The organism is Thiothrix nivea DSM 5205, assembly GCF_000260135.1.
GTDB classification, from domain to species: domain Bacteria; phylum Pseudomonadota; class Gammaproteobacteria; order Thiotrichales; family Thiotrichaceae; genus Thiothrix; species Thiothrix nivea.
This window is the reverse complement of the sequence record NZ_JH651381.1, coordinates 1-40,927: the sequence shown is the minus strand read 5'-3', so window position 1 is coordinate 40,927 and position 40,927 is coordinate 1. Positions and strand designations below refer to the sequence as shown.

General features: G+C 53.7%; 49 protein-coding genes and 12 pseudogenes. 32 read left to right on the top strand and 29 right to left on the bottom strand.

The window, feature by feature from the left end; genetic code table 11:
• Positions 1 to 418, bottom strand: a 418-nt coding sequence (locus THINI_RS00300) for a DUF1016 N-terminal domain-containing protein (RefSeq protein WP_002706544.1), incomplete at its 3' end; no start/stop codon positions are given.
• A 214-nt stretch (positions 419 to 632) separates the two neighbouring features.
• Here THINI_RS00300 and THINI_RS00295 point away from each other — a divergent pair.
• From THINI_RS00295 to THINI_RS00275, 6 genes are all read left to right on the top strand, one after another.
• Positions 633 to 908, top strand: a complete 276-nt coding sequence (locus tag THINI_RS00295; protein ID WP_002706542.1) for a CopG family ribbon-helix-helix protein — start codon at positions 633 to 635, stop codon at positions 906 to 908.
• On the top strand, positions 896 to 1,303 hold the full coding sequence (locus tag THINI_RS00290) for a type II toxin-antitoxin system RelE/ParE family toxin (RefSeq protein WP_002706540.1): 408 nt from the start codon (positions 896 to 898) through the stop codon (positions 1,301 to 1,303). Before THINI_RS00295 ends, THINI_RS00290 begins: the two co-directional genes overlap by 13 nt.
• A 994-nt stretch (positions 1,304 to 2,297) precedes the next feature.
• Positions 2,298 to 2,474, top strand: coding sequence for a hypothetical protein (locus THINI_RS24810; protein WP_002706538.1), 177 nt, complete (start codon positions 2,298 to 2,300; stop codon positions 2,472 to 2,474).
• Positions 2,471 to 2,623: a hypothetical protein gene (locus THINI_RS24805; RefSeq protein ID WP_002706536.1), complete on the top strand. Its 153-nt coding sequence runs from the start codon at positions 2,471 to 2,473 to the stop codon at positions 2,621 to 2,623. Before THINI_RS24810 ends, THINI_RS24805 begins: the two co-directional genes overlap by 4 nt.
• A 436-nt stretch (positions 2,624 to 3,059) precedes the next feature.
• Positions 3,060 to 3,269 (top strand): hypothetical protein, encoded by a 210-nt coding sequence (locus THINI_RS00280; RefSeq protein ID WP_002706534.1) that lies wholly within the window; start codon positions 3,060 to 3,062, stop codon positions 3,267 to 3,269.
• Complete coding sequence (locus THINI_RS00275; protein ID WP_002706532.1) at positions 3,262 to 3,519, top strand: hypothetical protein; 258 nt, start codon at positions 3,262 to 3,264, stop codon at positions 3,517 to 3,519. The genes THINI_RS00280 and THINI_RS00275 overlap by 8 nt, the downstream gene beginning before the upstream one ends.
• Here the strand turns inward: THINI_RS00275 and THINI_RS00270 are convergent.
• Complete coding sequence (locus tag THINI_RS00270) at positions 3,506 to 3,760, bottom strand: hypothetical protein (RefSeq protein ID WP_002706530.1); 255 nt, start codon at positions 3,758 to 3,760, stop codon at positions 3,506 to 3,508. The two genes, THINI_RS00275 and THINI_RS00270, sit on opposite strands and share 14 nt — an antisense overlap.
• 35 nt (positions 3,761 to 3,795) lie before the next feature.
• Positions 3,796 to 4,125 (bottom strand): hypothetical protein, encoded by a 330-nt coding sequence (locus THINI_RS24800; protein ID WP_154724301.1) that lies wholly within the window; start codon positions 4,123 to 4,125, stop codon positions 3,796 to 3,798.
• Positions 4,126 to 4,238: 113 nt separating this feature from the next.
• On the opposite strand from THINI_RS24800, the gene THINI_RS00265 reads away from it, so the two are divergent.
• On the top strand, positions 4,239 to 5,099 hold the full coding sequence (locus tag THINI_RS00265; protein ID WP_002706529.1) for a replication initiation protein: 861 nt from the start codon (positions 4,239 to 4,241) through the stop codon (positions 5,097 to 5,099).
• Between the two features lie 27 nt (positions 5,100 to 5,126).
• Here THINI_RS00265 and THINI_RS00260 read toward each other — a convergent pair whose 3' ends face one another.
• Positions 5,127 to 5,396: a hypothetical protein gene (locus tag THINI_RS00260; RefSeq protein WP_002706527.1), complete on the bottom strand. Its 270-nt coding sequence runs from the start codon at positions 5,394 to 5,396 to the stop codon at positions 5,127 to 5,129.
• Positions 5,397 to 5,628: 232 nt separating this feature from the next.
• Between THINI_RS00260 and THINI_RS00255 the strand changes: the two genes are divergently transcribed.
• The gene (locus tag THINI_RS00255) at positions 5,629 to 5,892 is read left to right on the top strand and encodes a hypothetical protein (RefSeq protein ID WP_154724300.1); all 264 of its coding nucleotides are present in this window, start codon (positions 5,629 to 5,631) and stop codon (positions 5,890 to 5,892) included.
• Positions 5,893 to 6,028: 136 nt separating this feature from the next.
• On the opposite strand, the gene THINI_RS00250 is transcribed toward THINI_RS00255, so the two are convergent.
• Positions 6,029 to 6,244, bottom strand: a complete 216-nt coding sequence (locus THINI_RS00250) for a hypothetical protein (protein WP_002706523.1) — start codon at positions 6,242 to 6,244, stop codon at positions 6,029 to 6,031.
• A gap of 163 nt (positions 6,245 to 6,407) precedes the next feature.
• On the opposite strand from THINI_RS00250, the gene THINI_RS22970 reads away from it, so the two are divergent.
• Complete coding sequence (locus tag THINI_RS22970; RefSeq protein WP_002706521.1) at positions 6,408 to 7,388, top strand: DNA-binding protein; 981 nt, start codon at positions 6,408 to 6,410, stop codon at positions 7,386 to 7,388.
• A gap of 157 nt (positions 7,389 to 7,545) precedes the next feature.
• On the opposite strand, the gene THINI_RS00240 is transcribed toward THINI_RS22970, so the two are convergent.
• Together THINI_RS00240 and THINI_RS00235 are read right to left on the bottom strand one after the other, a co-directional pair.
• On the bottom strand, positions 7,546 to 7,956 hold the full coding sequence (locus THINI_RS00240) for a hypothetical protein (RefSeq protein ID WP_002706519.1): 411 nt from the start codon (positions 7,954 to 7,956) through the stop codon (positions 7,546 to 7,548).
• A 41-nt stretch (positions 7,957 to 7,997) separates the two neighbouring features.
• Positions 7,998 to 8,225: a hypothetical protein gene (locus THINI_RS00235; protein WP_245536556.1), complete on the bottom strand. Its 228-nt coding sequence runs from the start codon at positions 8,223 to 8,225 to the stop codon at positions 7,998 to 8,000.
• A gap of 78 nt (positions 8,226 to 8,303) precedes the next feature.
• Here THINI_RS00235 and THINI_RS26935 point away from each other — a divergent pair.
• The 4 genes and pseudogenes from THINI_RS26935 to THINI_RS00210 all read left to right on the top strand — a co-directional run.
• Positions 8,304 to 9,101: pseudogene (locus THINI_RS26935) on the top strand (ISAzo13-like element transposase-related protein); the annotation flags it as partial.
• A gap of 80 nt (positions 9,102 to 9,181) precedes the next feature.
• Positions 9,182 to 9,571: an ISAzo13-like element transposase-related protein gene (locus THINI_RS26930; protein ID WP_342610105.1), complete on the top strand. Its 390-nt coding sequence runs from the start codon at positions 9,182 to 9,184 to the stop codon at positions 9,569 to 9,571.
• A 219-nt stretch (positions 9,572 to 9,790) separates the two neighbouring features.
• A pseudogene (locus THINI_RS00215) lies at positions 9,791 to 10,230 on the top strand (DUF4158 domain-containing protein); the annotation flags it as partial.
• Positions 10,231 to 10,506: 276 nt separating this feature from the next.
• Positions 10,507 to 12,012 (top strand): Tn3 family transposase, encoded by a 1,506-nt coding sequence (locus THINI_RS00210; RefSeq protein ID WP_169314568.1) that lies wholly within the window; start codon positions 10,507 to 10,509, stop codon positions 12,010 to 12,012.
• Here the strand turns inward: THINI_RS00210 and THINI_RS27105 are convergent.
• The 3 pseudogenes from THINI_RS27105 to THINI_RS27100 all read right to left on the bottom strand — a co-directional run.
• Positions 11,957 to 12,115, bottom strand: a pseudogene (locus THINI_RS27105) (IS1595 family transposase); the annotation flags it as partial. The gene THINI_RS00210 and the pseudogene THINI_RS27105 overlap by 56 nt on opposite strands.
• A 3-nt stretch (positions 12,116 to 12,118) precedes the next feature.
• A pseudogene (locus THINI_RS00205) lies at positions 12,119 to 13,344 on the bottom strand (ISL3 family transposase).
• A 31-nt stretch (positions 13,345 to 13,375) separates the two neighbouring features.
• Positions 13,376 to 14,171, bottom strand: a pseudogene (locus tag THINI_RS27100) (IS1595 family transposase); the annotation flags it as partial.
• Between the two features lie 111 nt (positions 14,172 to 14,282).
• Between THINI_RS27100 and THINI_RS00190 the strand changes: the two are divergent.
• Together THINI_RS00190 and THINI_RS00185 are read left to right on the top strand one after the other, a co-directional pair.
• A pseudogene (locus tag THINI_RS00190) lies at positions 14,283 to 14,960 on the top strand (Tn3 family transposase); the annotation flags it as partial.
• Positions 14,961 to 15,353: 393 nt separating this feature from the next.
• Entirely contained in the window at positions 15,354 to 15,728 is a 375-nt protein-coding gene (locus THINI_RS00185; protein WP_002706517.1) for a hypothetical protein, read from the top strand.
• Between the two features lie 214 nt (positions 15,729 to 15,942).
• On the opposite strand, the gene THINI_RS00180 is transcribed toward THINI_RS00185, so the two are convergent.
• The 7 genes and pseudogenes from THINI_RS00180 to THINI_RS00145 all read right to left on the bottom strand — a co-directional run.
• The gene (locus THINI_RS00180) at positions 15,943 to 16,278 is read right to left on the bottom strand and encodes a hypothetical protein (RefSeq protein ID WP_002706516.1); all 336 of its coding nucleotides are present in this window, start codon (positions 16,276 to 16,278) and stop codon (positions 15,943 to 15,945) included.
• Positions 16,279 to 16,350: 72 nt separating this feature from the next.
• Positions 16,351 to 16,620: a hypothetical protein gene (locus tag THINI_RS00175; RefSeq protein ID WP_002706515.1), complete on the bottom strand. Its 270-nt coding sequence runs from the start codon at positions 16,618 to 16,620 to the stop codon at positions 16,351 to 16,353.
• Positions 16,621 to 16,653: 33 nt separating this feature from the next.
• On the bottom strand, positions 16,654 to 16,923 hold the full coding sequence (locus tag THINI_RS00170) for a hypothetical protein (RefSeq protein WP_002706514.1): 270 nt from the start codon (positions 16,921 to 16,923) through the stop codon (positions 16,654 to 16,656).
• Positions 16,924 to 17,505: 582 nt separating this feature from the next.
• The gene (locus THINI_RS00160; RefSeq protein ID WP_002706513.1) at positions 17,506 to 17,787 is read right to left on the bottom strand and encodes a hypothetical protein; all 282 of its coding nucleotides are present in this window, start codon (positions 17,785 to 17,787) and stop codon (positions 17,506 to 17,508) included.
• Between the two features lie 33 nt (positions 17,788 to 17,820).
• The gene (locus tag THINI_RS00155) at positions 17,821 to 18,090 is read right to left on the bottom strand and encodes a hypothetical protein (RefSeq protein ID WP_002706512.1); all 270 of its coding nucleotides are present in this window, start codon (positions 18,088 to 18,090) and stop codon (positions 17,821 to 17,823) included.
• A 290-nt stretch (positions 18,091 to 18,380) separates the two neighbouring features.
• Positions 18,381 to 18,503 carry a hypothetical protein gene (locus THINI_RS26925; RefSeq protein WP_002706511.1) on the bottom strand — a complete coding sequence of 41 codons (123 nt, stop codon included), beginning with the start codon at positions 18,501 to 18,503 and terminating at the stop codon, positions 18,381 to 18,383.
• A gap of 278 nt (positions 18,504 to 18,781) precedes the next feature.
• A pseudogene (locus THINI_RS00145) lies at positions 18,782 to 19,459 on the bottom strand (Tn3 family transposase); the annotation flags it as partial.
• Between the two features lie 111 nt (positions 19,460 to 19,570).
• Here THINI_RS00145 and THINI_RS27095 point away from each other — a divergent pair.
• The 3 pseudogenes from THINI_RS27095 to THINI_RS27090 form a co-directional block, all read left to right on the top strand.
• Positions 19,571 to 20,366: pseudogene (locus THINI_RS27095) on the top strand (IS1595 family transposase); the annotation flags it as partial.
• Between the two features lie 31 nt (positions 20,367 to 20,397).
• Positions 20,398 to 21,623, top strand: a pseudogene (locus tag THINI_RS00130) (ISL3 family transposase).
• A 3-nt stretch (positions 21,624 to 21,626) separates the two neighbouring features.
• Positions 21,627 to 21,785, top strand: a pseudogene (locus THINI_RS27090) (IS1595 family transposase); the annotation flags it as partial.
• On the opposite strand, the gene THINI_RS22960 reads toward THINI_RS27090, so the two are convergent.
• Positions 21,730 to 23,235, bottom strand: coding sequence for a Tn3 family transposase (locus THINI_RS22960; RefSeq protein WP_169314568.1), 1,506 nt, complete (start codon positions 23,233 to 23,235; stop codon positions 21,730 to 21,732). The pseudogene THINI_RS27090 and the gene THINI_RS22960 overlap by 56 nt on opposite strands.
• A 228-nt stretch (positions 23,236 to 23,463) precedes the next feature.
• Positions 23,464 to 23,943: pseudogene (locus THINI_RS27085) on the bottom strand (DUF4158 domain-containing protein); the annotation flags it as partial.
• A gap of 169 nt (positions 23,944 to 24,112) precedes the next feature.
• Between THINI_RS27085 and THINI_RS00120 the strand changes: the two are divergent.
• A complete protein-coding gene (locus THINI_RS00120; RefSeq protein ID WP_002706509.1) occupies positions 24,113 to 24,709 on the top strand; it encodes a recombinase family protein in 597 nt (198 codons plus the stop codon).
• A 35-nt stretch (positions 24,710 to 24,744) separates the two neighbouring features.
• Positions 24,745 to 25,233: a hypothetical protein gene (locus THINI_RS00115; RefSeq protein WP_002706508.1), complete on the top strand. Its 489-nt coding sequence runs from the start codon at positions 24,745 to 24,747 to the stop codon at positions 25,231 to 25,233.
• A gap of 296 nt (positions 25,234 to 25,529) precedes the next feature.
• Here the strand turns inward: THINI_RS00115 and THINI_RS00110 are convergent, their stop codons facing one another.
• Positions 25,530 to 25,820 carry a hypothetical protein gene (locus tag THINI_RS00110; RefSeq protein ID WP_002706506.1) on the bottom strand — a complete coding sequence of 97 codons (291 nt, stop codon included), beginning with the start codon at positions 25,818 to 25,820 and terminating at the stop codon, positions 25,530 to 25,532.
• A 221-nt stretch (positions 25,821 to 26,041) separates the two neighbouring features.
• Between THINI_RS00110 and parA the strand changes: the two genes are divergently transcribed.
• Positions 26,042 to 26,659 (top strand): ParA family partition ATPase, encoded by a 618-nt coding sequence (gene parA, locus THINI_RS00105; RefSeq protein WP_086014494.1) that lies wholly within the window; start codon positions 26,042 to 26,044, stop codon positions 26,657 to 26,659.
• A complete protein-coding gene (locus THINI_RS00100) occupies positions 26,656 to 26,943 on the top strand; it encodes a hypothetical protein (protein WP_002706502.1) in 288 nt (95 codons plus the stop codon). The genes parA and THINI_RS00100 overlap by 4 nt, the downstream gene beginning before the upstream one ends.
• A 35-nt stretch (positions 26,944 to 26,978) precedes the next feature.
• Here THINI_RS00100 and THINI_RS00095 read toward each other — a convergent pair whose 3' ends face one another.
• The 4 genes from THINI_RS00095 to THINI_RS00080 form a co-directional block, all read right to left on the bottom strand.
• Complete coding sequence (locus tag THINI_RS00095; protein ID WP_002706500.1) at positions 26,979 to 28,112, bottom strand: replication initiation protein; 1,134 nt, start codon at positions 28,110 to 28,112, stop codon at positions 26,979 to 26,981.
• 345 nt (positions 28,113 to 28,457) lie between these two features.
• Positions 28,458 to 28,913, bottom strand: coding sequence for a metal-dependent hydrolase (locus THINI_RS00090; RefSeq protein ID WP_245536554.1), 456 nt, complete (start codon positions 28,911 to 28,913; stop codon positions 28,458 to 28,460).
• 72 nt (positions 28,914 to 28,985) lie between these two features.
• Positions 28,986 to 29,501, bottom strand: coding sequence for a hypothetical protein (locus tag THINI_RS00085; protein WP_050987959.1), 516 nt, complete (start codon positions 29,499 to 29,501; stop codon positions 28,986 to 28,988).
• 42 nt (positions 29,502 to 29,543) lie between these two features.
• Positions 29,544 to 30,134: a recombinase family protein gene (locus tag THINI_RS00080; RefSeq protein WP_002706494.1), complete on the bottom strand. Its 591-nt coding sequence runs from the start codon at positions 30,132 to 30,134 to the stop codon at positions 29,544 to 29,546.
• A 42-nt stretch (positions 30,135 to 30,176) separates the two neighbouring features.
• On the opposite strand from THINI_RS00080, the pseudogene THINI_RS27080 reads away from it, so the two are divergent.
• Together THINI_RS27080 and THINI_RS26920 are read left to right on the top strand one after the other, a co-directional pair.
• Positions 30,177 to 31,336: pseudogene (locus tag THINI_RS27080) on the top strand (ISAzo13 family transposase).
• Positions 31,337 to 31,910: 574 nt separating this feature from the next.
• The gene (locus THINI_RS26920) at positions 31,911 to 32,039 is read left to right on the top strand and encodes a hypothetical protein (RefSeq protein ID WP_281054663.1); all 129 of its coding nucleotides are present in this window, start codon (positions 31,911 to 31,913) and stop codon (positions 32,037 to 32,039) included.
• 691 nt (positions 32,040 to 32,730) lie between these two features.
• Here THINI_RS26920 and THINI_RS00065 read toward each other — a convergent pair.
• Together THINI_RS00065 and THINI_RS00060 are read right to left on the bottom strand one after the other, a co-directional pair.
• A complete protein-coding gene (locus THINI_RS00065; protein WP_002706486.1) occupies positions 32,731 to 32,985 on the bottom strand; it encodes a hypothetical protein in 255 nt (84 codons plus the stop codon).
• Complete coding sequence (locus THINI_RS00060; protein ID WP_002706484.1) at positions 32,982 to 33,629, bottom strand: recombinase family protein; 648 nt, start codon at positions 33,627 to 33,629, stop codon at positions 32,982 to 32,984. The genes THINI_RS00065 and THINI_RS00060 overlap by 4 nt, the downstream gene beginning before the upstream one ends.
• 326 nt (positions 33,630 to 33,955) lie before the next feature.
• Between THINI_RS00060 and THINI_RS25870 the strand changes: the two genes are divergently transcribed.
• From THINI_RS25870 to THINI_RS00030, 6 genes are all read left to right on the top strand, one after another.
• Positions 33,956 to 34,696 (top strand): hypothetical protein, encoded by a 741-nt coding sequence (locus THINI_RS25870; protein WP_002706480.1) that lies wholly within the window; start codon positions 33,956 to 33,958, stop codon positions 34,694 to 34,696.
• Positions 34,662 to 35,489 (top strand): hypothetical protein, encoded by an 828-nt coding sequence (locus tag THINI_RS00050; RefSeq protein ID WP_050987957.1) that lies wholly within the window; start codon positions 34,662 to 34,664, stop codon positions 35,487 to 35,489. Before THINI_RS25870 ends, THINI_RS00050 begins: the two co-directional genes overlap by 35 nt.
• Positions 35,486 to 36,016 (top strand): metal-dependent hydrolase, encoded by a 531-nt coding sequence (locus THINI_RS00045; protein ID WP_002706476.1) that lies wholly within the window; start codon positions 35,486 to 35,488, stop codon positions 36,014 to 36,016. The genes THINI_RS00050 and THINI_RS00045 overlap by 4 nt, the downstream gene beginning before the upstream one ends.
• Positions 36,017 to 36,396: 380 nt before the next feature.
• Positions 36,397 to 37,551 (top strand): replication initiation protein, encoded by a 1,155-nt coding sequence (locus THINI_RS00040; protein ID WP_002706474.1) that lies wholly within the window; start codon positions 36,397 to 36,399, stop codon positions 37,549 to 37,551.
• An 81-nt stretch (positions 37,552 to 37,632) separates the two neighbouring features.
• Positions 37,633 to 37,848 carry a hypothetical protein gene (locus THINI_RS00035; RefSeq protein WP_002706472.1) on the top strand — a complete coding sequence of 72 codons (216 nt, stop codon included), beginning with the start codon at positions 37,633 to 37,635 and terminating at the stop codon, positions 37,846 to 37,848.
• Between the two features lie 123 nt (positions 37,849 to 37,971).
• Complete coding sequence (locus THINI_RS00030) at positions 37,972 to 38,622, top strand: hypothetical protein (RefSeq protein ID WP_002706470.1); 651 nt, start codon at positions 37,972 to 37,974, stop codon at positions 38,620 to 38,622.
• Here THINI_RS00030 and THINI_RS00025 read toward each other — a convergent pair.
• Together THINI_RS00025 and THINI_RS00020 are read right to left on the bottom strand one after the other, a co-directional pair.
• Positions 38,585 to 38,827, bottom strand: a complete 243-nt coding sequence (locus THINI_RS00025; RefSeq protein ID WP_002706468.1) for a ribbon-helix-helix domain-containing protein — start codon at positions 38,825 to 38,827, stop codon at positions 38,585 to 38,587. The two genes, THINI_RS00030 and THINI_RS00025, sit on opposite strands and share 38 nt — an antisense overlap.
• 33 nt (positions 38,828 to 38,860) lie before the next feature.
• Positions 38,861 to 39,508 carry an AAA family ATPase gene (locus tag THINI_RS00020; protein WP_002706466.1) on the bottom strand — a complete coding sequence of 216 codons (648 nt, stop codon included), beginning with the start codon at positions 39,506 to 39,508 and terminating at the stop codon, positions 38,861 to 38,863.
• 217 nt (positions 39,509 to 39,725) lie between these two features.
• Here THINI_RS00020 and THINI_RS00015 point away from each other — a divergent pair, with 217 nt between their 5' ends.
• Both THINI_RS00015 and THINI_RS00010 read left to right on the top strand, forming a co-directional pair.
• A complete protein-coding gene (locus tag THINI_RS00015) occupies positions 39,726 to 39,968 on the top strand; it encodes a type II toxin-antitoxin system ParD family antitoxin (protein WP_002706464.1) in 243 nt (80 codons plus the stop codon).
• Positions 39,965 to 40,264 carry a type II toxin-antitoxin system RelE/ParE family toxin gene (locus tag THINI_RS00010; RefSeq protein WP_002706462.1) on the top strand — a complete coding sequence of 100 codons (300 nt, stop codon included), beginning with the start codon at positions 39,965 to 39,967 and terminating at the stop codon, positions 40,262 to 40,264. The genes THINI_RS00015 and THINI_RS00010 overlap by 4 nt, the downstream gene beginning before the upstream one ends.
• A 44-nt stretch (positions 40,265 to 40,308) precedes the next feature.
• Here THINI_RS00010 and THINI_RS00005 read toward each other — a convergent pair.
• Positions 40,309 to 40,927: PDDEXK nuclease domain-containing protein (locus tag THINI_RS00005; protein WP_002706459.1), on the bottom strand; the 619-nt coding region annotated here is incomplete at its 5' end.

Below are 40,927 nucleotides of genomic sequence, written 5' to 3'. Positions count from 1 at the left end.
CGCGCTTGCTCCACTGCTCACGAATGGCAAGGGTCAGGTAAAACTCCCGTTCCTCCTCGCGCTTGGCTTGCCCCATGACGATCAGGTTATGTGTCCACGGCAGTTGCAGCGCCAGCGCCCTGGCTTTGTCATCATCCCGGTAGGTTTCATAGAACTGGCGCATCCTGAACAGGTTGCGGCGGGTAAAGCCGCGTATGCCTGGCTGGATTCTGGCAATGTGCTGGGCGAGCTGCTCCACTACCGCATCACCCCATTCGGCGCTGGCCAGCTTCTGGCTGATGATTTCCCCAATCTGCCAGTACAGGTGGAGCAGGGTAGTATTGGCGGTCTTGTATGCCTGCTGGCGGGCAGACTGGATGAGCTGCACCACGTCATTGAAAGTGGTGGTGTCAGTTGGGGTAGGTGGGTTGATGTTCATGGGCTTGAGCGTAGCAAGAGTTTGAAGTCCAGCGGAACTGGATTAGCGTAGGTTTTCGTTCCTTTGGGCTTCAAACTCCTGCCGTTGTTGGGAGGAATCCAGAAACATCGGCAAGCTCCAGCGATGTGCTGTTATTGCGGCGTTTCTCTCACCTGCGCTATGCTCAACTAAGAGTTATTACTAGGTGTTACCTTTAAACACTGGAGCAAACACGATGGCGACCACATCCGTAAAGTTAAGCGATGACATGAGTACCCGCCTGCGGCGTCTGGCCGATAACAAGCGGCGTACACCTCACTGGCTGATGGTGGAAGCAATCAACCGTTACATTGAACAGGAAGAGCGCAAGGCGGCCTTCTACGCGGATGCGTTGGCTTCATGGGAGGACTACCAGCAAGACGGTTTACACGTCACCTGGGCCGAGGCAAAAAGCTGGATCAGCACATGGGGAACCGACAACGAGAAGGAAGCCCCACAGTGCCACAAATAAACGTTACCCGCCGCGCCTGGAACGATCTGATCCGGCTACGGGAATTCATCGCGGAAAAGAACCCACGGGCGGCGCAACGGGCAGCGGAACGCATCACCAGCGCCATTGACCAGCTCGCCACCTTTCCACTGGTGGGGCGGCCTTGCCCGGAAGAGTATTTACCGGCTGAGTTCCGGGAGCTGGTCATCAGCTTTGGGCAGGACGGCTATGTGGTGCTGTACCGGGTGGACATTGCAGCGGATACCGTCACCATTGTGGCAATGCGCCACCAGCGTGAAGCAGGGTTTGAAGGGCAGGGGGGGAGGCTGAGGAATAAATCCACTATTGGAATAGTCCGGTTTGTCAGTTTGGGTAAAAACACCCATATTGGGACACATTATGGTGTATTGCCGTAGCCATGCCGTTAACTTAACAACACGCTCCCTCTACACCTACTCCCACGCCACGGCAACACACCACTAGTTATATAGTTTGACTAGCCATGATGGTAAAGGGATAACTTGCTATGAGGGTTACTGTTGGCATCGTTGGCAAAAAAAAGCACCTTTGGCAGTGCTTTTTTCAAACCCTGTCAAAAACAGAGCCGAACCATGATCAGTTAAGTGGAAAATCCTGTTTTTTTATGATGGGCGTAAGAGCCTGGAAAATCTCTGAGTGAGTGCTTATGTCAGTCACTCACCAAGACTATATGAATAAAAAATAAGCGTCAACATCAGGTTTAGGGCGTCGGATGGGACACGGGCTTATCCAACATTAACCATAAATGCATTCAATAATATAAATATATTGAAATAATAAATTAATTTTATGATTATATGGCATCCTGCCAGCCAACAACCAATACGCACCAACAGGTTTGATCAGGCAGGGGCAAATACAAGCAACAAGAAGGGGGCAACATGACATACGACATCAAACTAACCATTAGCGTGGCTGTGGCGGCTGCTGTCTTGCTCATGTTGACACTGGTCAGCGGCTGATCCTGGTGCTTCCCGTCCGAGGCCGACCATAAAAAACCCCGGCGGTTTCCCACCGGGCAGCAGTCCAGGCGCGGCACTTCCCCTCCATGCGCCGCCACCTGCCAGATAAAGGCTTTGATTTGGAAGCGGCGTATTATCAAGCTAACCGCCTGAATCCGGAGTGAATAAAAAACAAGCTAACCAGTTAATGATGATAGTTATGCCAACAGGCGAAAGATTAAATATTGACCAGTTCCGGCTTGCTATAATAAAATTATATCAATTAATAAATTTAAATTTTCTCCGGCACTTTCCCGGCGGATGCGCCCTCATACCGCTGGAAGCCCCCCCAGTGGCATCTGCGTGACAGATGCCCTTTTTGCGGGAGCTGGATACCTGACAACCCATACTTGGCGGGAACAGACCAAACATGAACAACATGACCATCAAACAGCAGGCCAGCGGTGAACAGGCGCAAACCATCGCGCTGTTGCAGGCATTGCTGGAAACCCAGCGCAAACTGGCGGAAGCCAACCGGGAGCATCTGGCGCTGCTCCAGCGGGTGAGGGGGCTGGAACGCCTGCTGCAAGAAGGGGAAGTGGCATGATCAAGACCAACGTCGCCACCTGCCCCCATTGTGGGGCTGTGAGCCGCCGCCAGTGTCTGGCATGGTGGCAATGCTTGCTGTCCATGGCCAGCAGACGGCTGCATTACCGCTGCACGGCCTGCAAGCAGGGTTTCTGGAGTATTGGGTAATGTTTAACCGATTAACACCTATTCGCTTGCATTCCACCCTGTTCAGGCTACATTCAGGTTTCCAGACCAAGGAATGACCAACAATAAGCGCAGCAGGGGGAGAGCCTATCCCCTGGGTAAGCTGGTCTGGAGGAGGACAGGCAAGCACCTTTCTGACCACTTTCCATCGCTTGCCTGCCTGACGGCTCCGGCGCACCAGCCAGGACAGCCCTTTATCGGTAAACGCAGCAACCACCCCGGCAAAGGATTATGCTGGCGGCGGTTGCCATTACTACAACAGTACCCTGGCAGGCTCCCATGGATGGTGGCCTGCCATCTTCCTGTTATTGCGCAAAATCAACCCACGCCACCCTTTACACCCCCCAGAAACTGCTTTAATGTTGACCCTTATCTGCTTGATAACAACAACATTCAAACACATCACGGGAGGGCATGGATGGCAGGACAACCCACGCAGCAAGACCTTGAGGATGCCCTTACGCTATTGCATGAGGCGCACCAGCGCCTGCTGGACAGCCACAACTATCTGGCGGACGCACTGATTTACCGGGCCATCTTGCGCTTGTCGGGCGGCGTGCCCGTTACCAGGGAAGCCACCGGCGGCGGCCAGCCATTATCCGCGCCGGGGGGGCCAGCCCATGCCTGAGCGCAGGTGCCTGGATGAGGCCACCCTGACGCGAATGGTGGAAGAAATTGCCGAGCTGCTGTCCAACCATCTGCCCGGCGGCGGTGAGGTGGCCTTGCGGGCGGAATCTGCCCGTACCCATAGCAAGCGCTATGCGCAAATGTTCGCGTTCAGGCCGGAGCAGGGCGGGGTGTTTTCCGTCAGCGCTGAAATCCGCTGCCCGCCACCTGACCCGGCCAACCTGAACCTGAAATGCGTCACCGCCAAGTGAGGTTGGCCGGGGTTGCGTCCAATGCCTGCTGTAACTGTTGGCGGGTGGCAGGAACCCCTTGCAGGTCGACGTTGACCGCAAACAGCGGGTAACCGCCCTGGTCGCGCCACGTCACGCTGACCAAGCCAGTCCCGGATGTGTCCGTTACCTGCACCGCCGCACCTTTTGGCGGTTTCCCCAGCCGTTGGCGTGCCAACCCGGCAATGTTTTCAGCCGCTTGGCTGACAGTCAAAAAGCCCATGCCCAACCCTCCTTGTATTGTCGTGGCAAACTGCATCATCTGGCAGGCGTGGTGAATTGTTGCTGAACGATTGTTAACCAAAACCACTTGTCAAGCCTGTTATACTTGGCCTGCTTGCGTCTTAAATGACTCCTCCAAAGTCCGCAAGCACCACAGTTGGCCAGCCTGCTGGGTTCCACCTCCCCCGCTGGCTGGCTTCTTTTCCACAGGCAAACGCGCTGTTTTCTTGTTTCTTCTTGTTTCTTCTTGTTTCTTCTTGTTTCTTCTTGTTTCTTCTTGTTTCTTCTTGTTTCTAAGGTCAAATTTACCTTTAAAATCAGTATACTTACAGACCTAAAAGACATATTTTGATGGTTAAAAGACATGTTTTGATGGTGTTAAAACCATATTTTGATGGTTAAACGACATACTTATTTATTTATGGTTTTTACTAAAAGGACATGCTAGCCTGACTATATGGTTTTAAGGATGGAATAGTATGGACAACAGCTTGCTTGCAACCATGGAGCGTATCAAGGCGAACCTGGAACGGAAGAGCCAAAACAGCAATATAGCGGCGGATGCTGACCCGTTGCATAACCTGCTTGATAACACTGTCACCAAGCAACACGCGCTGAGCCGTGCCTATTACCGATTTGGCTTGGTTGAGAAACGCTGCATGGAAGCGATGATTAGCAAGCTTAATCCTATGCGCAACGATAATGTGCAGGAAATCGAGCTGAAAGCGCTGGATTACGCCAAGGCTTTTCAGGTATCTGACAAAATTGCTTACCGTGACCTTGCCAGCGCCATACATGGGCTGATGCGGACAGTGATTACTGTCGACCGCCTCAATGGTAAGAAAGGCCGCATTGAGTTCACCCTGATGAGCAAGGCAGATTATATGGAAGATGAAGGCCGGATTCTCTGCGTCTTCAACCCGCTGGTCGTGCCTTACCTGATGGGTTTGAAGGAAAAGTTTTCCAGTTACCCGCTGAAAAATGCGGTGGATTTTTCCAGCTCCTATACATGGCGGTTTTATGAATTGCTGGTGTCATGGGCGAAGGACAAGAAAGAAACCGGCGGGTTGTTTGTCGGCTGGTTTACCCCATCAGTGGAGGAATTGCGGGAAATGCTGGGTGTCCCACCCAGTTACAAATGGGAAAGCTTCAACCGTCAGGTGCTGGTGATTGCGGAACGGGAACTGCGGGAAAAAGCCAGCATCCACATGGACATCACCCGGATCAAGACCAGCCGTAAGATTACCCATCTTAAAATCGAATTCATCCAGAGTGACCAAATCCCCATGCCATTGGCAGGCGGGGAACTGCCGAAAAAGCCGCGTAAGGGTAAGGCTTGAACGATGTGGTCAGCCACCTGTAACGGTTTACCTTGCTGCATTATTCTGTTTGGGTTCCGGTCGGCTGGTTTGGCAACGCACCAGCAGGCAACCATAGCGGAACAACAACAGCCCCCACACCGTACAGACTAGCGGGAACAGCCAGCGGATCTCCCCACCGCTGTGCAGTTGCGCCAAACAGTCGGCAACGCCCGCCATGCTGAACACCCACAACGGCAACCAGCGCAGGGTGGAAAAGTACCAAACCAATGGCTCAAGCTGCGGCTGGCGGGTTTTCCCGCGCCGTGGTAACTGCATGATTTTTGTTCCTTATCAGGCTGGTTATTGTCTGGATTTTGTACGGCCTTGCGCCCGTTGCGGATTCTAACAATTTCGGGCCTGTTGTCTTGTTTTTTCCGCCTATACTCCACTGGCAACCTTGCCAGCCAGCGGGCGGAAGCAGGTTGCCGGAGCCGCCAAAGAAGTGCGCCGAGACCCCGCCCGCATCACCCACCAAGCGTATAGAGAGGATCTTATGGAAGAGAACGACATGCCAGAAACCCCAGCCAGTGAAGAAACTGCCGCAATGGAAGCAGCAGGTGCAGAGGAAGCCGAAACCCCGGTAGAGGCAGCAGCGGAGGAAACGCCAGCCGAGGAAACCGCCGAAGCGGCAACAGGGGAAGAACCGGCAGCAGAAGAAGCCAACGAGGCAACAGAAGCAGTGGAGGCATCAGCGGAAGAGGCCGTTGAGTCCACCGCCGATGAGGCAGCACCTGAAGCAGAAGCAGCCCCGGATGCAGGTGACGCAGCCTAACCCCTGGTGCCAAACTGGCCGCCGGTCGGGGAATGTTGCAAGGCATCCCGGTTGGTGGCTAAGTTTCGTGGGGTAGACGATCCCCCAGACCTGACCTTATAGGCAACCCCATCCAGGGGTTGCCTTTTTTTCAGCCTTACGCTTTCTCAGTCGCTGCCAGCGTCTGGATAGCCTGCGCCCAGTGGAAATACTTGCAGTTCGCCAAGTCGCCGATGGTGGTGATGTTGAATGCCTGTTTCAGTGCAACCGCATCCCCCTCTGATACACCCTTGAGCGCGTCAACAGGTGATGCCAGCAGTTCATTCAGGGACTTGTCAGCGTAGGCTTTGTCGAGTGCATTCGTGATATTCATTTGCTCTTGTTCCTTGTGTTTGTTGTAGGGAGGCAGACATTAACATCAGGCTATTCATTGACCAACATGCCCCTACCCAAACGCTACAATCCTGCCTTGATTGCCCATTGTAAAAACATGTTGTATCATACAATTTATTACATACTACAAAGGAGCTTCCCCGATGGCACTCACCAAAGAGCAAATCTTCCACGCCGCCGACCAGCTCGCTGAGTCCGGCGAATCCCCCACGCTTGCCAACGTGCGTAAAGCCCTTGGCGGTGGCTCCTTCACCACCATTTCCGAAGCCATGAACGAATGGAAGGCCAAACAACAGGCCACCACTACGCCCATGCGCGAACCGGCCCCGGAAGCCATCACCAGCCGCCTGGACGAGATCGGCGCGGAAATCTGGGCAGTGGCGCTGGACAAGGCCAACGCCCGCCTGAGCAGCGAACGCGAAGCACTGGAAGCTACCCGCGTCCAGCTTGAAACCGCACAACAAGAAGCCACTGAACTAGCCGATCAACTGAGCGTTGAACTGGAAACTCTGCAAGCCCAGCACCTGCAAGCTACCCAAGACCTACAGGCTGCCAGCACTACCATTGAAACCCTGCGGCAAGAAAACGCCAGCAAGAGCCGCCAGCTTGCCACCACCGAAGCACGGGCAGAAGAAACCACCAAACGCGCCGACGACCTCAAAGCGGAACTGCAACATGCTCATGCCGAAAACACCGCGCAACGCCAGCGGCACACCCAAGAAACGCAAGCTCTGCAAGAACGCCACACCAGCGAGGTGCAAGCCCTGCAAACTAACCTCAGCCACACCAGCGATACCCTGAAAACCCAAACGGCGGAAGCCGTGCGCCTGCAAGCCCAACTCGACCAGGCACAAACCCAGCTTGCCAGCCTGCACCAACAGCAACAGGTAGACCAAGAACGCCATGCCCGCGAGATCCAACAGCTAGGGGAACGCCTCGACAAGGCACAAGCGGAAAAAGAACAGGTGCTACAGGCCGCCAGCACCAGCCGGGAGGATGCAGCGGGATTACGCGGGGAACTGGAAGCACTGCGGGTACAGAACGCGGCATTGCTGGCAACCCTCACCCCAGCAGCACCTGACACCCCCAAAAGCAGCAAGGCAAAGCCCACCAACAAGCAATAGCTACGTTACATTTCACCTACAACGTTTATCCCCAGAATCCGTGAATAATCCTGTGGGCAACTGCCCTAAGCCCTTGTTGCCGTATGAACTTATGATGAAGATTAAAAATTAACCAAATTCGGAGCAACTGATAAGAAGTCAGTTGCTCCGCCTACCCTCAGCGCATGAACGCAATCACGGGAATAATCTCCTGTGGCGCTCTCCCGGTAGCCACCAGCAACCGCCGCCAAATCCCATACGGCGGCTTGCTTTCCCCCGTCTTGAATGCCCTCAAGTTACGCTCGGCATTATTGCCCCGCATCCCCAACCACTGGGCAACCGCCTTATCACTCTTGTACTCAGAATGGCGTTTAAACTGCTCAATGTAGGCATACACAATATCCGGGTGTGGGGCTTCCCAGCGGTCTTCTGACAACAGGTGTGCATTACTGTACTGGCTTTCGTCGATCCCCAAATCCTGCACCACGGGCGCGTTTAGGTTCTCCTCAAGCTGGCGGATTGCCTCCCTAGTCCCCTGTTCAAAGATAAACCGCTGCTGTTCCTGGATACTGGGTATCTTGATTTCCATTACCGATCCTCAAAAGGGAGAGGGGCGTTAGCCCCTCACCATTACGCTGTTAGCGCAATATTGCGCACGTCTTCGGTGCGGATATGCACCAGTTCCAACGTGCCATGTGCCAACACCCGCCACTGCCCGGACTGGTGCAAGTGCATGAACACGTAAAACAAATAGTCAGGCAGTATAAGCCCGGTTTGCTCAACCCTGACACCGATATGATAAGGGGAATAGGTTTTGGTGGGTTGCCCGATGGTTTCCAGTGACCCGCGCCGGATCAACCAAAAATCAGCCTCAACAAAACCGGAACGGATAAGCGCAACATCTTTAAGGGGATTTCCCTGAAAGATTCCCCCGCAATGGCTACACTTGTCTTATCGACAAGCGGAGTCCCTATCCCCATGCCCCCCGAACCCCAAACAGCTAACCCGATCCTGAGTGAATCCCAGATAGCCGACCTGAAACTGGCGGCCTCGAAAATGTCTGGCAGCACCCGCCGTGCGTTCCAGGCGGACATGAGCCGGAAATATTGTGCAGGCAACGCCCGCCAGACTGAAAGGTGTTTTGGCTGGGGTCGGGAGGGGGTGCAGTTGGGTTTGGAGGAACAGCGCAGCGGCATGGTTTGCGTGGGTGCGCAGGCGGCGTATTGTGGCCAGAAGCGCTGGGAGGAAACCCAGCCGGAAGCGGCAGCCGCCTTGCTGGCGCTGGCGGAAGCACATAGCCAGCAAGACCCGACATTCCGCAGCAGCATCGCCTACACCCGCCTGACGGCGGCGGAAGCCATCCGGCAGTTACAGGCCATGGGTTTCAGCGGTGGACAAGTGCCCGCCCCAGCACCATGGCGCGGATACTCAACCGGAATGGCTACCGCCTGCGCAAGGTGGAGAAAGCCAAGCCGCAAAAAAATTCCAGAAACCGACGCCATCTTCGCCAATATCCAGGCCAACGATGGGCAGTTTGCCGATGGGGCGGTCAAACGCCTGAGCATGGACTGCAAGGCGACCGTCAACATCGGTGACTACTCACGGGGCGGGAAAACACGGGGTGACAATAAAGCCGCTGACCATGAGATGGGCTGCAAAGAGAAATACATCCCTTTTGGCGTACTGGATGAGGACAGTGGGCAGGTTTACCTGACCTTCGGCAGTTCCAGCAAAACCAGTGACTTCATCGTGGATTCCCTGTGCCGGGTATGGGAACAGATGCCTTCTGCTGACAAGGACGCCTCTGCCAGTGCATCCAGATCAAAGCGGACAATGGCCCGGAAAGCAGCGGGATCAGGACGCAATTCCTCAAGCGCATGGTGGAATTCGCCAACCATACCGGTAAGACAGTCCACCTGCTGTACTACCCGCCTTACCACAGCAAGTACAACCCGATTGAACGCTGCTGGGGGATTCTGGAACAACACTGGAACGGCACCCAGCTCAAGGATGCCGAAACCCTGCTGGAATGGGCAAAAACCATGACCTGGAAAGGCATCAACCCCATGGTCGAATTCAGTCGCAAGGTTTATGAGAAGGGTGTGACCCTCAGCAAAAAAGCTATGGAGGCTGTTGAGGCGAGGCTGGAAAGAAATGCTGCTTTACCAAAATGGGACATTCTGATTCGCCCTGTTTTTGGGTAATGTCTTTGAGGTAAATCACCTTGGTCTATGGTCGAGACTCTGGCATAACCAATCAGCATGGCAATCTGTCCTTTAATGGGGCTTCCTTGAATGTAAAGGAACAAAGGTTTCGGGACAAGGATAACGGCTATGATTTAGCGGGAATCACCGGCCTTTGGGGGTGTGGCATGACCTATCCCTAAAACGAAGGTTTTGAGAACAACTGTTACGGAGAACACTATGTCCCGGATGTGTATTCTCACCGCTAGCGCACAAGAAGCGTTTGATAAGCCCCCACTGTTTGACTACAGGCAGCGTAAGCAATTTTTCAGTTTCCCCGGTGCGCTGCTTGAGGTTGCCAGAACCTTGCGTACACCCAGCAGCCAGATAGGTTTTCTTCTGCTCTGCGGTTATTTCAAGGCCACAAAACGGTTTTTCCTGCCACAAGATTTTGTACAACGGGATGTTGATGCAGTAGCACGCCAGCTTGGCCTGGACGGCGGGGCATTCAATTCCAGTGATTACACGGAAACAACCCGGCTACGCCACCAAAGGACCATACTGGAATTTATGGCTTCAGTCCTTTTGACAACAAAGCCGAGTCACTTCTTGCCACTGAAATCGCCACCATGGCAGAGACCTACCTAAAACCAAAACTGATCTTTGACCGTTGTGCCGATTTTCTTGTTCAGAAGCACATACAAATGCCGCGTACACGAACCTTATCGGACTTGATCAGGGCTGGTTTGCAAACACAGAAATCCAACCTGGTTGCGTTGATGGGGAACCGTTTGGGTAATGAGGCACGCCAACTATTGGACGCTCTGTTTACTGCCCCAGATGGCCAAAACCAGTACCGTCTGACGTTACTCAAAAAGATCTCCCAGTCCACAAAACCTTCAAGGGTGAAAGCGTCCGTTGCCGATTTTGAGGCGTTATCAGAACTCTATCGGCAATTGGATAGTATCTTATCCATCCTCAACCTCGGCTATGCAGGCATCCATTACTATGCCGGTAACGTCATCAGGTCACGGATGTTCCAGCTACAACAGCGCTCAGAAGCTGACCGTTACATTCATGCCACCGCTTTCATCGCCCACCAGTTCTTCCGCATCCAGGATAATCTGGTGGATATATTCCTCAGTGTGATGGCAGCCTTCCAGAGCATGGTCACCCGCGAACATAAAGACCACCTACTTGAACAACGCAAAACACAGAACCAGCAGATCAAGGCCGCCGTTGATGAACTGGACAGTTCTGTCTTTGGCTTGCTCCGGGAACTGCGTGGTTTAACCGGCGACGCTTTCCTGTCTGATACCGAGAAAGTAACCCGGATTAAAGCCTTGCTGGAGCAGGGCAAGACCGAATCCTTTGAACAACTGAAGGAAGGGTTGCAACAGGCCGGGCAATCCGAAATCTGGCATGGCATTCTGGAAAAGCATTCAGTGAAACTGCAAAACCGCCTTAGCCCGATCCTGAAAGCCCTGACGTTTGAACCTGTCGGCCAGACCGGCCCGCTAATGGAAACCATTGGGTATTTCAAAAGCAAGGACGGGGCCATCACCGATAAAGCACCAACGGATTTCCTGGATGCTGATGAGCTGAAAGCCGTGGTCAGGGAGGGTGGCACCTTCAAAATCTCCCTGTACAAGGTGTTTCTGTTCCAGCAGGTGGCCGCAGCTATCAAATCCGGCCATCTCAACCTCCGGCACTCCTACAAATACCGTCCGATGGACAGCTACCTGATCGACAAGGAACGTTGGGAGCGGGATAAGCCGAAACTGCTGGAACGTGCCGGGCTGATTGAACTGGCTGATCCTGAGCCAGTCCTCAAAACACTGGATGCAGCGTTGTTCCGGCAGTACCAGGAAACCAATGCCGCCGCCAGTGATAACCCTCACCTGAGCTTCCGGTCTGATGGCACTTTCCATATCAAGACCCCGGCGCTGGACGCCAGTGAAACTGACCCCTTACAGGAATGGTTCCCGCAACGGCATGATGTGCCGCTGGCCCAGGTGCTGGATACGGTTAACCGGCATTGCGGCACGCTCAAGGCTTTTGAGCACTGGCAACAAACCCATATCACGCAAACCGTTTCCCGGCCTGCGTTACTGGCAGGGATTATGGACTTGGGCTATGGGATCGGCATCCGCAAAATGGCGCGGATTTCCTCACGCATGACAGAGAATGAGCTGGAACATGCGGTGAACTGGCGTTTCTCGCTGGAGAATGTCCGTGCCGCCAATGACAGGGTGTTGAAGGCAATAGACCGGATGGAACTGCCCAACCGATACCGGCGCGATGCTGACCAGCTCCATACCGCCAGCGATGGTCAGAAATTTGAGGTGCGGGGTGAATCCCTGCACGCCAGCCGTTCCTTCAAGGCTCATTATGTGTTTCAGGGTCTTAGCCCATCAGCAGGGACAACAAGGAATGTAGAGCAGCTTGTCCGCGTTTCCTGATGTTGTGCAGGCACTCGAAGAAGGCGAGGTAACACGGCAGTTTTTCCTGGGAAATGCCCCGGTGCGGGCGTAACCATGAACGTAGCAGCGACCAAAAACCTTGGCTCTATGTGGAATACCGTGGGTAACTGAACTCCAGTTTGCCGCACAGGAAGTAAACCATGTTGATGAGGTTGTGGGTATTGCGGAACCCCCGCGCCCGCCGTTTGGCCAACTGTATTTTGTGGTTGATGCCTTCGAGGATGCCGTTGGAGATGTGTGATTCAACGAACCGGATGATCCCCGACCAGTGCGCCCGGACGGTGTTGGCAAACGTCTGGAAGGCCGGGATGCCAGCAGAATCCACCTCATCACACCATTGTTGCAGGAAGGCTTCCGCCGTTTTCCTGTCGGGCATTGTCCACAGGTCGTTGAACAGCACCTTGAGACGGTGGGCAGTACCCAGCGTGGGGTAGAGGGTGATGAACGCTGCCAGTGACTGCTCCTGCTGTTCTGACAGGTTATCGTAGTTTTTCAGGAAGGTGTACTTGTGGCCTTTGAGGTCGGCATGTTCCTTGCGCTCCAGCTTGCGCACCTTGTCCATGGCCTTGTTCAGCAACTGGGTGACGTGGAAATGGTCAAAGGTGATGGCGGCATCCGGGAAGGCTTCCCTACTCCGGCAATGAATGCAGGCGACAGGTCAATGCTGACATCGGTGATTTGTGACGGTTTCACCTCATGGCTGGCTAGGTGTTTCTGGATCTGGGACAGCGTTTCCTTGCCCTTGCCTTCGGTGGCATGGGCGACGCGGCGGGCATCCAGGTCAACCCCCACGGTGATGTAGTTGTGCCCTTTGCGGGTGGAGGTCTCGTCCACCCCCAGCCGGGTGATGCCGGACGGGTCATCCTGCTGGCGGCCTTCACAAACCCAGTGGTTGAACACCGTCCAGATGCGTTGCGGGTTGACCCGCATCAGTTCCGCCACCCGGTTGACCGGCATCTCCCGTTCGATCAGTGCCATGGCCAGCGCCTCAAACAGCAGCGTGAAGCCACTTCCGGGACGCGCCCAGGGGACGGCAACCGTCTCAACCTGACCCGATCCGGTGCGGATGCGCGGGACACGGCAATGCAGGTAACAGGTATGCTCAAAGAAGTTCAGGTGCTGCCAACGCCGCTCCACCGTGTCATGCACCGGGCAAGGTTCCCCGCTTTGGTCGGCAAAACGGCTGCCACGCGCGAAGCTGATACGGATGTGCAATTCCTGGCGTCCTTCCGTCCCGCTGAAGTCGATGCTGTCCACCTGCCAAGGTGAGGTCAGCCCCAAGGCCATTCCAAATAGTGTGTCGCTGTTCATACCCTTAGGATAATCTACCCACTACGATTCACATAGAGCCAAAACCTTCCATGGTGTTGACGTGGACTTCATGGAAACCGTCGCCATCCTCATCACGGGCATATTCACCCGCGCCGTGGTTGACTGTCTTATGATCGTAACCCCACTCTTCCAACTGGCTGTAAATGCTGTACTCGTCGGTATACACCAGCGTGCCAGCCGCCACGGCTTCCAGTATCAGGGGCTTGATCGTGGCCTGTTTGACGTTCGCCAACATACGGATCACTACCTCCCCAGAGCGTTGGATCATGCCAAAGATGGGCGGTTTGTCTTTCTCCAGCGTGCCGCGCCCCGGTGCGCCTTTCAGCCCCCGGCACCGCCCCTTGCGGCCTGCACGCATAACGGCTGCCGGGTGTCCCTTATGCCCAGCTTTGACGTAAACTTCATCCAATTCAACATTCCCAGACAGGCTTACCGGTGTTTTTTTTCTCAATACCCTGCCGTAACTGGCCCGTCATGGCCTGCACATCGTCTTTGTTCAATCCCAGTTCGTGGGCGATTTGCTGGTTGGACAGGTTCAGCGGCATCAGGTACAGGCATAATATCCATACCTTCAGCGGCTGATGATGCCCCTCAAACACCGTCCCCGTCAGGTCATCAAAACGCTTGTTGCAACCTTTGCACTGGTAGCGTTGCCGTTCCGGCTGCCGGTCATCTTTGCCCCGGCGGATGGTTTCCCGTGAACCGCAATGCGGGCACACCACCCCATCAGGCCAGTGCAACGCGCGGACTTGCTGGTAGCAGGCTTCATCACTGGTCAGGCTGGCTATGCTGATCAAACTCCCCACCGGCTTCCCTATTCTGGCTTATCGGATGGTTATCAGTTGGGGGAGGTCGTTGCCAATTTCAAGGGGCATTCGGCAAGACCCCGAAACACATAATGAGCCTCCTTCAAATATTTTGGGCAAGGCCAGGGGGTAAGCGCCTACACCTTCGTGGATGAACGCCACTTCCTGTGGCACTCCCTGGTGATCAGTGCCTCTGACCGGGAAAGTGCGTATGTGATTGATGGGCTGATGCACAATGATGTGGTGAAAAGCGACATCCATTCCACCGATACGCACGGCTACACCGAAGTCATTTTTGGCCTGACCCACCTGCTGGGTTTCTCGTTTGCCCCGCGCATCAAGGGGCTTGGCAAGCAAACGCTGTACATCTTCCGCCCCAAAAACCGGGCAGACCCGGAATGGAAGATCAGCCCGGAAAAAACCATCCATGCCGCCTTGATCCGGGAGAACTGGGATGACCTGCTGCGCCTGGCCGCCACCATCAAGCTCAAGGAAAATACCGCGTCCGACATTTTCCGGCGGCTCAATTCCTATTCCCGCCAACATGCGCTGTACCAGACCCTGAAAGCCTTCGGCCAGATCATCAAATCCCTGTTCATCCTGCGCTATGTCAATGACGTTGAACTCCGCCAGGCGACTGAAAAACAGCTCAACAAGGTGGAACTCTCCAACCGCTTTGCCCGTGCGGTGGCCGTTGGCAACCCACATGAATACACACAGGCTGAAAAGGAAGAACAGGAAATTGCGGAAGGCTGCAACCGGCTGATCAAGAACAGCATCATCTGCTGAAACTACCTGTACCTGGAGCGGCAACTGGAAAAACTCACTGACCCGGAAGCCCGGGAAAACCTGCTGCAAACAGTCGCCACCCATTCACCGATGACATGGGCGCATATCAACATGCTGGGGGAGTATGATTTTGCGGAGGAAAAGCTCCGGGATTCTATTGGGATTCTTCCCCGGAAATCGGCGGTCTGAAACAGGGGGGATTTCAGGATGGGTAAATGCTGGATTAGCCTGATACATCAAAGCTGTTCACAAAATCCTGCGGTGGGTTTGGTACCTTTATGCAGATTGACCCAAAGTGCTCTGATGGCAAAAAAAGCCCTTTACATTAGAAAACTATAATATTAGAATTCTCTAATATTTGACAACATACAAATTTGCTAGGAGATGCACATTATGAAACTGCAAGCTATCGCTTTCGCTGCCCTGATCGCTTTGTCTGGCGCGGCCTCCGCTGAGTTCTTCGACGGCTTTGATAACGGTTCTGCTACCGGTAACGGCGCAGGCAACGGTACTGCCGCTTCCAACGCTTATGGCACTGGCTACGGCAACGGCGCGGGTGATGTTAATGGCTGGGGTACTGGTAAAGGCGACGCAGACGGTGAAGTTGAATTCGCGGTTACTTTCAAAGGCAAAGGCCGCACTGACATGAACACCGACATGGCTGCCAACGGTAAAGGCAACGGCGACTGGTACGGCGCTGGCAATGGCTACGGCTATGGTAACGGTGCTGGCAACGGTTACGGCTACAGCAACACTGCCAAGCAGTAAGGCTTTCCGCACAGATACAAAATGAAGGGCGTTTTGCGCCCTTCATTTTTGGGATGCCGGCAGGGGGTTGGCTGGTGTCCCAACGCTTCCTAGCAAGGGGAGGTTTTCTTTGGGGAGCCTCCCTTTTTTATGCCAAAGGTGCTGGCCTTATAGGTTGCGGCTTTTGGTTTTTTCTTGTTCTGCGGAATATGCCGGGCGCATCACGGGTTTTTGGCTATACAGCCGCTGTATTTAGCGATGAGTCCAACATATTGGTGACGTAGGTACTGATATTGTTAATGGACAGGTTTTCGTTCAAGACGGTGGATGGCGCTGCGACAGGTGCATTAATGGCCGTAATTGGGCCATTGCCTGAAATGGTCTGGTTGGCTACCTGGATATTAAACACCGGGTTGAAAAATTGCTGGGTGGCTGTGGCTGCCCGCTGCCGGGAATAAGGGTTGATCCAGCCAAATACCCACATACCACGGTTGCCGCCACACACACGGGACATGGCATGCATATCGAGTTCCCCCGAAGCGTCAAGGTCACGGATGATTAAATGGGACATGGTAGCAGTACCTCCTTGGTAAACAATGCAGGCCAATGCGGGTGGCATCGGCCTGACATTGAAGGGGTGGCATTAAAATGCCCCGATGAAGTTTTGTGCTGACCCAACGAGGTTAAAGGTATTGAGGTCCACGCGGGTCACTGGGTTGGCTTCTGTCAGCACGGTGGAAGGTGCTGATACTGGGCTGTTAAATGCGGTGATTGGGCCAAAGCCGCCGACAACGTTTTGGTTGGCTTGCTGTGAGTTGTTGATCACGGCATTCAGGCCGCCACGGACGCTGGCCATTGCCGCTGCGTCGAGTTCAACATTCTCGGCCAGGTCTTTCAGAATCAATGTGCTCATGGTTAATGCTCCTAATGAAATGCGTTTAAGGGGTTATACAGAGAAAATGGTATTCTGGTGTGAACCGATCAGGCTGAAGCTGGACAGATCCACCCGGGTAATGGGGTTGTTTTCAGTCAGTACGGTGGATGGCGCAGATACTGGGCTGTTGATCGCCATGATAGGGCCAAAGCCACCGGCAACGTTTTGGTTGGCTTGCTGTGAGTTGCTGATCACGGCATTCAGGCCGCCACGGACGCTGGACAGGGTGTGTTGATCCAAAGTGGTGCTTTCGGTCAGGTCTTTGATGGTCAGATTAGTCATGGTAGTACTCCTGGTATAACAAATTTAAAGGTTGTGAAAACTATGAACTTAGCGGCTTGCTTTACTTCATGATTAATCTATAGCAAGAGGTGTGCCAACCATTACCAACCAAGCAAGAAAAAAATTAAATTCATTTAAAATCATATATTTAAAATTAATTCTATGGGGATGGTTATAGCTAATCCAAAACTGTCAGTAAAAAAATAGTTTGCTTTATAGAAACGATAAAAATAAAAACGTTTGCTTTATAACGTCTTAACTTATGCACATGGGCAAAACCGTTTTACGGGCTGTCGGCTTGCCTGATTCGGTTAGGTGAAAAGCCTCTTGCTTTCCAGTTGGCCAGTCCTGATGAAATTTGGCTATGGCAGTGCGTATGTTTACAAGGTGTTGGGGGGTGCTAAAAAGCAGGGACACAAAAAAGACGAGGCAACGCTCGTCTTTTTGAAGGGGTTATGTTTTATGCTGTTGGGTTGGCATATTTGTATGCTGCCAACGGGCAGGGAGCAGGTCTTTTCTTGTCGGGTCAGCGCGTGGGTTGGCGGGCAGACTGGCCGGTAAGCAGGGTTGCCGGCCAGTTTCTTAGCCTTTAAGCTGATTCTGTGCTGATCCAATCAGATTACTCAAACCAAGGTTGATCTCAATGTTGGGGTTGACTTCTGTCAGCACTGTCGTAGGGACATTGATCGGGGTATTCAATGCCACCAGGCCAAAACCGCCCATGCCACCAAAACCACCCAAACCGCCTTGATTAGCTGACTGTGAATTACCGATGGCAGCATTCAGGCCGCCACGCACGCTGGCCATTGCTGATGCGTCGAGTTCAACATTTTCAGCCAGGTCTTTCAGAATTAATGTGCTCATGGTTAATGCTCCTGAAGAAATGGGTTTAAGGGGTTACACAGAGAAAATGGCATTTTGATGTGAGCTGATCAGGCTGATGCTGGTCAAATCCACGATGGTGACAGGGTTGCTCTCAGTCAGTACGGTGGATGGCGCAGACACTGGGCTGTTGATCGCCATGATGGGGCCGAAACTGCCGGCAACGTTTTGGTTGGCTTGCTGTGAGTTGTTGAGCACGGCATTCAGGCCGCCGCGGACGCTGGACAGGGTGTGTTGGTCCAAGGTGGCGCTTTCGGTCAGGTCTTTGATGGTCAGATTAGTCATGGTGGTACTCCTGGTATAACAAATTTAAAGGTTGTGGAAACTATGAACTTAGCGGCTTGCTTTGCTTCATGGTTACTATACAGCAAGGGGTGTGCCAACCATTGCCGACCAGGCAAGAAAAAAATTAAATATATTTAAAATCAACTGGTTAAAATTTTTTATTTTGGGTCTATTTATGGATAATCCAAAACTACCAGCAAAAAAATCGTTTGCTTTATAGAGACGGTAAAAATAAAATCGTTGGCTCATAATAACCGGTTGAATGTATATCATTCTGATCTAATCCTTGCTCATGAGCTGCCGTCTGTTACCTTGGTTTTCTCTTTCTTCTTGTTCAGCTCTTCCCGTTCCAGCCAGTTGTAGAGCGTGAACTTGGAACAATCCAGCAGCTTGGCAATGGGGTCAATCTGCATAAAGGTACCAAACCCACCGCAGGATTTTGTGAACAGCTTTGATGTATCAGGCTAATCCAGCATTTACCCATCCTGAAATCCCCCCTGTTTCAGACCGCCGATTTCCGGGGAAGAATCCCAATAGAATCCCGGAGCTTTTCCTCCGCAAAATCATACTCCCCCAGCATGTTGATATGCGCCCATGTCATCGGTGAATGGGTGGCGACTGTTTGCAGCAGGTTTTCCCGGGCTTCCGGGTCAGTGAGTTTTTCCAGTTGCCGCTCCAGGTACAGGTAGTTTCAGCAGATGATGCTGTTCTTGATCAGCCGGTTGCAGCCTTCCGCAATTTCCTGTTCTTCCTTTTCAGCCTGTGTGTATTCATGTGGGTTGCCAACGGCCACCGCACGGGCAAAGCGGTTGGAGAGTTCCACCTTGTTGAGCTGTTTTTCAGTCGCCTGGCGGAGTTCAACGTCATTGACATAGCGCAGGATGAACAGGGATTTGATGATCTGGCCGAAGGCTTTCAGGGTCTGGTACAGCGCATGTTGGCGGGAATAGGAATTGAGCCGCCGGAAAATGTCGGACGCGGTATTTTCCTTGAGCTTGATGGTGGCGGCCAGGCGCAGCAGGTCATCCCAGTTCTCCCGGATCAAGGCGGCATGGATGGTTTTTTCCGGGCTGATCTTCCATTCTGGGTCTGCCCGGTTTTTGGGGCGGAAGATGTACAGCGTTTGCTTGCCAAGCCCCTTGATGCGCGGGGCAAACGAGAAACCCAGCAGGTGGGTCAGGCCAAAAATGACTTCGGTGTAGCCGTGCGTATCGGTGGAATGGATGTCGCTTTTCACCACATCATTGTGCATCAGCCCATCAATCACATACGCACTTTCCCGGTCAGAGGCACTGATCACCAGGGAGTGCCACAGGAAGTGGCGTTCATCCACGAAGGTGTAGGCGCTTACCCCCTGGCCTTGCCCAAAATATTTGAAGGAGGCTCATTATGTGTTTCGGGGTCTTGCCGAATGCCCCTTGAAATTGGCAACGACCTCCCCCAACTGATAACCATCCGATAAGCCAGAATAGGGAAGCCGGTGGGGAGTTTGATCAGCATAGCCAGCCTGACCAGTGATGAAGCCTGCTACCAGCAAGTCCGCGCGTTGCACTGGCCTGATGGGGTGGTGTGCCCGCATTGCGGTTCACGGGAAACCATCCGCCGGGGCAAAGATGACCGGCAGCCGGAACGGCAACGCTACCAGTGCAAAGGTTGCAACAAGCGTTTTGATGACCTGACGGGGACGGTGTTTGAGGGGCATCATCAGCCGCTGAAGGTATGGATATTATGCCTGTACCTGATGCCGCTGAACCTGTCCAACCAGCAAATCGCCCACGAACTGGGATTGAACAAAGACGATGTGCAGGCCATGACGGGCCAGTTACGGCAGGGTATTGAGAAAAAAAACACCGGTAAGCCTGTCTGGGAATGTTGAATTGGATGAAGTTTACGTCAAAGCTGGGCATAAGGGACACCCGGCAGCCGTTATGCGTGCAGGCCGCAAGGGGCGGTGCCGGGGGCTGAAAGGCGCACCGGGGCGCGGCACGCTGGAGAAAGACAAACCGCCCATCTTTGGCATGATCCAACGCTCTGGGGAGGTAGTGATCCGTATGTTGGCGAACGTCAAACAGGCCACGATCAAGCCCCTGATACTGGAAGCCGTGGCGGCTGGCACGCTGGTGTATACCGACGAGTACAGCATTTACAGCCAGTTGGAAGAGTGGGGTTACGATCATAAGACAGTCAACCACGGCGCGGGTGAATATGCCCGTGATGAGGATGGCGACGGTTTCCATGAAGTCCACGTCAACACCATGGAAGGTTTTGGCTCTATGTGAATCGTAGTGGGTAGATTATCCTAAGGGTATGAACAGCGACACACTATTTGGAATGGCCTTGGGGCTGACCTCACCTTGGCAGGTGGACAGCATCGACTTCAGCGGGACGGAAGGACGCCAGGAATTGCACATCCGTATCAGCTTCGCGCGTGGCAGCCGTTTTGCCGACCAAAGCGGGGAACCTTGCCCGGTGCATGACACGGTGGAGCGGCGTTGGCAGCACCTGAACTTCTTTGAGCATACCTGTTACCTGCATTGCCGTGTCCCGCGCATCCGCACCGGATCGGGTCAGGTTGAGACGGTTGCCGTCCCCTGGGCGCGTCCCGGAAGTGGCTTCACGCTGCTGTTTGAGGCGCTGGCCATGGCACTGATCGAACGGGAGATGCCGGTCAACCGGGTGGCGGAACTGATGCGGGTCAACCCGCAACGCATCTGGACGGTGTTCAACCACTGGGTTTGTGAAGGCCGCCAGCAGGATGACCCGTCCGGCATCACCCGGCTGGGGGTGGACGAGACCTCCACCCGCAAAGGGCACAACTACATCACCGTGGGGGTTGACCTGGATGCCCGCCGCGTCGCCCATGCCACCGAAGGCAAGGGCAAGGAAACGCTGTCCCAGATCCAGAAACACCTAGCCAGCCATGAGGTGAAACCGTCACAAATCACCGATGTCAGCATTGACCTGTCGCCTGCATTCATTGCCGGAGTAGGGAAGCCTTCCCGGATGCCGCCATCACCTTTGACCATTTCCACGTCACCCAGTTGCTGAACAAGGCCATGGACAAGGTGCGCAAGCTGGAGCGCAAGGAACATGCCGACCTCAAAGGCCACAAGTACACCTTCCTGAAAAACTACGATAACCTGTCAGAACAGCAGGAGCAGTCACTGGCAGCGTTCATCACCCTCTACCCCACGCTGGGTACTGCCCACCGTCTCAAGGTGCTGTTCAACGACCTGTGGACAATGCCCGACAGGAAAACGGCGGAAGCCTTCCTGCAACAATGGTGTGATGAGGTGGATTCTGCTGGCATCCCGGCCTTCCAGACGTTTGCCAACACCGTCCGGGCGCACTGGTCGGGGATCATCCGGTTCGTTGAATCACACATCTCCAACGGCATCCTCGAAGGCATCAACCACAAAATACAGTTGGCCAAACGGCGGGCGCGGGGGTTCCGCAATACCCACAACCTCATCAACATGGTTTACTTCCTGTGCGGCAAACTGGAGTTCAGTTACCCACGGTATTCCACATAGAGCCAAGGTTTTTGGTCGCTGCTACGTTCATGGTTACGCCCGCACCGGGGCATTTCCCAGGAAAAACTGCCGTGTTACCTCGCCTTCTTCGAGTGCCTGCACAACATCAGGAAACGCGGACAAGCTGCTCTACATTCCTTGTTGTCCCTGCTGATGGGCTAAGACCCTGAAACACATAATGAGCCTTGAAGGAACGGCTGGCGTGCAGGGATTCACCCCGCACCTCAAATTTCTGACCATCGCTGGCGGTATGGAGCTGGTCAGCATCGCGCCGGTATCGGTTGGGCAGTTCCATCCGGTCTATTGCCTTCAACACCCTGTCATTGGCGGCACGGACATTCTCCAGCGAGAAACGCCAGTTCACCGCATGTTCCAGCTCATTCTCTGTCATGCGTGAGGAAATCCGCGCCATTTTGCGGATGCCGATCCCATAGCCCAAGTCCATAATCCCTGCCAGTAACGCAGGCCGGGAAACGGTTTGCGTGATATGGGTTTGTTGCCAGTGCTCAAAAGCCTTGAGCGTGCCGCAATGCCGGTTAACCGTATCCAGCACCTGGGCCAGCGGCACATCATGCCGTTGCGGGAACCATTCCTGTAAGGGGTCAGTTTCACTGGCGTCCAGCGCCGGGGTCTTGATATGGAAAGTGCCATCAGACCGGAAGCTCAGGTGAGGGTTATCACTGGCGGCGGCATTGGTTTCCTGGTACTGCCGGAACAACGCTGCATCCAGTGTTTTGAGGACTGGCTCAGGATCAGCCAGTTCAATCAGCCCGGCACGTTCCAGCAGTTTCGGCTTATCCCGCTCCCAACGTTCCTTGTCGATCAGGTAGCTGTCCATCGGACGGTATTTGTAGGAGTGCCGGAGGTTGAGATGGCCGGATTTGATAGCTGCGGCCACCTGCTGGAACAGAAACACCTTGTACAGGGAGATTTTGAAGGTGCCACCCTCCCTGACCACGGCTTTCAGCTCATCAGCATCCAGGAAATCCGTTGGTGCTTTATCGGTGATGGCCCCGTCCTTGCTTTTGAAATACCCAATGGTTTCCATTAGCGGGCCGGTCTGGCCGACAGGTTCAAACGTCAGGGCTTTCAGGATCGGGCTAAGGCGGTTTTGCAGTTTCACTGAATGCTTTTCCAGAATGCCATGCCAGATTTCGGATTGCCCGGCCTGTTGCAACCCTTCCTTCAGTTGTTCAAAGGATTCGGTCTTGCCCTGCTCCAGCAAGGCTTTAATCCGGGTTACTTTCTCGGTATCAGACAGGAAAGCGTCGCCGGTTAAACCACGCAGTTCCCGGAGCAAGCCAAAGACAGAACTGTCCAGTTCATCAACGGCGGCCTTGATCTGCTGGTTCTGTGTTTTGCGTTGTTCAAGTAGGTGGTCTTTATGTTCGCGGGTGACCATGCTCTGGAAGGCTGCCATCACACTGAGGAATATATCCACCAGATTATCCTGGATGCGGAAGAACTGGTGGGCGATGAAAGCGGTGGCATGAATGTAACGGTCAGCTTCTGAGCGCTGTTGTAGCTGGAACATCCGTGACCTGATGACGTTACCGGCATAGTAATGGATGCCTGCATAGCCGAGGTTGAGGATGGATAAGATACTATCCAATTGCCGATAGAGTTCTGATAACGCCTCAAAATCGGCAACGGACGCTTTCACCCTTGAAGGTTTTGTGGACTGGGAGATCTTTTTGAGTAACGTCAGACGGTACTGGTTTTGGCCATCTGGGGCAGTAAACAGAGCGTCCAATAGTTGGCGTGCCTCATTACCCAAACGGTTCCCCATCAACGCAACCAGGTTGGATTTCTGTGTTTGCAAACCAGCCCTGATCAAGTCCGATAAGGTTCGTGTACGCGGCATTTGTATGTGCTTCTGAACAAGAAAATCGGCACAACGGTCAAAGATCAGTTTTGGTTTTAGGTAGGTCTCTGCCATGGTGGCGATTTCAGTGGCAAGAAGTGACTCGGCTTTGTTGTCAAAAGGACTGAAGCCATAAAATTCCAGTATGGTCCTTTGGTGGCGTAGCCGGGTTGTTTCCGTGTAATCACTGGAATTGAATGCCCCGCCGTCCAGGCCAAGCTGGCGTGCTACTGCATCAACATCCCGTTGTACAAAATCTTGTGGCAGGAAAAACCGTTTTGTGGCCTTGAAATAACCGCAGAGCAGAAGAAAACCTATCTGGCTGCTGGGTGTACGCAAGGTTCTGGCAACCTCAAGCAGCGCACCGGGGAAACTGAAAAATTGCTTACGCTGCCTGTAGTCAAACAGTGGGGGCTTATCAAACGCTTCTTGTGCGCTAGCGGTGAGAATACACATCCGGGACATAGTGTTCTCCGTAACAGTTGTTCTCAAAACCTTCGTTTTAGGGATAGGTCATGCCACACCCCCAAAGGCCGGTGATTCCCGCTAAATCATAGCCGTTATCCTTGTCCCGAAACCTTTGTTCCTTTACATTCAAGGAAGCCCCATTAAAGGACAGATTGCCATGCTGATTGGTTATGCCAGAGTCTCGACCATAGACCAAAACCCCGCCCTCCAAATGGATGCCCTCAAGGCGGCGGGATGCGAAAAGATTTTTACGGAAAAAGCCTCTGGCTCGCATCGTGACAGGCCGCAATTAATGGCAGCACTCGATTACCTGCGTGCCGGGGATACGCTGGTGGTCTGGAAATTGTCGCGGCTGGCGCGTTCACTGACGCAAGTCATCAAGACAGCAGCGGAAATCCATGAGCGTGGGATTGCCCTCAAGGTGCTGACCCAGAACATCGACACCAGTACCTCCGAAGGGCGGCTGTTTTTCCATATGACCGCCGCTTTTGACGAATTCCAGCGGGAACTGATTGTCGAAAACACCCGCGCCGGGTTAGCAGCGGCCAATAAACGTGGGCGTCGTGGCGGCAGGCCAAAAGCGATGGATGCGCAGGCTATCAAGCAAGCAGAAGCCTTGCTCAAGGATACGAAAAACTACCCCTTCATTGGTGATGTGATTGACCAGCTCGGGATCGGCAGGACGGCTTTTTACCGTTATTTCCCGACAGACCGGATCAAGGAACTCAGGAATGAGCATTCAGCAGAAACCTAACTGAAGCTAAATCCTGTGGTGGGTTTGGTACCTTTATGCAGATTGACCCTACTTCCTGGAACTGCTGGGCCAAGCGGTGGAAAAACGTTACACCGCTCAATGCGGGCGCACTCGACTACATGGCAGGGCAAAAGCTGCCCAAAGCCTTGCTGGCGCAACTGGACGCCTCCCCCGAACGCTGTTGGGGCAAAGCGGCAGACTTTGAGGCATGGCTGGACAGCCAGAAAATCACCGACCCACGCCACCGCCGAATCATGACTGAAGGGGCGCTGATGGGCGGCCTGCTCCAGCAGGGCATCCCCACCCACCTGGCGGTGATCTCCGATGACGCCGGGCAATTCAACGTCTTCGACCATGCCCTCTGCTGGATCCATGCCGAACGGCTGGTCAACCGCCTGATTCCGGTCAATGACCGGCAAAAGGCAGCGGTCAACGCGGTGCGTGACGCCATTTGGACGCTCTATGCCGACCTGAAAGCCTACAAACAGCACCTTTTGTACGCTGTACCCCGCAACGCTCCGTAGTAGAGGTTGTAGCCGTCAATATAAACCGTCGTGCGCATGTGTGGGGCTGGCTGAACTTTCAGGGGTGTAAAATTGATAAAACCACCGCGAGGGTGGTTTTACCGCCCCAAGGGGAAAGCGTAACTGAATCGCTGACAACCGAGGGAAGAGCTGTGAAGCCATAGTATTACAAAAAGGTGGTGCAGTCATCCTTGTTGGAAAAAACCGTGGTCTGCCATGCCCTTTCTCTTTGCCACAAACAACAATGGCCGCGAGTGGCGGCCATTGGATTTGCTGCCCTATCCGGTACAGCTTGCTTACTTTGCTGCGGGTAGTATAGCACTGCCCTCCCCGGCTTGGTTTATGCCTGTTGTACCATCATTGTGTGGAACTGTATCGGTACACTTTTCCCCGGCGTCCAACTGGCGCTGAAACTCCGCCATCGCCACCGCGTAATCCTCGGCTAATTCCTCATAGGTACAGTCATCATCCAGCACCGGAAAGCCCAGCTCCAGGACAACCAAAGCAAGTTCAAAATCAGTCTGCACATGGGCGACGCTACGGAAGTTGTCACCGGCAGAGGGGAAGGGGGTATCATTACTTTGCATGTTTCAATCTCCACGAAGGTTGAAAGGTGAAGTCCTGCCTCACGGGGCCGAATCCGTGGGGCAAGGCGTTTCTTACGTCATGACGTAATTATGGTATGAAGTCATGACTTCGTAAAGCCATAACGCCATGAAATCACGGTACAGGTACGGTGTGGCAAGGCTAAGCCATTGAGCTATAATGGCTTACGTCATAACTTCGTGACGCCATGAAGCAAAGCCCCGTGAAATCACTTGTGTTCCTCAGCCAGAAAGGGGGAAGCGGCAAAACCACGCTTTCCGTGCATACTGCCGTTACCGCGCAAGAAAACGGTGAGCGGGTTGTGGTCATCGACACCGATCCCCAACAAAGCGCCATGACCTGGGCAAGCGCCCGCGAAAGCGACAGCCCGCCGGTGGCCAGCATCAGCGCCGCCGAAATTGACAAGGTGCTGGAGGCAGCCAGACAGGAACGCATGAGCCTGGCCGTGGTGGACACCGCTCCACACGCCACGCCGGAAGCGTCCAGAATCGCACAGATCGCCGACCTGATAGCGATCCCGGTACGGCCTTCAGCCTTCGACATTGCCGCCGCTGGTAACGCGGTGGAAATTGCGCGGGCAGCCGGGACAAAAACGGTGTTTGTGTTATCTGCCTGTCCGTTCCGGTCGCCGGAGATTGCCGAAACGCGGGAAGTGCTGGCAGGATACGGCCTGCCGATAGCTCCGGTAGACATCACGGAACGGCGGGCGTTTGCCCGTGCCGTAGCATCCGGCAGGGCAGTAACGGAATTTGAAAGTGACGGCAAGGCAGCCGAAGAGATCCGCGCCTTGTGGGAATGGTTAAAAGGGCAAATGGCATGACAAAGAAACCAACCGGATTGGCGGCCTTCACCAAACAGGGCAAACAGGCGCAACCAGACAACAACGAAGCGGCCAGCAGTGCACCAACTGCCGACACAACGGAAACCAAACCCCGGCAACGAGGGAAGGGTGATATAGTGGCGCTGACCGTGCGGCTATCTCGTGACGACTGGCAACGGGTTCACCAGCTCGCCTTATCAGAAGGGGTCAGCATCCAGAAACTGGCGGTAGACGGTCTTTCCAGGCTGTTTGAGGAGAAAGGGCTAAAAGGCATTTCTCCGTAGGCGTAATGACGCTATGCATTCATGGCGTCACTAATTCATGACGCTTTCTTTACAGGCTGTTTAGGCAGCAACTGTTCAAGTGGTACACCTGACATTTCAGCCATTCGTTTCAGGTGGGCTATGTCTGCCTGAGCCTCACGTTTTGCGGCTTTCTGCTGCTGTTCCTCTTGCTGTTTTGCCTGTTTATTTTTGTTGGTTTCCCAAGATTGTCCCATGTCCTCACTGATTGCTTTGTTGAGGTAGGGGGGAATGTCCTTCACCGCGCCTTCCTCTTGTTTGGCAAGTGTATAGGCAATGTTGCGCTCAATCCGTCTGACCCCGTATTTGCTCTTGTAGCGTTTGGCTATTTCGTGGGCAAAACCCAGCTCTACCAACTTTTCAATAATAGGATGTAGGGTCTGCTTGGCGGGAGGTTCCTCCATTTCCAACTGGAGAGTCATCACTTCATCTGTCGGGCGGACTTTGATAACAAAGCTTATATCCGTGATCTTGCGCCCGGTTTTACCGTAGCGGACTTCCTCAATATCTAGGTCGGTATGGGTGCTGATTTCCTCAACGGCAGGGGTAATAACCCGCATTTTGAAATTGCCGAACAGGGTATATTCGTTATCTTCCACCCCAAGTAAAACCCGCAATTCCTCGTATTTAAAATCCTTGGTAAAACCACCAGCAGGGTGCTTGAAAACTTCCATTTTCAGCAATTCGTAAATACGGATACTGTACTGGTTCCTGAAATTCACCACATGCCCAAGCTGGTACTGAGTGAAATGTTTCTGGAGTTGCAACAGGTAAGGTTTCAGGGAGCTATGGAACTCCATTTCAACCTCGCCGGAACCCTTTTTGTATTTGACGTAAGATAACCACGAAACCGTTTCGCTGATGCTTGGGTCATCACTGAGTTGGACTGTCCTACCCACCAACGAGTCAGCCGCGTTCTGGACTTCCTCATAAATAGCGGTCGCGTAACTACCATCAAACTGCCACAAGGCCGCAAGGTCAGTGATGTTCACCTTATAACGCTTAAAATCCTCGTCTTTCGGAGAAATTTGCATCAGAAGGGTCAGCACCAGGCGTTGTTCCCAAATGCTCAGGCGGTAACGTGCCTCAATGAGTTCATTGCTCTTGCGGATAACCTGTAGCGGCGTGACGATTGGAGAAGGGTATTTCATAGGAGTAACTCTAGCTCAACAACCATTACACATCAATTGATTTGTAATAGTTCACGAGGTTTTTGTAATAGTTCACGAGGTTTTTGTAATAGTTCACGAGGTTTTTGTAATAGTTAGAGTTGCAACCATATGATTTTAAAAAGGAAAAAAGCTCCTTAAATATTAAATATTGTAAATATAAAAAACACAAAGGGGGGATTGTGGATAACCGTCTGAGAAGAAATCTCTTCCAAGGAAAGATCAGATCCCTTTGTGTGTGTAATTTTTTTACAACCTATCAAGAAAAGCTTCCTCTGCAATACGAATCAACTATTACAAAAACCTCGTGAACCTACAAAAAGCGGGTCAGAAGAACTTGAACCGGTTGTCCTTCCATTCCTTGGCTTCCATCACGCCGGACTGATACAGGCCGTTCCAGTCGTAGAAGAACGGATACCAGCGAGAACCACCATGCGACTTGAATAGTAGCGCCAGCACGAAGCACACACCCGCCAGACCCCAGGCAATGCCGTATTCGCCATTGCCGCCGGTGCGCAGCCTGCCACCGAACAGGTGAAAACGGCGATCAGCATTGGGGGTCAGGGGTACGCCGGAAACCGTGAAAGAATCGGCCAGGACATGGGTAAGCCCGCCGTAAGCAAATGCGGCCAGGATGCCGTGGAAGTCCCAGATAGCGAGGGCAAAGGCAAGGCCAGCAATCCAGTACAGCACCACATGGGTAACGCCGCGATGCTTGACCTTGCGGCCTCCCAGCTTTTCCAGCACCCATTCCAGCCAGTCCGGGGCAGTGGAGCCGAGCAAGGCAACCGGGCACGAGGGGAGGGGTTACCAGTGCCATAGTGGCACCGGCAATCACCAGATGGTTGACCCACTTCATTCGTCCACCTCCGGCACTGCCGAGATTTTCTTGAGCCAACCACCAATCTGTTTGGCGTTCTTGGGGTCACACATGCCGGAGAGCAGCAAACGGCTTTCCATGATCTTGGCTTCCTCCTCGATGAGTTTTTCTTGCGAGCTGGCGACTTTTTCCAGGTAGCCGACCTGTTCATTGGCTTCGGTGACGACTTCTTTTACCCGTGCGGCGCTACGGGCTTCCAGGCTTCGATATAAGGCGAGTTCTCTGATAGTGTGGTTCCGCCCTGCGATGGAGGCGATAAAGCCCGCTACGGCCTTTGCAGTGTCCTTCCTGCGGCTGTATTCGCGGTCTTTCTCCCTTTCCAGTTCCTTGCCGGAGTAAAGCGGCATACTGGCGACGATGCCGACGTAGGATTTTCCCAGGCCGGTGGTGGTGTCTTGCAGGTCGAGTACGTCACTGGAGCGGATCGCGGCACGCAGATCCACGTCAATGTCGAATTTGCTCTTTTCCGGGTAGCAGGCGAGTAGGGTCAATCTGCATAAAGGTATCAAACCCACCACAGGATTTAGCTTCAGTTAGGTTTCTGCTGAATGCTCATTCCTGAGTTCCTTGATCCGGTCTGTCGGGAAATAACGGTAAAAAGCCGTCCTGCCGATCCCGAGCTGGTCAATCACATCACCAATGAAGGGGTAGTTTTTCGTATCCTTGAGCAAGGCTTCTGCTTGCTTGATAGCCTGCGCATCCATCGCTTTTGGCCTGCCGCCACGACGCCCACGTTTATTGGCCGCTGCTAACCCGGCGCGGGTGTTTTCGACAATCAGTTCCCGCTGGAATTCGTCAAAAGCGGCGGTCATATGGAAAAACAGCCGCCCTTCGGAGGTACTGGTGTCGATGTTCTGGGTCAGCACCTTGAGGGCAATCCCACGCTCATGGATTTCCGCTGCTGTCTTGATGACTTGCGTCAGTGAACGCGCCAGCCGCGACAATTTCCAGACCACCAGCGTATCCCCGGCACGCAGGTAATCGAGTGCTGCCATTAATTGCGGCCTGTCACGATGCGAGCCAGAGGCTTTTTCCGTAAAAATCTTTTCGCATCCCGCCGCCTTGAGGGCATCCATTTGGAGGGCGGGGTTTTGAGGGGATTTCCCTGAAAGATTCCCCCGCAATGGCTACACTTGTCTTATCGACAAGCGGAGTCCCTATCCCCCATGCCCCCCGAACCCCAAACAGCTAACCCGATCCTGAGTGAATCCCAGATAGCCGACCTGAAACTGGCGGCCTCGAAAATGTCTGGCAGCACCCGCCGTGCGTTCCAGGCGGACATGAGCCGGAAATATTGTGCAGGCAACGCCCGCCAGACTGAAAGGTGTTTTGGCTGGGGTCGGGAGGGGGTGCAGTTGGGTTTGGAGGAACAGCGCAGCGGCATGGTTTGCGTGGGTGCGCAGGCGGCGTATTGTGGCCAGAAGCGCTGGGAGGAAACCCAGCCGGAAGCGGCAGCCGCCTTGCTGGCGCTGGCGGAAGCACATAGCCAGCAAGACCCGACATTCCGCAGCAGCATCGCCTACACCCGCCTGACGGCGGCGGAAGCCATCCGGCAGTTACAGGCCATGGGTTTCAGCGGTGGACAAGTGCCCGCCCCCAGCACCATGGCGCGGATACTCAACCGGAATGGCTACCGCCTGCGCAAGGTGGAGAAAGCCAAGCCGCAAAAAAAATTCCAGAAACCGACGCCATCTTCGCCAATATCCAGGCCAACGATGGGCAGTTTGCCGATGGGGCGGTCAAACGCCTGAGCATGGACTGCAAGGCGACCGTCAACATCGGTGACTACTCACGGGGCGGGAAAACACGGGGTGACAATAAAGCCGCTGACCATGAGATGGGCTGCAAAGAGAAATACATCCCTTTTGGCGTACTGGATGAGGACAGTGGGCAGGTTTACCTGACCTTCGGCAGTTCCAGCAAAACCAGTGACTTCATCGTGGATTCCCTGTGCCGGGTATGGGAACAGATGCCTTCTGCTGACAAGGACGCCTGCCAGTGCATCCAGATCAAAGCGGACAATGGCCCGGAAAGCAGCGGGATCAGGACGCAATTCCTCAAGCGCATGGTGGAATTCGCCAACCATACCGGTAAGACAGTCCACCTGCTGTACTACCCGCCTTACCACAGCAAGTACAACCCGATTGAACGCTGCTGGGGGATTCTGGAACAACACTGGAACGGCACCCAGCTCAAGGATGCCGAAACCCTGCTGGAATGGGCAAAAACCATGACCTGGAAAGGCATCAACCCCATGGTCGAATTCAGTCGCAAGGTTTATGAGAAGGGTGTGACCCTCAGCAAAAAAAGCTATGGAGGCTGTTGAGGCGAGGCTGGAAAGAAATGCTGCTTTACCAAAATGGGACATTCTGATTCGCCCTGTTTTTGGGTAATGTCTTTGAGGTAAATCACCTAAGCCGCATGGGGGGTAGCCTCACAGTGTAACTAACCCTCTGAATGCCAGCGGTTTTCTGTACACTATAGACCTAAATTATATTAAAAATCATAGGCTTAGTCAGTTTTAGCCCGACATAAGGTACTGATTTTCTGAGCAATTTATGGATAACTGATGCTCTTTCCCCGTCAACTATCGACCATCTGAAACGTGTTTCAGTTGGGCGGTAGTTGCACGGCACGCCTAAAAATACACTGGTGCGGGTGTTTCTGCCGCTGCGGGCTTTTACCGACACCGCCACCATTTCCCCACCTACGCAACTGCTTAAAAAACAGGCGGCAGAAACACTTGCAAGACCTCTTCTCTTCCAACCTTTTGGCTTCCTGCTGGGGTTTGGGCAGTGTTACAGTCATTTGGTGCGGGTTTTCTCCGCGTCCGCTCGAACGCAGTTGAGCGGCGCACAAACAAACCGCGTAGCGACCTTGAGGGAGGCGGCGCACCGCACTTGAACGAAACCACCACTGCAACCCCGCCGACATTGTGGAAGGCTGGCGACGCTGAAGCCAAGACCCGAAGCCACCGTAGCCGTGACCATTGGCCGCGCTGCCGCGTGTGCGGCGCAGCCGGACATTAAACGCGGTAGCAATAGCGGCGAATGGGCATGGCGTAGGTGAGCGTAGGGGCTTGAGCGTAAGCGGCGACAGACTGGAGCAATCACAGACTACGCCTGAGTGTGTCTTGCGCAGGCGGCTTGCCGCTCGCGCTCTTGTGTGTCTGAGCTTTAGCTGTGGCACTCTTGCCGCAACGCGGCACAAACAAACCGCGTAGCGACATCACAGAACCCCGCTCAACGAAGTGGGCCGGGGGATAACGCGCCGCAGGCTCATCAACGTATTTGTTTAAGCCGCTTGCGGCGTAACAAAGGCACTGCCAGCCAACTTTTGCATAATGCCCTTTATGCGCAATGCTCTTTGGCCTGCTGCATTGCGCATAACGATCTTGCATTATGTAAAAATTGGCTGACCTCGGATAAAACTTGTGTGAAACACACCGCAACGTATCGGTAAGGCTGGCTTGCCAGCCACCGAAACCACGCCCCGGCTTGTCAACCGAGAAGCCGACCTTTTCCTACAAGCGCCCTTCCACCGCCACCTACCCCGCAAAAGAAGCGCGGCTGTCAGGCTGGAGCGCGACAGCACCGCCGGTCTGTTACGGTATCAAAAACAGAGTGCGGACGTTCAGCCGCTTCCGCCCGTTTCATCCATCGCAAAACTGCCTTTTTGTATGTTGTAGTATGTAAATACAAAATACTACAACATACAAAATCAGTGCTTCGTACCGTCATGACAGGTAGCCCAGCGTTCCAGCATCAGCAGATCCGTGCGGTGTTTCGCTTCCAATAACTCCCGCAATACGTCCAGGTCGTGCAGGGCATCCACTACATCCCGCTTCCACAATTCCGCCACCGCCTGTTTCAGCCAGTAACTGGCCGCCGGATCGTCCACGATTGCCCGCAACTCGTTTTCCAACCCTTTCAGCGTCAATTCCAGATTTGCATAGTTGGGTGGCTCTTCGCTCATGGCTTGGTATCCGTGGCTTTGGGCTTGGCTGTTGCCTTCTTCTTGTTCAGCCCTTCCCTCTCCAGCCAGTTGTACAGCGTGGACTTGGAACAATCCAACAGCTTGGCAATGGCGCGTTTGCTGATCTCCTTTTTCAGGTAGCGTTTGATTTCCTCCCGGTGGGCGTCCAACTTGACCGTTTCCGCCTTCCCTTTCGGCCTGCCCAACGTCTTACCGTCTGCCTTGCGTTTCGCCAGCGCCTCCTTGGTGCGTAGGGAAATGAATTCCCGCTCGATCTCGGCAGCCAAACCCAAAACAGTAGCGGTGATTTTCGCATTCAGGGAATCGTCAAAATGCATCCGCTGTTTGGCAATGTGAACCTTGAGGTTGGAAGTGCTGGCATGTTCCAGCATTTCCAACACCTGTAAGGTACTCCGCGCCATCCGCGAGACTTCCGCGAAAACTACCGTGTCCCCTGGCTGCATGGTCTTTAGCAGCAGATCACCGATTTTCCTTTCCCGCCACTTCACCTTGCCGCTTACCGTGTCCTCCACGAACTGCAAACCGCTGATGCCCTGCTGGTTGGCATACTCCAGAATCCCATGCCGCTGGTTGTCCACGTCCTGCTGATCGGTACTGACACGCAAATACGCATAACTTGCCATTTTTCCCCCTGTCCACTGAAAACGGTAAAGCTGTATTTTAGCTGACTGTATAAGGCCAAAAATAACCACTTGTCTGAAACCATAAAAGTCCAAAGTAAAGGGACGTTTTCATGGGACGCTTTTATAAATTGATTTTATCAAAAATTTCACTTAAATTTTTACCCCCGGACGTTCCCGCAATTTTCAGCAAATTTCTGGGCGCGGAAGGCGCATTTTTACAGGACTTTCCTGATTCCCAGCCGTTTTTGTTTACCCCCGTACCGTTTTTCGGGGGGTGAGGCGGGTTTTTCCAGAAAAAACAGACGACGAATAACCAACAACAAGTTATGGAATTCCTAAAAATTCACCGCAGCAAGTCACAGGTGCGCGCGGACGGCAGCCCCTACGCCGTTCCCCTGTTCGTGACCAAAACCCGACGCAAGGGCGCGACCATCAGCGAAGAGGCGATTTCCATCAAGCGCCCGATCCTGGTGACAGGTGCGCACGACTCCGGCAAGTCCAAATGGATCGACCGCCTGTACGAAAGTGCGCCGGACATCTGGGGCACGAAATCCAAGGCTACCCCGCTCTGCCTGCACACCTTGCGCCCCTTGGCTGCCTGGAGCGATGAACCCGACGTGGAAAAATGGTGGGAAGGTAAACGCCTGGAAGAGGAAAAGACCGACCCCGACAACGCCCGCGCCCCGTGGAAAGCCCTGAAGCAATACCACCGCGCCGAAGCCCTGGCCGAATACTGCAAGGACACCAAGGCCGTGCTGTTCATCGACGACGCCCACAAGCTGGCAGGCCGCAAACTCCAGATTGCCCGCCAGTGCGTCATGAATGCCCGTGTCTTCGTCATCGCCGCCAGCGAGGAACAGCGCCTGCCGCCCAACCTGCGTAGCGTGGTGATGCGCCGCGACCCGCAAATTTTCCGACTCAACTCAGAAGTAGCCTATGACGCAACCAATATCCTCATGTGGGCGTTCCTCGTTGCCTGCCTCGCTGCGGGCTGGTGGGAAGCCGCCGTTGTCCTGGGCGGGCTTAAAGCCCTTGGCACTGGCCGCCGTGCTGCTCGCGCCGATTAGCGCCAGCGCCGAAGACCTGACCAGCCCGGAAGCCCTGGATGCCGCCAAAGCGGAAACCTTGCGCCTGGCTGCCTTGGGTTCTGGCACTGACGGGGTGGATGCCACTCTATCCAGCGATGCCGCCCCAGCATGGTGGCCGTGGAAAACCGGCGAACTGGAAAAGCCGCCGGAAGTGAAACCGTATCAAATGCCGACGCTGGCCGGTGACGGGCTGGACTACCACGACCGCCCCGCCGCCATCGTGCAAGCCCCGGCGCTGGACGCTGACGCGATTTTCAAGGCGGTGCTGGCCTGCTACCCGGAACGCAGCAAGTTCGACATCGACGTGGATCTGCGTGCCTCGATCCGCTCCAGTGAGGTGCTCGACCTGCAAGACACCACGACAGGGCTGGGAAAATCCTACGTCGGGATAGTTGCCAGTATGCCGCTCTACTCCGGCAAAGAACTGGACAGGGAGAAAGAGCGTGAATACAGCCGCAGGAAGGACACTGCAAAGGCCGTGGCGGACTTTATCGCTGCCATTGCAGGGCGGAACCACGCTATCCGCGAACTCGCCTTATATCGAAGCCTGGAAGCCCGTAGCGCCATACGGGTCAAGGAAGGGGTGACGGAAGCCTCGGAACAGGTCGGCTACCTGGAAAAAGTCGCCAACTCGCAAGAAAAACTCATCGAAGAGGAAGCCAGGATCATGGAAAGCCGTTTACTGCTCTCCGGCATGTGTGACCCCAGGAATGCCAAACAGATTGGCGGCTGGCTCAAGAAAATCTCGGCAGTGCCGAAGGTGGATGAATGAAGTGGGCTAACCATCTGGTGATTGCTGGTGCCACCACCGCACTGGTAGCCCCTCCCCTCGTGCCGGTTGCCCTGCTTGGCTCCACTGCCCCCGACTGGCTGGAATGGGTGCTGGAAAAGCTGGGAGGCCGCAAGATCAAGCATCGCGGCGTTACCCATGTGGTGCTGTACTGGATCGCTGGCCTTGCCTTTGCCCTCGCTATCTGGGACTTCCACGGCATCCTGGCCGCCTTTGCCTACGGTGGACTGACCCACGTCCTGGCCGACTCGTTCACGGTTTCCGGTGTACCGCTGACCCCCAATGCTGACCGCCGTTTTCACCTGTTTGGTGGCAGGCTGCGCACCGGTGGCAATGGCGAATATGGGATTGCCTGGGGTCTGGCGGGTGTGTGTTTTGTGCTGGCACTGCTGTTCAAGCCGCAGGGTGGCTCCGGCTGGTATCCGTTCTTCTACGACTGGAACGGCCTGTATCAGTCCGGCGTGGTGGATGCCAAGGAATGGAAGGACAACCGGTTCAAGTTCTTCTGACCCGCTTTTTCTCATAGTTCTTGGAGCTGTTGTCACAACTCACGAGGTTTTTGTCGTAGTTGGCATTGGATGAAAAGCACACAAAAATCTTGGTTGGGTGTGGTTTTGTTTGTGAGAATTGACAGATGTTTGGGGTCTTCTCCCTTTGTGTATTTATATATTTACAATATTTAATATTTAGAGGCTGTTTTTCTTTTTGAAAATCAATATTTTACTGACGTAAAAACGACAAAAACCTTGTGAACTACGACAAAAACCTTGTGAACTACGACAAAAACCTTGTGAACTACGACAAAAACCTTGTGAACTACGACTGAACTACGACAAAAACCTTGTGAACTACGACAAAATAATTGAATAGTCCGTAATTTGGAGCTACCATGTTTTCCATGAAACCCAAAGCAGCCGCTGTCACTTCCCTACAGGTCATCCGCAAGAGTAACGAACTCATTGAGGCGCGTTACCGCCTGAGTATCTGGGAACAACGTTTGGTGCTGACCCTGCTTACCCAAATATCGCCGAAGGATGAGGATTTCAAGCGTTACAAGATCGGCATCAGTGATTTGGCTAACCTATGGGAGTTGGATGGAAACTACGCCAACGCCATCTATGAAGAAGTGCAAAACGCGGCTGATTCACTGGTAGGGCGGACAATCCAGTTGAGTGATGATCCTGCCATCAGCGAAACAGTTTCCTGGCTGTCTTACGTGAAATACCGTAGAGGTTCCGGGGAGGTGGAAATGGAGTTTCATAGCTCCCTGAAACCTTACCTGCTGCAACTCCAGAAGCATTTCACCCAATACCAACTCGGTCATGTGGTGAATTTCAAAAAACAATACACCATCCGTATTTATGAATTGTTGAAGATGGAGGCATTCAAGGCAACAGGTGGAAGTTTTTCCAAAACGTTCAAATATACAGAGTTAAGGGTTCTACTTGCCCTGGATGAAAAAGAATACAAGATGTTCAATGATTTTAAAAAACGGATTATTGACCCATCTGTTCAGGAGATATGCGCTCATACTGATCTGAATATTGTTGATGTCCGCTACGGGAAAACCAGCCGAAAAATTACGGATATAACTTTTGTTGTCAAAGTCCGCCCAGCTGATGAAGCCATTACCCTAGAGCTGGAAATGGAAGAACCACCCAAGGAACACCCCATTGTCGAGATTCTGATAAACCTGGGTTTCGCTTCTGAAACTGCCCGCAAATACAAAACCCGTTTCGGAGTGAAATGCATCGAGCGCAACATAGCCTACGCCAAAGCTAAACAGGAAGCCGGACTCGTGAAAGATTTCCCGTCTTACCTGAATCAGGCCATCAAAGAAGACATGGGCGGCGCGTGGGAAATAGCCCAGGCCAAGCAGGAGCAGGACAACGCGGAAAAGCAGGCGCAAGCCGCCAGACGTGAACAACAGGCTGAACTGGCTCATTTGCAGAAGCTGGCTGAACAGGCTGGTATCCCACTAGAAACCCTATTACCCAAGAAACGGAAAGGAGGCGAGCAACCCGAGAACAGTAGCAAACCGTAACTTTTGTAACGTAGTCGCCCTACCCCACGGGGCCTAATCCGTGAGGCAGGACTTCACAACCCAATATCGGAGTATTGAGTTATGCAACCAAACAGCATACCTGAACCCGTGCGCGTAGAACATGAGCGCACCCCTGCCGAGTTCCCCGCTGCCGGGAACAATTTCGTAACCATCATGAAGCTGGAAGACGTGCCGGACAGCCTGGCGCTGCTGGAAGCGTTCGCCTTCGTGCAGGACTGCGAGATAGCTTTGGAAGTCTTCAGGCAACAACGGAAGGCTGAACAAGCCGCTGAGTAACCGCAAGGCAGGAAGCTCCGGTCATGTTCATGGCCGGAGTTTAAGATGGTATTTCACTATCGAAAGAATCATTTTTAATATTAAAATAATGCTATTTAGATATTTATGACAGATGGAAGCAGCATGGACATTGATCTTGTATTGAAGCTGGTTGGTGCCCTGGTCAGTATCATCAGCGTTGGTAAAATCGTTTATGAACTTACTCTTTCCCAGAAGATCCGGCTGCGTGATGACTACAAGTTTGCCAAAGAGTTCTTTGAAGAACTTGCCAAAACACCAGCGCCCCACCCGCTTGTCGTGGAGCGCGGATACCATGCCATAGCGGGTGACATATCCCTGGCTGTTGAAGAAATCCAATATTTGCTTACCTTGGAAAACCCAAGTTCTGCATTACGTGAATACGTGCTTGCCCGTGATTACCTTGAACATCTACCCCAGTCTGAGCCGCCGAAGATCAGGTTTAAACCCAAATATGCAGCAGAGTTTGCCAGAAAATGGCGGCAATGGGTTTTTATGATTGGCTATTCCATCTCTGCCTTTCTGGCTATTTCCCCGCTACTTTTCATGGCAGTTTTCAAGGTAAATTCAGGTGTCGGACCATCCATAGCCATCTTATTTGCGTTTGGCTTTGGTGTGCCTGCGTATGGCTTTTTGATGAATTATGTAAGGCTGAAGCTCGGGGAAAGGCTGGTATCACGGCAGCAATGCCAGGAACAAAAGACCGTAGAGGATCAGGCTACTCCTTCTCCACTGCCTGATAGATTGCCAGATTGATGACTGCCGCCCGCGACTGTCCCATCTTGGCCGCTAGTGCGTCCACCTTCGCCAACAGTTCCGGGCTGATAGTCAGGCTGATCTGTTGCTTGTTGCCCTTCTTCACCCCTTTGACTGCCTGACCGCTATCTGGCGCACCGGCTATGAAGTGCTCGACATCTGCCGTGTTTTCCGCTTCTGGACGCTTACGTTTGGTAATTGCCATTTCCTATCACCTTAATCTCTGTTAACCATTATTTTAATATGAAAACAATGCGGAAAGCATAGCATCCAGTTCATCACAGGCTTTGCGGTCTTTGAGGGTGAATTCCAGCACTGACAGCCCCTGCCCCGCTGCGTTGGCGAATACCTTGCGGCGACGGATCGGGGTCGGCAGGTAGTCAAACTGCGGCACGTCCTGGACGGCGGCGGCGGCCTCGGCGTTGTCGGTGGAGGTTTCGCCGGGGTCGGCACAGTTCAGCACCGCAAACGCCCGCAGGCCATCGCGCACGCTACGCGCCTCGTCCACCAGTGCGGCCATATCATCTAGCGCCCATACGTCATAACTGCGCGGCTGGAATGGCACCAGCAACACATCCGACAGCACCAGTGCCGCCCGCAAGGCGGTCGAGTCGCGGCCACCCGCATCAATGATGATGTCCTGGAATTTGTCTTGCTGCTGTTTGACCTGGTTGCGCAGCAACGGGCCATCCGCATACTGGGCGCAAGCGATCCCCGGCGTTTTGCCGCTGTCGGCGCGGATGCTAAGCGCGGTTTGTGCTGTACCCTGCCGGTCGCCGTCGATCAGCCACACATCCCGCCCCGCCAGTGCGCGGGCAATGGCAATGTTCAGCGCCAGCGTGGTCTTACCGACCCCGCCCTTGGTGTTGCCTACCGTGAGTATCATGTTCCACCCTTTTTAATATTAAAAAGATAGTGTAAGCATAGCAGATTGATGCGTTTTCACCGTGAATGCTTTGGGTAACAATAGGCCAAGGAAAGTGTACCGGTACGGTGTTGGGTACGGTTGTCTCTGCCATGCATGAGTTGTTGGGTTGCATCCCGCTTCTGCTTTTACTTCATACTTGTTATGATTAGATATGAACAAGTAAGAGGAATTGGCTATGGTACGGCACACAATTTCCTTGCCCGACCCGATGAGTCACTACATCGACCTTCAGGTAAGCTCCGGCCAATACGGCAACGTCAGCGAGTATATCCGCGACTTGATCCGCAAAGACCAGGAACAAAAGCAGCTAGCCATCAACGAGCTGAGGAACCTGCTAGACAAGGCAGAGGCCAGCGGCATCAGCCAGATGAGCATGGGCGAGATCAGGGAACGGGCGCGTAAAAGGGCAGGGCTATGAGCTATTACCTGACCCAGGACGCTGAGCAGGACATTGAGGACATCTACATCTACTCGCTTCAGGCGTTTGACGAGGCGCAAGCGGAAAAGTATTACCACGCGCTGGAAGACCACTTTTCCCGGCTCTCTGACAACCCACAGATGGGGCGTGATTTCAGCTTTGTGAAAGCACACATCCGCCGCAGCAACTGCGGCAGCCATGCGGTTTACTACCGGGTGATGAACAAGCAGGACGTGCTGATCTTGCGGGTATTGCATCAGCGGATGGATCCGGCAAGGCATTTGTCACCGGATTGAACTTAGCAATGGATACAGTTTTATCCATTGGTTTGCATGGACGGCTACACGGTTAGTTCAGCCGGAAGCTGCGCGTAAAACTCATGCAGCTTGGCTTGTAGCAGTTTCTTGTCCGGTAGCTGGGTCTGGTACTCAGCGACAAGGGCAGGGGAGAGCGACCGGCTCAGGGCATACTCCACCACCTCATCATCCTTGTTGGCGCACAGCAGCACACCGATAGCCGGGTGTTCATGCGGCTTCTTCACATCCCGATCCAGCGCTTCCAGGTAGAATTCCAGCTTGCCGAGGTATTCCGGCTCGAACCGCCCCACCTTCAGTTCAATGGCGACCAGGCAGTTCAGGCCACGGTGGAAGAACAGCAGATCCAGCGCGAAATCCCGCCCGCCGACCTGCAACGGGTATTCGGAACCGATGAAGCAGAAATCCCGCCCCAGCTCGATCAGGAAATCCCTGAGCTTGTGCAGCAACCCACGGTGCAAGTCTGCCTCGTGGTAGGCATCCGGCAACCCCAGGAATTCGAGGATGTAGGCATCCTTGAACACGTCAGTCGCCTGCGGGTGGGTTTGTGTCACCACTGGTGACACTTTTGGCGGGGTCAGGACTGTACGTTCAAACAGGGCACTGCTGAACTGGCGCTCCAGCTCGCGCTTGCTCCACTGCTCA

Bases quoted from the DNA above. Each gene is read 5' to 3' on its own strand.
- THINI_RS00295 (WP_002706542.1), top strand. From the start codon at position 633: ATGGCGACCACATCCGTAAAGTTAAGCGATGACATGAGTACCCGCCTG.
- THINI_RS24810 (WP_002706538.1), top strand. From the start codon at position 2,298: ATGAACAACATGACCATCAAACAGCAGGCCAGCGGTGAACAGGCGCAA.
- THINI_RS24805 (WP_002706536.1), top strand. From the start codon at position 2,471: ATGATCAAGACCAACGTCGCCACCTGCCCCCATTGTGGGGCTGTGAGC.
- THINI_RS00280 (WP_002706534.1), top strand. From the start codon at position 3,060: ATGGCAGGACAACCCACGCAGCAAGACCTTGAGGATGCCCTTACGCTA.
- THINI_RS00275 (WP_002706532.1), top strand. From the start codon at position 3,262: ATGCCTGAGCGCAGGTGCCTGGATGAGGCCACCCTGACGCGAATGGTG.
- THINI_RS00270 (WP_002706530.1), bottom strand. From the start codon at position 3,760: ATGGGCTTTTTGACTGTCAGCCAAGCGGCTGAAAACATTGCCGGGTTG.
- THINI_RS24800 (WP_154724301.1), bottom strand. From the start codon at position 4,125: ATGTCTTTTAACCATCAAAATATGTCTTTTAGGTCTGTAAGTATACTG.
- THINI_RS00265 (WP_002706529.1), top strand. From the start codon at position 4,239: ATGGACAACAGCTTGCTTGCAACCATGGAGCGTATCAAGGCGAACCTG.
- THINI_RS00260 (WP_002706527.1), bottom strand. From the start codon at position 5,396: ATGCAGTTACCACGGCGCGGGAAAACCCGCCAGCCGCAGCTTGAGCCA.
- THINI_RS00255 (WP_154724300.1), top strand. From the start codon at position 5,629: ATGCCAGAAACCCCAGCCAGTGAAGAAACTGCCGCAATGGAAGCAGCA.
- THINI_RS00250 (WP_002706523.1), bottom strand. From the start codon at position 6,244: ATGAATATCACGAATGCACTCGACAAAGCCTACGCTGACAAGTCCCTG.
- THINI_RS22970 (WP_002706521.1), top strand. From the start codon at position 6,408: ATGGCACTCACCAAAGAGCAAATCTTCCACGCCGCCGACCAGCTCGCT.
- THINI_RS00240 (WP_002706519.1), bottom strand. From the start codon at position 7,956: ATGGAAATCAAGATACCCAGTATCCAGGAACAGCAGCGGTTTATCTTT.
- THINI_RS00185 (WP_002706517.1), top strand. From the start codon at position 15,354: ATGAAACTGCAAGCTATCGCTTTCGCTGCCCTGATCGCTTTGTCTGGC.
- THINI_RS00180 (WP_002706516.1), bottom strand. From the start codon at position 16,278: ATGTCCCATTTAATCATCCGTGACCTTGACGCTTCGGGGGAACTCGAT.
- THINI_RS00175 (WP_002706515.1), bottom strand. From the start codon at position 16,620: ATGAGCACATTGATTCTGAAAGACCTGGCCGAGAATGTTGAACTCGAC.
- THINI_RS00170 (WP_002706514.1), bottom strand. From the start codon at position 16,923: ATGACTAATCTGACCATCAAAGACCTGACCGAAAGCACCACTTTGGAT.
- THINI_RS00160 (WP_002706513.1), bottom strand. From the start codon at position 17,787: ATGAGCACATTAATTCTGAAAGACCTGGCTGAAAATGTTGAACTCGAC.
- THINI_RS00155 (WP_002706512.1), bottom strand. From the start codon at position 18,090: ATGACTAATCTGACCATCAAAGACCTGACCGAAAGCGCCACCTTGGAC.
- THINI_RS26925 (WP_002706511.1), bottom strand. From the start codon at position 18,503: ATGCAGATTGACCCCATTGCCAAGCTGCTGGATTGTTCCAAGTTCACG.
- THINI_RS00120 (WP_002706509.1), top strand. From the start codon at position 24,113: ATGCTGATTGGTTATGCCAGAGTCTCGACCATAGACCAAAACCCCGCC.
- THINI_RS00115 (WP_002706508.1), top strand. From the start codon at position 24,745: ATGCAGATTGACCCTACTTCCTGGAACTGCTGGGCCAAGCGGTGGAAA.
- THINI_RS00110 (WP_002706506.1), bottom strand. From the start codon at position 25,820: ATGCAAAGTAATGATACCCCCTTCCCCTCTGCCGGTGACAACTTCCGT.
- THINI_RS00100 (WP_002706502.1), top strand. From the start codon at position 26,656: ATGACAAAGAAACCAACCGGATTGGCGGCCTTCACCAAACAGGGCAAA.
- THINI_RS00095 (WP_002706500.1), bottom strand. From the start codon at position 28,112: ATGAAATACCCTTCTCCAATCGTCACGCCGCTACAGGTTATCCGCAAG.
- THINI_RS00065 (WP_002706486.1), bottom strand. From the start codon at position 32,985: ATGAGCGAAGAGCCACCCAACTATGCAAATCTGGAATTGACGCTGAAA.
- THINI_RS00060 (WP_002706484.1), bottom strand. From the start codon at position 33,629: ATGGCAAGTTATGCGTATTTGCGTGTCAGTACCGATCAGCAGGACGTG.
- THINI_RS25870 (WP_002706480.1), top strand. From the start codon at position 33,956: ATGGAATTCCTAAAAATTCACCGCAGCAAGTCACAGGTGCGCGCGGAC.
- THINI_RS00045 (WP_002706476.1), top strand. From the start codon at position 35,486: ATGAAGTGGGCTAACCATCTGGTGATTGCTGGTGCCACCACCGCACTG.
- THINI_RS00040 (WP_002706474.1), top strand. From the start codon at position 36,397: ATGTTTTCCATGAAACCCAAAGCAGCCGCTGTCACTTCCCTACAGGTC.
- THINI_RS00035 (WP_002706472.1), top strand. From the start codon at position 37,633: ATGCAACCAAACAGCATACCTGAACCCGTGCGCGTAGAACATGAGCGC.
- THINI_RS00030 (WP_002706470.1), top strand. From the start codon at position 37,972: ATGGACATTGATCTTGTATTGAAGCTGGTTGGTGCCCTGGTCAGTATC.
- THINI_RS00025 (WP_002706468.1), bottom strand. From the start codon at position 38,827: ATGGCAATTACCAAACGTAAGCGTCCAGAAGCGGAAAACACGGCAGAT.
- THINI_RS00020 (WP_002706466.1), bottom strand. From the start codon at position 39,508: ATGATACTCACGGTAGGCAACACCAAGGGCGGGGTCGGTAAGACCACG.
- THINI_RS00015 (WP_002706464.1), top strand. From the start codon at position 39,726: ATGGTACGGCACACAATTTCCTTGCCCGACCCGATGAGTCACTACATC.
- THINI_RS00010 (WP_002706462.1), top strand. From the start codon at position 39,965: ATGAGCTATTACCTGACCCAGGACGCTGAGCAGGACATTGAGGACATC.